General features: G+C 42.5%; 57 protein-coding genes, 1 tRNA gene and 2 pseudogenes (2 of these 60 cut by a window edge). 7 read left to right on the top strand and 53 right to left on the bottom strand.

The window, feature by feature from the left end; translation table 11 throughout:
* From AB1I63_03810 to miaA, 19 genes are all read right to left on the bottom strand, one after another.
* On the bottom strand, positions 1-653 hold the 5' portion of the coding sequence (locus tag AB1I63_03810) for a glycosyltransferase family 2 protein (GenBank protein MEW4354014.1). The gene continues 280 nt to the left of window position 1, outside the view; only the first 653 of its 933 coding nucleotides appear in the window; its start codon is at positions 651-653; its stop codon lies off the left edge, out of view.
* Positions 654-841: 188 nt separating this feature from the next.
* On the bottom strand, positions 842-1,888 hold the full coding sequence (gene rfbB, locus AB1I63_03815) for a dTDP-glucose 4,6-dehydratase (protein MEW4354015.1): 1,047 nt from the start codon (positions 1,886-1,888) through the stop codon (positions 842-844).
* 24 nt (positions 1,889-1,912) lie between these two features.
* Positions 1,913-2,506, bottom strand: coding sequence for a dTDP-4-dehydrorhamnose 3,5-epimerase family protein (locus tag AB1I63_03820; protein ID MEW4354016.1), 594 nt, complete (start codon positions 2,504-2,506; stop codon positions 1,913-1,915).
* Positions 2,506-3,375, bottom strand: coding sequence for a glucose-1-phosphate thymidylyltransferase RfbA (gene rfbA / locus AB1I63_03825; protein MEW4354017.1), 870 nt, complete (start codon positions 3,373-3,375; stop codon positions 2,506-2,508). Before rfbA ends, AB1I63_03820 begins: the two co-directional genes overlap by 1 nt.
* A gap of 75 nt (positions 3,376-3,450) precedes the next feature.
* Complete coding sequence (gene whiA, locus AB1I63_03830) at positions 3,451-4,362, bottom strand: DNA-binding protein WhiA (protein ID MEW4354018.1); 912 nt, start codon at positions 4,360-4,362, stop codon at positions 3,451-3,453.
* Positions 4,359-5,336 carry a YvcK family protein gene (locus tag AB1I63_03835; protein MEW4354019.1) on the bottom strand — a complete coding sequence of 326 codons (978 nt, stop codon included), beginning with the start codon at positions 5,334-5,336 and terminating at the stop codon, positions 4,359-4,361. Before AB1I63_03835 ends, whiA begins: the two co-directional genes overlap by 4 nt.
* Complete coding sequence (gene rapZ, locus AB1I63_03840; GenBank protein MEW4354020.1) at positions 5,333-6,223, bottom strand: RNase adapter RapZ; 891 nt, start codon at positions 6,221-6,223, stop codon at positions 5,333-5,335. The genes AB1I63_03835 and rapZ overlap by 4 nt, the downstream gene beginning before the upstream one ends.
* Positions 6,224-6,366: 143 nt before the next feature.
* The gene (locus AB1I63_03845; protein MEW4354021.1) at positions 6,367-6,747 is read right to left on the bottom strand and encodes a RidA family protein; all 381 of its coding nucleotides are present in this window, start codon (positions 6,745-6,747) and stop codon (positions 6,367-6,369) included.
* A gap of 106 nt (positions 6,748-6,853) precedes the next feature.
* Positions 6,854-7,531, bottom strand: coding sequence for a DnaD domain-containing protein (locus tag AB1I63_03850; protein ID MEW4354022.1), 678 nt, complete (start codon positions 7,529-7,531; stop codon positions 6,854-6,856).
* An 8-nt stretch (positions 7,532-7,539) separates the two neighbouring features.
* Complete coding sequence (gene metA / locus AB1I63_03855) at positions 7,540-8,484, bottom strand: homoserine O-succinyltransferase (GenBank protein MEW4354023.1); 945 nt, start codon at positions 8,482-8,484, stop codon at positions 7,540-7,542.
* A 99-nt stretch (positions 8,485-8,583) separates the two neighbouring features.
* Entirely contained in the window at positions 8,584-9,096 is a 513-nt protein-coding gene (locus tag AB1I63_03860) for an adenine phosphoribosyltransferase (GenBank protein ID MEW4354024.1), read from the bottom strand.
* 71 nt (positions 9,097-9,167) lie between these two features.
* Complete coding sequence (gene recJ / locus AB1I63_03865; GenBank protein MEW4354025.1) at positions 9,168-11,396, bottom strand: single-stranded-DNA-specific exonuclease RecJ; 2,229 nt, start codon at positions 11,394-11,396, stop codon at positions 9,168-9,170.
* 90 nt (positions 11,397-11,486) lie between these two features.
* Complete coding sequence (locus AB1I63_03870) at positions 11,487-12,074, bottom strand: HD domain-containing protein (protein MEW4354026.1); 588 nt, start codon at positions 12,072-12,074, stop codon at positions 11,487-11,489.
* Between the two features lie 65 nt (positions 12,075-12,139).
* Entirely contained in the window at positions 12,140-12,856 is a 717-nt protein-coding gene (locus AB1I63_03875; protein ID MEW4354027.1) for a methyltransferase domain-containing protein, read from the bottom strand.
* 7 nt (positions 12,857-12,863) lie between these two features.
* Positions 12,864-13,619 carry an SDR family oxidoreductase gene (locus tag AB1I63_03880; GenBank protein ID MEW4354028.1) on the bottom strand — a complete coding sequence of 252 codons (756 nt, stop codon included), beginning with the start codon at positions 13,617-13,619 and terminating at the stop codon, positions 12,864-12,866.
* Positions 13,616-14,545 carry a ribonuclease Z gene (gene rnz, locus AB1I63_03885; protein MEW4354029.1) on the bottom strand — a complete coding sequence of 310 codons (930 nt, stop codon included), beginning with the start codon at positions 14,543-14,545 and terminating at the stop codon, positions 13,616-13,618. The genes AB1I63_03880 and rnz overlap by 4 nt, the downstream gene beginning before the upstream one ends.
* Positions 14,546-14,555: 10 nt before the next feature.
* On the bottom strand, positions 14,556-15,179 hold the full coding sequence (locus AB1I63_03890) for a cystathionine beta-lyase (GenBank protein ID MEW4354030.1): 624 nt from the start codon (positions 15,177-15,179) through the stop codon (positions 14,556-14,558).
* Positions 15,172-16,410: a GTPase HflX gene (hflX, locus tag AB1I63_03895; protein MEW4354031.1), complete on the bottom strand. Its 1,239-nt coding sequence runs from the start codon at positions 16,408-16,410 to the stop codon at positions 15,172-15,174. Before hflX ends, AB1I63_03890 begins: the two co-directional genes overlap by 8 nt.
* Before the next feature lie 82 nt (positions 16,411-16,492).
* Positions 16,493-17,383, bottom strand: a complete 891-nt coding sequence (gene miaA, locus AB1I63_03900) for a tRNA (adenosine(37)-N6)-dimethylallyltransferase MiaA (GenBank protein MEW4354032.1) — start codon at positions 17,381-17,383, stop codon at positions 16,493-16,495.
* Between the two features lie 83 nt (positions 17,384-17,466).
* Between miaA and AB1I63_03905 the strand changes: the two genes are divergently transcribed.
* Positions 17,467-17,637: a DUF3042 family protein gene (locus AB1I63_03905; protein ID MEW4354033.1), complete on the top strand. Its 171-nt coding sequence runs from the start codon at positions 17,467-17,469 to the stop codon at positions 17,635-17,637.
* Positions 17,638-17,720: 83 nt separating this feature from the next.
* On the opposite strand, the gene AB1I63_03910 is transcribed toward AB1I63_03905, so the two are convergent.
* The 5 genes from AB1I63_03910 to AB1I63_03930 all read right to left on the bottom strand — a co-directional run bounded on the left by AB1I63_03910 (position 17,721) and on the right by AB1I63_03930 (position 21,239).
* Positions 17,721-19,055 (bottom strand): replication-associated recombination protein A, encoded by a 1,335-nt coding sequence (locus AB1I63_03910; protein ID MEW4354034.1) that lies wholly within the window; start codon positions 19,053-19,055, stop codon positions 17,721-17,723.
* A gap of 8 nt (positions 19,056-19,063) precedes the next feature.
* On the bottom strand, positions 19,064-19,573 hold the full coding sequence (locus AB1I63_03915; protein MEW4354035.1) for a DinB family protein: 510 nt from the start codon (positions 19,571-19,573) through the stop codon (positions 19,064-19,066).
* 22 nt (positions 19,574-19,595) lie between these two features.
* A complete protein-coding gene (locus AB1I63_03920; protein MEW4354036.1) occupies positions 19,596-20,048 on the bottom strand; it encodes a MarR family transcriptional regulator in 453 nt (150 codons plus the stop codon).
* A 110-nt stretch (positions 20,049-20,158) separates the two neighbouring features.
* Positions 20,159-20,692 carry a chromate transporter gene (locus AB1I63_03925; GenBank protein MEW4354037.1) on the bottom strand — a complete coding sequence of 178 codons (534 nt, stop codon included), beginning with the start codon at positions 20,690-20,692 and terminating at the stop codon, positions 20,159-20,161.
* On the bottom strand, positions 20,682-21,239 hold the full coding sequence (locus AB1I63_03930; protein ID MEW4354038.1) for a chromate transporter: 558 nt from the start codon (positions 21,237-21,239) through the stop codon (positions 20,682-20,684). Before AB1I63_03930 ends, AB1I63_03925 begins: the two co-directional genes overlap by 11 nt.
* A 131-nt stretch (positions 21,240-21,370) precedes the next feature.
* Between AB1I63_03930 and AB1I63_03935 the strand changes: the two genes are divergently transcribed.
* Together AB1I63_03935 and AB1I63_03940 are read left to right on the top strand one after the other, a co-directional pair.
* Positions 21,371-22,495 carry an IS110 family transposase gene (locus AB1I63_03935; protein ID MEW4354039.1) on the top strand — a complete coding sequence of 375 codons (1,125 nt, stop codon included), beginning with the start codon at positions 21,371-21,373 and terminating at the stop codon, positions 22,493-22,495.
* Positions 22,496-22,920: 425 nt separating this feature from the next.
* The gene (locus AB1I63_03940; protein ID MEW4354040.1) at positions 22,921-23,784 is read left to right on the top strand and encodes an IS982 family transposase; all 864 of its coding nucleotides are present in this window, start codon (positions 22,921-22,923) and stop codon (positions 23,782-23,784) included.
* Between the two features lie 102 nt (positions 23,785-23,886).
* Here AB1I63_03940 and AB1I63_03945 read toward each other — a convergent pair whose 3' ends face one another.
* Genes AB1I63_03945 through AB1I63_03970 form a run of 6 tightly spaced genes read right to left on the bottom strand, consistent with a single transcriptional unit; the run spans position 23,887 to position 32,621 of the window.
* Complete coding sequence (locus AB1I63_03945) at positions 23,887-24,303, bottom strand: hypothetical protein (protein ID MEW4354041.1); 417 nt, start codon at positions 24,301-24,303, stop codon at positions 23,887-23,889.
* Positions 24,240-24,509: a hypothetical protein gene (locus AB1I63_03950; GenBank protein MEW4354042.1), complete on the bottom strand. Its 270-nt coding sequence runs from the start codon at positions 24,507-24,509 to the stop codon at positions 24,240-24,242. Before AB1I63_03950 ends, AB1I63_03945 begins: the two co-directional genes overlap by 64 nt.
* Positions 24,506-25,246: a PHP domain-containing protein gene (locus tag AB1I63_03955; GenBank protein ID MEW4354043.1), complete on the bottom strand. Its 741-nt coding sequence runs from the start codon at positions 25,244-25,246 to the stop codon at positions 24,506-24,508. The genes AB1I63_03950 and AB1I63_03955 overlap by 4 nt, the downstream gene beginning before the upstream one ends.
* Before the next feature lie 9 nt (positions 25,247-25,255).
* Positions 25,256-28,891: a helicase-exonuclease AddAB subunit AddA gene (gene addA / locus AB1I63_03960; GenBank protein ID MEW4354044.1), complete on the bottom strand. Its 3,636-nt coding sequence runs from the start codon at positions 28,889-28,891 to the stop codon at positions 25,256-25,258.
* Complete coding sequence (rexB, locus tag AB1I63_03965) at positions 28,888-32,163, bottom strand: ATP-dependent nuclease subunit B (GenBank protein MEW4354045.1); 3,276 nt, start codon at positions 32,161-32,163, stop codon at positions 28,888-28,890. Before rexB ends, addA begins: the two co-directional genes overlap by 4 nt.
* Positions 32,164-32,210: 47 nt before the next feature.
* Complete coding sequence (locus AB1I63_03970; GenBank protein ID MEW4354046.1) at positions 32,211-32,621, bottom strand: MerR family transcriptional regulator; 411 nt, start codon at positions 32,619-32,621, stop codon at positions 32,211-32,213.
* Positions 32,622-32,695: 74 nt separating this feature from the next.
* Here AB1I63_03970 and AB1I63_03975 point away from each other — a divergent pair, with 74 nt between their 5' ends.
* Together AB1I63_03975 and AB1I63_03980 are read left to right on the top strand one after the other, a co-directional pair.
* A complete protein-coding gene (locus AB1I63_03975) occupies positions 32,696-33,634 on the top strand; it encodes an alpha/beta hydrolase (protein ID MEW4354047.1) in 939 nt (312 codons plus the stop codon).
* Positions 33,635-33,971: 337 nt separating this feature from the next.
* Positions 33,972-34,739, top strand: coding sequence for a MerR family transcriptional regulator (locus AB1I63_03980; protein ID MEW4354048.1), 768 nt, complete (start codon positions 33,972-33,974; stop codon positions 34,737-34,739).
* Between the two features lie 325 nt (positions 34,740-35,064).
* On the opposite strand, the gene pheT is transcribed toward AB1I63_03980, so the two are convergent.
* The 20 genes and pseudogenes from pheT to AB1I63_04080 all read right to left on the bottom strand — a co-directional run bounded on the left by pheT (position 35,065) and on the right by AB1I63_04080 (position 53,215).
* Positions 35,065-37,467, bottom strand: coding sequence for a phenylalanine--tRNA ligase subunit beta (gene pheT / locus AB1I63_03985; GenBank protein ID MEW4354049.1), 2,403 nt, complete (start codon positions 37,465-37,467; stop codon positions 35,065-35,067).
* Positions 37,468-37,476: 9 nt separating this feature from the next.
* Positions 37,477-37,995, bottom strand: coding sequence for a GNAT family N-acetyltransferase (locus AB1I63_03990; GenBank protein ID MEW4354050.1), 519 nt, complete (start codon positions 37,993-37,995; stop codon positions 37,477-37,479).
* Between the two features lie 9 nt (positions 37,996-38,004).
* Positions 38,005-39,051, bottom strand: a complete 1,047-nt coding sequence (gene pheS / locus AB1I63_03995) for a phenylalanine--tRNA ligase subunit alpha (protein MEW4354051.1) — start codon at positions 39,049-39,051, stop codon at positions 38,005-38,007.
* Positions 39,052-39,400: 349 nt separating this feature from the next.
* Positions 39,401-40,135, bottom strand: coding sequence for an LD-carboxypeptidase LdcB/DacB (ldcB, locus tag AB1I63_04000; GenBank protein MEW4354052.1), 735 nt, complete (start codon positions 40,133-40,135; stop codon positions 39,401-39,403).
* 48 nt (positions 40,136-40,183) lie between these two features.
* Entirely contained in the window at positions 40,184-40,762 is a 579-nt protein-coding gene (locus AB1I63_04005) for a uracil-DNA glycosylase family protein (protein MEW4354053.1), read from the bottom strand.
* A 68-nt stretch (positions 40,763-40,830) separates the two neighbouring features.
* Complete coding sequence (pepV, locus tag AB1I63_04010; protein MEW4354054.1) at positions 40,831-42,228, bottom strand: dipeptidase PepV; 1,398 nt, start codon at positions 42,226-42,228, stop codon at positions 40,831-40,833.
* Positions 42,229-42,240: 12 nt separating this feature from the next.
* Positions 42,241-42,846, bottom strand: coding sequence for a nitroreductase family protein (locus AB1I63_04015; protein ID MEW4354055.1), 606 nt, complete (start codon positions 42,844-42,846; stop codon positions 42,241-42,243).
* Positions 42,847-42,909: 63 nt separating this feature from the next.
* Positions 42,910-44,688: an excinuclease ABC subunit UvrC gene (uvrC, locus tag AB1I63_04020; GenBank protein ID MEW4354056.1), complete on the bottom strand. Its 1,779-nt coding sequence runs from the start codon at positions 44,686-44,688 to the stop codon at positions 42,910-42,912.
* Positions 44,689-44,876: 188 nt separating this feature from the next.
* The gene (gene ndk / locus AB1I63_04025) at positions 44,877-45,305 is read right to left on the bottom strand and encodes a nucleoside-diphosphate kinase (GenBank protein ID MEW4354057.1); all 429 of its coding nucleotides are present in this window, start codon (positions 45,303-45,305) and stop codon (positions 44,877-44,879) included.
* Between the two features lie 70 nt (positions 45,306-45,375).
* Positions 45,376-46,323, bottom strand: a complete 948-nt coding sequence (locus AB1I63_04030; GenBank protein ID MEW4354058.1) for a CPBP family intramembrane glutamic endopeptidase — start codon at positions 46,321-46,323, stop codon at positions 45,376-45,378.
* Positions 46,295-46,951 carry a TIGR01906 family membrane protein gene (locus AB1I63_04035; protein ID MEW4354059.1) on the bottom strand — a complete coding sequence of 219 codons (657 nt, stop codon included), beginning with the start codon at positions 46,949-46,951 and terminating at the stop codon, positions 46,295-46,297. The genes AB1I63_04030 and AB1I63_04035 overlap by 29 nt, the downstream gene beginning before the upstream one ends.
* Complete coding sequence (locus tag AB1I63_04040; protein MEW4354060.1) at positions 46,941-47,711, bottom strand: TIGR01457 family HAD-type hydrolase; 771 nt, start codon at positions 47,709-47,711, stop codon at positions 46,941-46,943. The genes AB1I63_04035 and AB1I63_04040 overlap by 11 nt, the downstream gene beginning before the upstream one ends.
* A complete protein-coding gene (locus tag AB1I63_04045) occupies positions 47,704-48,444 on the bottom strand; it encodes an acyl-ACP thioesterase domain-containing protein (protein MEW4354061.1) in 741 nt (246 codons plus the stop codon). The genes AB1I63_04040 and AB1I63_04045 overlap by 8 nt, the downstream gene beginning before the upstream one ends.
* A gap of 2 nt (positions 48,445-48,446) precedes the next feature.
* Complete coding sequence (gene hemW, locus AB1I63_04050) at positions 48,447-49,577, bottom strand: radical SAM family heme chaperone HemW (GenBank protein MEW4354062.1); 1,131 nt, start codon at positions 49,575-49,577, stop codon at positions 48,447-48,449.
* A gap of 52 nt (positions 49,578-49,629) precedes the next feature.
* A complete protein-coding gene (locus AB1I63_04055; protein MEW4354063.1) occupies positions 49,630-50,379 on the bottom strand; it encodes an alpha/beta hydrolase in 750 nt (249 codons plus the stop codon).
* A gap of 48 nt (positions 50,380-50,427) precedes the next feature.
* Positions 50,428-50,499, bottom strand: a tRNA-Arg gene (locus AB1I63_04060).
* An 80-nt stretch (positions 50,500-50,579) separates the two neighbouring features.
* Positions 50,580-50,915: pseudogene (gene rplS, locus AB1I63_04065) on the bottom strand (50S ribosomal protein L19).
* 125 nt (positions 50,916-51,040) lie between these two features.
* Positions 51,041-52,243, bottom strand: a complete 1,203-nt coding sequence (locus tag AB1I63_04070) for a chloride channel protein (protein MEW4354064.1) — start codon at positions 52,241-52,243, stop codon at positions 51,041-51,043.
* Positions 52,240-52,515: a chorismate mutase gene (locus AB1I63_04075; GenBank protein MEW4354065.1), complete on the bottom strand. Its 276-nt coding sequence runs from the start codon at positions 52,513-52,515 to the stop codon at positions 52,240-52,242. Before AB1I63_04075 ends, AB1I63_04070 begins: the two co-directional genes overlap by 4 nt.
* A gap of 256 nt (positions 52,516-52,771) precedes the next feature.
* Complete coding sequence (locus tag AB1I63_04080) at positions 52,772-53,215, bottom strand: flavodoxin (GenBank protein ID MEW4354066.1); 444 nt, start codon at positions 53,213-53,215, stop codon at positions 52,772-52,774.
* A gap of 143 nt (positions 53,216-53,358) precedes the next feature.
* On the opposite strand from AB1I63_04080, the gene AB1I63_04085 reads away from it, so the two are divergent.
* Both AB1I63_04085 and AB1I63_04090 read left to right on the top strand, forming a co-directional pair.
* Positions 53,359-54,303: a bifunctional oligoribonuclease/PAP phosphatase NrnA gene (locus AB1I63_04085; GenBank protein ID MEW4354067.1), complete on the top strand. Its 945-nt coding sequence runs from the start codon at positions 53,359-53,361 to the stop codon at positions 54,301-54,303.
* Positions 54,304-54,399: 96 nt separating this feature from the next.
* Positions 54,400-54,642, top strand: a complete 243-nt coding sequence (locus AB1I63_04090; protein MEW4354068.1) for a type B 50S ribosomal protein L31 — start codon at positions 54,400-54,402, stop codon at positions 54,640-54,642.
* A gap of 101 nt (positions 54,643-54,743) precedes the next feature.
* Here the strand turns inward: AB1I63_04090 and AB1I63_04095 are convergent, their stop codons facing one another.
* The 3 genes and pseudogenes from AB1I63_04095 to AB1I63_04105 form a co-directional block, all read right to left on the bottom strand.
* Positions 54,744-55,880, bottom strand: a complete 1,137-nt coding sequence (locus AB1I63_04095; protein ID MEW4354069.1) for a tyrosine-type recombinase/integrase — start codon at positions 55,878-55,880, stop codon at positions 54,744-54,746.
* A gap of 164 nt (positions 55,881-56,044) precedes the next feature.
* A complete protein-coding gene (locus AB1I63_04100) occupies positions 56,045-57,037 on the bottom strand; it encodes a virulence RhuM family protein (protein MEW4354070.1) in 993 nt (330 codons plus the stop codon).
* Between the two features lie 607 nt (positions 57,038-57,644).
* Positions 57,645-57,671: pseudogene (locus AB1I63_04105) on the bottom strand (GTP pyrophosphokinase); it runs 105 nt beyond the window's last position.

A 57,671-nucleotide genomic window follows, 5' to 3' on the forward strand; every position in this document is an offset into this window, starting at 1 on the left:
CCCTCCAAAGAATAGCTAAAAAGCTGCCAGAAATTCCAGCTAGTCGTCCCTGCAACACGTTCAACATTTTTGTATTCCAAATAGGTAGTCTTAAAACCAACCCATGCAAAAATTCCTTTTGAGAACCGATTATACTCTGTCACTTCTAAGATGGCATCCACCATGGAGCGTCTCATGAGGCGAAAATCACGGGCACCATCAACCATCTCCACTTGACTGATTCGATTGATGAGTTTATAAAAAAGCTTGGCAAAAAAGCTCCGAATAGGAGGTTCTCCGTCTCGTGTCGTCCGTCTAGTCCCTACACAGTCTAGGTCTAAATCTTCCTCTAGCATAGCCTTCATCTGCACCAGTAGTTCAGGTGGATCTTGCAAATCCACATCCATAACGGTCACTAAATCACCTTTAGCATACTCTAAACCTGCGTAAAGGGCTGCTTCCTTGCCAAAATTTCTCGAAAATGAAAGATAGTGGACATGATGGTGACTGCTACTCAAATCCCGTAAGACTTCAAGCGTCCTATCTCGCGAACCATCATTGATAAAAATGTATTCAATTTCTGTTTGTAGTTGAGCTTTAATCTTCTCGACCTCTGCAAAAAAGAGAGGAATACTTTCCTCCTCGTTAAAACAGGGGATGATGATTGAGAGCATGTGCTTACTCCTTGTCTTAATTGCTTTGATAAATATTAAAGAATGAAACTCTATGAAATTTCTAAAGTTTCACTTTCGTATGATTTGGTGTCTTGATTGAGTGAATTTTTAGGATGCTGCAATCCTAAAATTCAGAGACTGAGTACAATGGCCCAGTCTCTCAGTTTCTTTACTATTTCTGTGATTTCTTATTTAATCACTTTTTGTGTTTTGGCATAGTTGGCTTCAACGGCTTCTTTTTCTGCCTGCCACCAGTCAGCATTGTCTGTGTACCACTTAATAGTTTCTTCAAGACCTGCTTCAAAGTTGGTGAATTCTGGTTTCCAACCAAGCTCGTCACGAAGTTTGCTTGCATCAATCGCATAACGTAAATCATGACCTGCACGGTCTGTCACATGGTCGTAGGCATCAGCTGGTTGACCCATTTTCTCTAGAATCAATTCCAAGACTTCCTTGTTGTTCTTCTCTCCGTCAGCACCGATTAGGTAGGTCTCACCGATTTCACCCTTGGTCAAAATAGTCCAGACACCTGATGAATGGTCATTGGTGTGAATCCAGTCACGAACATTTTTTCCTTCGCCGTACAATTTTGGCTTGATACCGCTCAAGATATTGGTAATCTGACGTGGGATGAATTTTTCAATATGTTGGTAGGGACCGTAGTTGTTTGAACAGTTGGAAATCGTTGCTTTGACACCAAATGAACGCACCCATGCTTTTACAATCAAGTCAGAAGCTGCCTTGGTTGATGAGTAAGGTGAGCTTGGGTTGTACTTGGTTTCAGCCGTGAATTTCTCGCCCGGACCTTCTCCGTGCTCCGGCAAATCTTCACGAAGCGGAAGATCACCGTAAACCTCGTCTGTTGAGACATGGTGGAAACGAATGTCGTACTTACGAGCTGCTTCTAAAAGGGTATACGTCCCGATGAAGTTGGTATGGATAAAAGGACTTGGATCGTTGAGCGAGTTGTCATTGTGGCTTTCAGCTGCATAGTGAACAATGGCGTCAGCCTTTGCGGCTAGCTTGTCCACCAATTCAGCGTCAGCAATATCGCCAACAACGAGCTCGACACGATCGCCTAAAATCTCGACGAGATTGGCACGATTTCCAGCATAGGTTAACTTATCCAAGACCGTCACATGGACGTCTGGATGGTTGTTATAGACATAATGCACAAAGTTTGAGCCGATAAAGCCAGCTCCACCTGTAACGATGATATTTTTAAATTCAGACATGATTTCTCCGATAATAATGATAGTTTACAAATCTTCTTTTCTCAATGGTTTGACATCCTTGAGCATTGGGTGGTTTTTATCTGCTTCAGATACTTCTGCTGCTTCAAGATTTTCCCACTTGATACCCAAACTTGGATCCGCATAGTTAACAAAGGCGTATTTTGGTTTCAACTCCAAAGCCCAGTAGTCATTGACCAAGTAGCTGTAAGCCACGGTATCTGACAAGACTTGGAAGCCATTTGCAACACCGCGCGGCACAAAGATGCCCTTGCTAGCGTCAATTTCTGTTTGATAGACATTACCAAAGGTATCACCCTCGCGGAGATCAACCCAAGAACCTAGGACTTTTCCGCCGTCTGCAACCGAGATGTATTTATCCCAAGGCTCTGCATGTAGACCACGAAGAACGTGCTTACGCGAAAAGCTGACATTGTTTTGCAATTTGCCTTCTGCAAAAAAGCTTTCAGGAAAACCTAGTGGTAGCATTTTTTCCTTTTGGAAATTTTCTTTAAACCAGCCACGGTTGTCACCACGAACAGGAATATCAAACTCTAGCAAGCCTGGAATTGCTGCAATCTCACGACAAGCTAATTCCTTATCAAAAAATTGTTCTGTCATTAAGCCTCTCCAATCAGACGGAGCAAGTATTGTCCGTATTCATTTTTCTTCAATGGTTGAGCCAGTTCATAGACCTGCTCTTTGGTGATGTAGCCCATGCGGTAGGCAATTTCTTCAAGGTTTGCCACTTGAACATTCTGCAAGCGTTGCACGGTTTCAATATACTGGGCTGCTTCTAACAGGCTCTCATGCGTACCTGTATCAAGCCAAGCAAATCCACGACCCATAAGCTCCACAGATAAATCACCACGCTCTAAATAGGCCTTGTTGACATCTGTGATTTCAAGTTCCCCACGAGGAGACGGTTTGATATTTTTAGCAATTTCAACTACGTCATTGTCATAGAAATAAAGACCAGTCACGGCAAAATTAGATTTTGGTTGTTCTGGTTTTTCTTCGATTGAGATAGCATTCATGTCCGCATCAAATTCCACGACTCCAAAGCGTTCTGGGTCTTTTACTTGATAGCCAAAGACAGTCGCTCCTTTTTCTTTACTTGCCGCACGTTGGAGCATCTTGGTCAAACCATTTCCGTGATAAATATTGTCACCTAAGATAAGCGCAACCGAATCATCACCGATAAATTCTTCTCCGATAATAAAGGCTTGAGCAAGACCATCTGGGCTTGGTTGAACTGCATAAGAAAGCGAAATCCCAAGTTCAGAGCCATCTCCTAACATTTCCTCAAAACGAGGGAGGTCTGTCGGTGTGGAAATGATTAAAATGTCCTTGATACCTGCCAACATGAGAGTTGACAAGGGATAATAAACCATTGGTTTATCGTAAATCGGCATCAATTGTTTAGATGCTGCACGGGTCAATGGGTACAAACGTGTCCCAGAACCTCCTGCGAGAATAATACCTTTCATAGGTTAAAAACCTTTCTGTCTGTAATCTTCTTTTTATTGTACCATATTTCTGATAAAAAATCATCCTAGCCAAAGTCACAAGTCTTCTGCTATTTTATTGATTTTACGCAAGCGATGATTGACCCCGCTTTTGGTCAAGGGCTGACTGAGACTATCTGCCAGCTGTTGAATAGAATAATCAGGATGTTGAATGCGTAAATGCGCCACCTCCTGCAAATCAACTGGCAAACTCTCTAATCCAACCGTGTCCATAATCTTACTAATATTGTTAATCGTTTTCATACTTGCAGTTACGGTTCGCGCGATATTTGCTGTCTCTGCATTATTGGCACGATTGAGGTCATTTCGAGTCTCCCGTAAAATCTTTACTGACTCAAACTCATTCATTGCTTTCATGGCACCAATGACAATCAAAAAATCCATGATGTCTTCTGCCCGTTGGAGATACGTAATAGCTCCTTTTTTTCTCTCCAAGGTCTTGGCATCCAGCAGAAACTTCTGCAATAGAGCTGCCATATCCTCCGCATGGTCTAAATAGACGGATAAAATTTCCAACTGGTATTTGCCAGACTCGGGATCCCTGATACTCCCGCTCGCTAAAAAAGCACCGCGAAGATAAGCACGACTGGCTTCATCACTAGATAAAATGCTTTGGTCAATTCCTGTTTCAACACCAAAGAAAGCATCTGCCAAGTGCAAATCAGCTAAAATCTCCTCCACAGCATGATCGACAAATACAGTATAGACACGATTTTTACGTAAATTTGTCTTTTGATGGTGGCGAATATCTGCCTTCACCTCATAAAAATGAAGCAATAGTTCATAAATATGGCGGGCAACCTTGGCATTTTCAGTCGTGATGGATAGGGTCAATCCTTGAGTCGCAATCCCTAGACTCGCTGACATTTTGATAATGGCTGCAAGTTCATTCTTATCAGCAGTCGCTAGGGCTAGCAATTCTTCTTTTACTCGAATGGTGAAACTCATGGATTCACCCGTATCTGGCTGAGCAATTCCTCAACGACTGCCTCTCCGTCATGAAAGGCACCGCCATTTTCTAATTTCAAAAAATTAGAAGAAATGACACGTGGAACTTGCCTCTTCAGACCTGCAAAATCATGCTCAACCTGCACGAGATATTCATCAAATTGATGACTATTCATATATTCTTGTGGCACAGGCTCGATATTGACCAAAACCGTGTCAATAAAGGATTGCCCCAAATGGCGATGGAGCACAGCCACATGGTCGCTATCTGAAAAATGCTCCGTTTCCCCACGCTGGGTCATGATGTTGCACACATAAGCAACCTCTGCCTTGGTCTCTAGTAGCGCTTGACCAATTTCCTCAATGACAAGATTTGGCAAAATTGAGGTAAAAAGAGAGCCTGGACCTAGGACCACCAAATCACTCTCTAAAATCGTCTGAACCACTTTTTTACTAGCAACCGGCTTGTCTTGATTATAGGTATTAGTCACATAGACATGTTCAATCATGCCTGAATGATTAGCCAACTGACTCTCTCCTGCAACTTCACGCCCATCTGTAAAGACCGCATGAAGGGTCAAAGGACTATCACTTGATGGATAGATTTTTCCAGTTGTATGGAAAAACTTGGTCAAGAGCTGCATGGCATTATAGGTCGAACCCTGCATTTCTGAAATCCCTGCAATGATGAGATTTCCCAAGGGATGTCCTGCCAAAGGACCATCTTCATCTGCAAAACGATACTGAAAAACCTGCTCATAAAAACGTGGCATGTCTGATAACGCCACCAAGACATTGCGCAAATCACCTGGAGGAGTGATATGCTGAAGGCTCTTTCTCAGCTCACCTGAACTCCCTCCATCATCTGCTACCGTGACAATAGCTGCAATGTCCACATCCTTTTTTCGCAAGCTATCTAAAATGACAGAAATGCCTGTTCCACCGCCAATGACGGCTATTTTCGGTTTTCTCATGAACGATTTACCGTTTCCTTTCTGCGGTCCTTGTCCCTGTGACTACTATTGACTGTCCAGTTTTTGCTCAAGTCATCGGCAAGGCGTTGCGCAAAAGCAACGCTACGGTGCTGACCACCTGTGCAGCCAACAGCAATCGTCAAGACAGACTTGCCCTCTTTTTGATAGCCTGGCAGGATCGGCTCAATCAAGGCTAGCAAGTGTTTATAAAAATCCTCAGACTCAGGATGATTCATGACATAATCAAAAACTGGTTTGTCTAATCCTGTTTGATTTCGTAACTCTACTTGATAATAAGGATTTGGCAAGAAACGAACATCAAAAACCAAGTCAGCATCTAAGGGAAGCCCATATTTAAAGCCGAAACTCATGACTTCCACACGGAAACTCTGACTAGAGTCAAGATCGGAGAATTCTTGCGAGATGGTCTTGCGTAATTCTCTTGGTGTTAACTCCGTAGTATCAACCACATTTTGACTGAGATTTTTAAGCGGCGCTAAAAGCTCACGTTCAAGCTTAATCCCATCTAAAATCCGACCATCTGCTGCTAGAGGATGACTCCGTCTCGTCTCCTTGTAGCGAGCCACCAACTCCTTATCTGCCGCGTCTAAAAACAAGATTTTAAAGTTCAAGGCCTCATCCTGTTCAATCTCATCTAAAACTGTCTGAATCTCAGAAAAGAAGGAACGACTCCGCATATCTACCACCATGGCAACTTTATCATTGTCTTTTTTGGTCTCAACGAGCTGTAAAAATTTCGGAACCAAGGCTGGAGGCATATTATCAATAGTAAAATACCCCAAATCTTCAAAGGACTGAATCGCAACGGTCTTTCCTGCTCCACTCATCCCTGTCACAATGACCAAATCTAATCTTTTTTCTGTCATAACTTCCCCTACCATAGTTGTTTAGTTTTGATTTAGTACGAGGCAACGAGTCACAGGCATAACTAGGGTTAGACAAGACGAGTTAACGACGTAATAAATGAAAACGGAATGACTATAAAAAGGTCAGACAAATGTCCACCCTTTTACACAATTTCTGCAATAACCTCAATCTCAACCTTGACATCTCGTGGGAGACGTGCCACTTCCACCGCTGAACGAGCAGGAAATTCCGTCGAAAAGGCTGTTTGATAGACTTCATTAAAGGGCACAAAATCATTCATATCACTCAAGAAACAAGTAGTTTTGACCACATAATCAAAATCTGTTCCAGCTGCCTCTAAAATAGCTTTGATATTTGCCAAGACTTGCGTGGTTTGCTCTTGAATAGTTGTACCAACGATTTCACCTGTTTCAGGTGATAAAGGAACTTGACCACTTGCAAATAAGAGGTTTCCGACAATTTTTCCTTGCACATAAGGGCCGATTGCTGCTGGTGCTTTATCTGTATGAATTGTTTTTGCCATAGGATTCTCCTGTCCATTTTTCTGTCTCTATTATAGCATAAATCACACAGAAAAGGGACAGAAAATTCCTTTCTCTATCCCTTTTTACATCCTATAATAATCAATTTTAGCCTTGTTTCCACAAATCCATGGCATTCAAAAAGTCATCTGACACACTGACTTTCGTTTGGTCAAATTGCTCTCGTTCCCGTTTTTTGGCTTCTACCTGCTGCACACTGGTAATCCCTTCACGGCGCCAGTTTCTCAAAATGGCTTGGATGTATTTCCATACAGGTTTTCCACTAAAGACCGCTTCACGAAGCGCTGCTTTAACGAGATCAGACTTAGTTCCCTCGCTCAAGGTTTTCTCCAAATCCTCAATTTCATAAGGGGTGAGCAAACGTCCCAATTCTTGCTCAAAGGTTGTCACCACATCTTTTAAAGCATTGGGTGAGGCAGGCTGTTCAGCCAGCATTTCTTTAGGCTGTGTCAACTCATCTAGGCGCTCTAAAGCAGGAAGAGCATCAAAAATCGCCTCAATTTCACCATTGAGTTCAATCGTTTTATACTGCAGTAATCCTTTTTCCGTCAAGCTAGACATGGAACGATTGACTTCTGCTAAGGTCTTTCCTAGACTTTCGGCAATCTGGCTAGGTGAAATCGTCTCCATAGCAGTCGTATTTTGCAAATAGAAAAACTGCCAGACTAAGAAATCATCGCTGGAGTTAAAAATCTCATGAAAATGGAAGAAAAGGGCGCTTGGCAAGACCAGATTGCCCTCTTTAAATGCTCGTAAATAGGTCATAATTCCTCTTATAGATAAGCAAAATAGGAAACATTCTCTTCTGGATTCTCCCAGTCAAAGGGTGTTTCTTGGTAAACAGCATAGTTAATCCAATTACTGAAAAAAAGTGCAGCTGGCAGACTCCAGCAAAGTTTTGGAGGCTTGGTTAGATCATCATCTTTAAAATAATGCTCTGGAATGGTAGGATTCAAACCTGCCTCCCTATCTCTCTGGTATTCGTGTAAAAGCGTGTCTCGGTCATACTCTAAATGCCCAAAGCTATACACTTCACGTAAATCACGACTAGCAAGAACCGATACTCCGACTTCTCTTCCCTCTGCCAAGATTTCTAAGTTTGTCAGAGTTTGAATAGCTTCTTTGGTTACAGTCGTGTGACGAGAATGGGGCGCAAGATAGTCATCATCAAAACCTCTAAAAAGAAGATTGGGTTGCTGTGGACTTGATTGAGAAAAAATACCTGATAATTTCTGTGGCAACAAGCTCTTATCCACCCCATAGCGGGCATATAAGCCTGCTTGAGCTCCCCAGCAAATATGTAAGGTCGAATACACATGCGTCTTGCTCCAGTCAATGACTTGGCAAAACTCTTCCCAATAATCTACCTCTTCAAAAGCTAAATGCTCAACCGGTGCTCCTGTGATAATCAAGCCATCAAAATACCGCTCTCTAACCTCATCAAAGGTCTTATAGAAAGTCTCTAAATGCTCCAAAGCTGTTGTTTTAAAGGCGTGGCTCTTCATATAGAGAAATTCGACATTGAGCTGCAAGGGTGTATTTCCTAAGTGCCTCAAGAGCTGAGTTTCGGTGACAATTTTTTGAGGCATGAGGTTTAAAATCAAGATATTCAAGGGACGAATATCTTGATGATTAGCCCGTTCATCATCCATGATAAAAACATTCTCAGAACGCAAAATCTGAACAGCTGGCAACTTTTTATCAATCTTAATTGGCATGAAAATATCTCCTTTTCTCGTATGTACATTCATTATACTGAAAGGAGATATAGTTTTCAATTATATTTTTTCTCTGACCAGTTATAGTTTCAAACTATATTAGTAATGCATAAGCACCTTATAATCGTAATCACCGATCGCTTCACGACCTTTTAGATCATCAAGCTCAATCAGGAAGGCACAGCCTGCTACGATACCACCGAGACGCTCAATCATCTCAATCGTAGCCTTCACTGTTCCACCTGTGGCAAGAAGGTCGTCAACAATCAAAACACGTTGTCCTGGCTTAATAGCGTCTGCATGCATAGTGAGGGTATCCACACCATACTCTTTTTCATAATCCGCTGAAATCACTTCGCGTGGTAATTTACCAGGTTTACGAACTGGAGCAAAGCCAATCCCAAGTTCAAAAGCCACAGGGCAGCCCACGATAAAGCCACGTGCTTCAGGACCGACAATCATGTCAATCTTTTTATCCGTCGCATACTGCACAATCTCACGCACAGCATAGCTATAAGCATTTCCATCCGCCATCAAAGGGCTAATGTCACGGAAGATAATCCCTTCTTGTGGATAATTTTCAATACTAGCAATATAATCTTTTAAATTCATTGGTTTCTTTCTATATTTTAAAATTTTTACTCTTCATTATACCATTTTTTCGAAAAATGGGAAATGTCTGGCTAAGATTTCTCATCGAACATCAATGTCTCATAAATCTCTTGGACCGGAGCTAGTGCCATCAGCTCTTGTTCCTTGACCGTTTTCTTTAAATCTTGGTAAATTTGGCTACTGTCAATCTCTCTTTTTTCAGCCTCTTTATTGACCTTCATGACTCCATCGGTAATCGTGACAAAGCCTAGTTCCTCAAAAATCTGAATCATTTTGATTAGGAGAATTTTCTCGATTTTCAAGAAAGCAGCTAGATCAGCTAGCTTATAGCGTACATCAAACTCTGGAAATTGATAAATGGTTTTATAGAGTTTGGCAAACTGATCCCTCGTGCCATAGCCTGTCAGATAATAGGCTGGGCTAATTTCATTTTTGAAATAAATAGCGGAAAATTTCTGCTCTTGTAAAATAACCTTGAGCTCGTCTAAATTTTCTGGCACATCATAGATGACAACAGCTGGGCTATCAGCTACATCCAGCTGATTTTCCTTGAAATGAAGCTGAGGTACTCCTTCAGGAAGACTGGCCTTTCGCCCACGGACATTGTAAAGTTGGATGCCATCAATGCGGGCATCTACCATCATGAGCTGCAAGGTTGTTTGCCCATTCCACTGATTGACCGATAAGGTCACTGCTAGTTCCAAATTCTTTGCTTGGGAGAATTCCATGGCTAGACTTCCCTTACCAAAAGCAACAACGTCAAAGGCAGCTCCAGCTTGAGAAACCTTTAATTTCAAATGGCTATTTCCCTGCCCCATGGTTCGTGCCTGCTCCACCACGACATCTTTAATGTAAAAAATGGGGCGCTTGTTATCCATACCAAAAGGCGCTAATTTGTCAAAACTCTTCAAGGTATCAAGGGTCAAATCAGCCAAGTGCAATTCTTCATCCAAATAAAGAGGACTTTTCACTGTCAAATCAAGCTCTTCTTCTTGGATATAGTTTTCTAGCACCTCTAACAAGCGAGAGAGATTGTCCACTTTTAGGGTCATCCCAGCAGCTCCAGCGTGACCCCCAAAGGCTTCAAATAAATCTCGGTGCGGATCCAAAGCGTCAAAAATATTGACAGCCTCGATACTCCTCGCACTTCCTTTAGCTAGACCTTCAGCGATATTTAAGACAACAACGGGCTGGTGCAGCTCTTCTAAAAGTCTGCCTGCCACAATCCCTAGAACTCCTGGGTTCCAGTCTTCTTTTGCAAGAACTTGAGCTGATGCGCTAGGATTGACCATAGCTTTGGCTTCTTCATAAATCGCCTCTACCAAGGCTTTTCGCTCATCATTTTTTTCGTTAATCATGAGAGCAATGTCATGCGCCTCTTCCTCATCAAATCCAGTCAGCAAATCCACTGCTGGATTGGGATCGTCCAAGCGCCCCAAGGCATTAAGTCTAGGTGCTAGCTGAAAGCCAACCGTCTCTTCTGTCACCTCACTAGCTGAAATTCCTGACACCTGAAGCAATTCCTGCAAGCCAATCCGCTGGGTTTGCTGCAAAACAGAAAGCCCGTATTTGACCAAGACTCGATTTTCACCTGTTAGACTGACCATATCCGCAATAGTCCCAATAGCGACTAAATCCAGTAATTCCAGAGGAATATCTTCCAACAGGGCACAAGCCAGCTTAAAAGCTACCCCACAACCTGCTAGGTATTGAAAAGGATAACGAGCATTTGGATGCTCCGGATGAAGAATCGCGTAGGCATTAGGCAGAGTCTCTGGCATGGCATGGTGGTCTGTCACAATCACATCCACGCCTGCTGCCTGCGCAAAAGCAATCGCCGCTAAGCCTGACACCCCATTATCCACCGTGATAATGAGTGAAATCCCTTGCTGCTCAATAAAGTATTTATAGACGCTTTCGTTGGGACCATAGCCATCCGTAAAGCGGTTGGGTAGATAAACCTGACATTCTGCCCCAAGCTCATCTAAGGTCTCTTTGATAATGGAGCTACTGGTCATACCGTCTGCATCATAATCTCCATAGACCAAAATCTGCTCCCTCATCTCAATGGCTTGTCGAATCCGCTCCACTGCCTTGTCCATGTCATGTAGCAGATAAGGGTCATGCAGGTGACTCAAATCAGGCTCTAAAAAGGCTTGCAAGGCTTCTTCGGTCTGAATCCCTCGCTGGTAAAGAAGAGCTGATGCTGCAGGCTCTAAGCCAGCTTTTTTACCTATTTTTAAAAAGGCGTCATCTGAAAAAGTCGTTGCCAACTGCCACTCATATTTTGAAGTAATCATGATTTTCCTTTGTTCCTTAAAATCTTCTCCCTATTATATCACGAAAAAGGAGCCAGACCAAACAGGAAAAATGGCTGACCCTTCATGTTCTTATTGATCCATATACAGTCCTTTTGCAACACTTTTATCAATGATTTCGAGGACTAGATTCCATAAAGTTGGAGATAGCTCTTTTATGAAAGATTTTTTTGCTAGCACTTGTGATTTCGTTAATTGATAAGGATTGTCACCTTCTTTTGCTACTTCTAAGTGATTGATAAGAGGCACCAATGCATCGATCATCCTCGCATACTGAGCCTCCCTAGTCTTTCCCTCTTCGAACTCTTCCCACAAAGCTAGGTACTCTTCTTCTTGATCACTCGGCAACAACCCCAAACTTCTCCTTAGTGAGTCTTGTTCACGTAGGTAAGAATCTACCTTTCCTATCTCATCAAATACCAACGTATCTCCTGCATAAATCTCGCCTAAATCATGAAACAAAAGCAACTTCATCACCTTTTCAAGATTCACTTGAAAGGGAAGATGCTCACTTAACAATGGCACTAAAATAGCTCCTTGAAAAGAATGCTCTGCACTATTTTCAAAGCGATAATTATCTAAAGTACGGTTGGTTCTATGAACAGCTTTTAGTTTTTCCAATTCTGCTGCAAAAGCCCATTGCTGCTTCAAACGTTCCATGAAATAACCTCCTATGTATGTCCTATTGATCGGTAAAATAGCCCAACTTCTAAATCTTCATGAGATTAGTATAACTCCTTTCTCAACCACAAGTGCTGAAAGGCTGCAATGTCTCGATAAGGAGATTGATTGCAGACAGATAGTTCCAGCTGCTTCATCTCTTCTAGCCAGTTTGGCTCTGTTTTAACGCTATTAGGCTGTAAGCCGTAAAAGGTGCGAATGCCTTGATAATGCTCTAGCACAAAGATATCCTTTGCCAGTACATCCTCTATCTCATAAGATTTGGCTTCACCCATGGTATGGGTCTGATAACGTTCTCCTGCTAAAAAAGCCATGGTTTTAGGAATATTACACTCAAAAACAGCCGTCTGCATAATCCGTCCCACGTCATTGTGCTTGACGAGCGAAAGTTTGCCATCATCCTTGAGCAACCTATAAAAAGCATTGATATATATAGTCGGATCTTCCACATATTCTAAAACATTGTGGCACACCACCATATCAAAAGATGCAGCATCCAGCCTCTCTAACAACTCTAAACTTCCTTGCAGTTGTTTATAGGGATAGGATGAATCTCGCACACGCGCATCCAACATCTCCTTATTTGGTTCAATAGCTAGCACTTGATTTTTCCTTGCGAGAAATTGGGCAACGTGACCAAAGCCGCTCCCAAAATCGAGAATGGTTTTTCCTTTCACTGATTGTAATTGTTCAAATAAAATTTGGTAATAAATTTGACCCCAAGGCTTGGCAATATGAGCTTGATAAGCTTGAATATCCATAAACTCCTCACTTGTAATTAAACAGATTGCTGGCTAAAAAATCCCCCAAGCGTGGAAACAGGGTGTAGCATTTATAAGCTAGATTCAGGAGCCAAGGAAGATTGATTTCTCGTTTTTTAGTGCCAAAACTAGCTACGATTTTTTTAGCGACAAACTCAGGCTCAAGGAGATAGGCTTTGACTGCCTGCAAATAGGTCCCTTCTGGGTCTGCTTGGTCAAAAAAGGCTGTTTGAATCGGTCCTGGATTGACAGTAGTTACAAAGACATGATAAGGGCGCAATTCCAAGCGTAGGGCATTTGAAAAGCCAATCACCGCAAACTTGGTCGCTGAATACAGAGTCGACTTACCACTTGCAATCAAGCCTGCCATACTCACAATATTGATAATCTGCCCTTTTCTGACTTCCTTCATCTGCTTGGCAAATAGCCGAGACAGATTCATCGTAGCAAAGGTATTGACCTGAAACATCTCTTCAATATCGCGGGATGAAATCTGATCAAAATCCTCAAACAAACCATAGCCTGCATTATTAATCAAGATATCGATCGGTCCGTGCTTCAAGAGACATTCTTCCGTAAAACGCTCAAGAGCCTCACTATCCGTAATATCTAACTCAATCAACTCTCGATTGGGATGATTTCCATACAGTTGCTCTAACTTGTCCATCGATCGCCCGACTAAAATCAAGTAATCTTCTGGCAAGAGTTGCTCGACTGCTTGAGCGAGTCCACCACTTGCTCCTGTTATGACAATTCTTCTCATATTTCTACTTCTTCTAAATCCTTGACAACATGAACATTTTCAAAAATAGTCGCAGCGTCCTTGCGCATTTTGCTAATGTCTTTCGATAAAAAGCGGGCACTGATATGGTTGAGCAAGAGTCGCTTAGCTCCTGCCTCCTTTGCCACTTCTGCCGCCTGCATGTTGGTCGAATGTCCATGGCTTCGCGCCATTTTTTCATCCCCCTTGCCATAGGTCGATTCGTGAATGACAAGATCAGCAGCCACTGCCAAGCGGACACTGCTATCTGTCTTTCTCGTATCTCCCAAAATCGTGATGACCTTACCAGGACGAGGAGCGGAGATATAGTCACTTGCGATAATCTCTGTCCCATCTTCAAGGATAACATTTTCACCATTTTTAATTTTGCCAAACAAGGGACCAAAAGGCACACCAGCTGCCCGCAAAGCATCCGCGTCTAAAGTTCCTTCCAAATCCTTTTGAATCACACGATAGCCAACACAGAAAATCGTATGATCAAGCTTATCAGCGTACACCGTAAATTTATCCGTTTCAAGGATTTTTCCCAAACTATGCTCGTCAAATTCATGGAAAATAATCCGATATGGCAATCGACTTCCAGAGACTTTGAGACTCGTTAGGACATACTGTTTAATCCCCACAGGTCCGTAAATATCGATATCTGTCTGCTCTTCATTTGCCTGAAATGCACGACTTGATAAAAATCCAGGCAAGCCAAAAATGTGATCTCCATGCAAGTGGGTAATGAAAATCTTGGTAATTTTCCGAGGTTTTATCGTCGTTTCTAAAATCCGTTGCTGGGTTCCTTCGCCACAGTCAAACATCCACACTTGATTGATTTCCTCAAGAAGCTTGAGGACAAGACTTGAGACATTTCGTGCTTTGGAGGGCTGCCCAGCCCCCGTTCCTAAAAATTGTACTTCCATGATTTCCCTTCTATTTTATGTATAGCATAGCAGAGCGATTTTGCGAGCGATAATAAACCTTACCGGCATCATCTGCTGCTAACGCCAACAATTCCTCTTGGTTATAGCCGACTAATTTTTTAGAGCCATCCGCTAAGAAATAGACATCTGTCAGAGCTGTCAAGGCCTTTGTTTCCACGATTTCTTCCTCTGGATTCGCTAGCACGAGATAAATCTTATCTTCCTCTTCATAGACCAGAAAATCTGGAAAAATCTGTGCAATCTCAAAACACAAATCAGGCGTGATTTCTGAGTATCTTTCCGGAAAAACACGCGCCAAATCTGCCGTTTCATAACAGAAACCATAGGATTTTCCTGATAAATTTAAGCGAATAAAAGGCTTTTCTTCGTTAAAGCTCGGCTCTTTATTCCACAGGTAAAAAGCCTCTGTTACCTCTAAAAAATAGTCAGTCGCTTCAAGCGGCGTCTTTTTTTGGTAGATTTCTGCAAAATAAGCATTGATGACCGATGGAGGCGGTGTGACAAAGCTTAGTTTTTCTGATTCATCTAGTTTTTCTAGGCGATTGGTCAAATAAACCTTATCTAAACTGGTAAAACCGCCGTAGGTCAAGGCTAGCTTTAAATAATCAGTCATAAAACTCCTCTAATTTCCATTTATTTTTTTCAGCGATATAGCCGCAAATTTCTTCTTTATCGTCCTTATATTCACGTTTTTCAATCAAGGCAATCTTCTCTAGCTCATGGACTTTATAGGATTTTTCAAATCCCACTTGAATCCGAAATGGATGAAAAAGCTCTTTTATCTTTCCTACAATCAAATCCTGCAACACAACTCTGCTATTGTCCGCCTTGGCAGAAATCAAGTGATAAGGAGTCTGGGTAGGGGTGAAATGTTCTGCCTTATCTTCTTTATTATAGAGAGTCAAACGTGGAATATCGAGCATATCCAAGTCCTTCATAATGGAAAAAACCGTCTCCTCATGCTCTTCATGATGAGGGTCGCTGGCATCAATCACATGAATCAGCAAATCCACGTTCTTACTCTCTTCAAGCGTTGACTTAAAGCTGCTGACCAACTCCGTCGGCAAATCTTGGATAAATCCAACTGTGTCAGTCAGGGTCACTTCCATTCTCCCTGTCAGATGAATCATCTTGGTCGTTGCATCTAAAGTCGCAAAAAGCTCATCCGCCTCGTACTGGCTTTTTGAGGTAAGAGCATTCATCACCGTTGACTTTCCAGCATTGGTGTAGCCAATCAATCCAATCTTAAACAGGCTTGATTCTAGTCTCTTTTCACGCACAGTGGCGCGATTTTTCTCCACAACCTTTAGTTGACGCTCAATATCGGCAATTTGATTGCGAATGCTCCGTCGATTTAACTCTAGCTGACTTTCACCAGGACCACGTGAACCAATCCCTCCTGCCTGACGGCTAAGCATGATTCCTTGCCCGACAAGTCTTGGTAATAGGTATTTCAACTGTGCCAAATGTACCTGTAATTTGCCCTCGTGGCTCCTTGCCCGCATGGCAAAAATATCCAAAATCAACTGCATACGGTCAATCACTTTGACACCCAAATGCTCTTCTAAATTCGCATTTTGCCTTGGTGTCAGACGGTTATTGACAATCACCGTAGAAATCTCATCGGCGTCCACCATCAGCTTGATTTCTTCTAACTTGCCAGATCCGATGAAGGTCTTGCTATCGTACTTTTCTCGCTTTTGCCTATAAGTGTCCACAACATGTGCCCCTGCTGTCTTGGCTAGGCTTTTTAACTCCTCCATGGACATATCAAAATGATCACTATCTTTTAGCTCTACGCCTACTAATAGCACACGTTCTTCTTGTTCTTTTGTTTCTATCATCTACTCACCTCCAGACTCTCTTTCGGAAATCGTTCTATTTCTCTATCAGTTGGCATTTATTCCTACATGAGCTGTTGCCGTCTCATGAATCTTTCTCTAAAAATTGCTCCACTACTTGGATAATATCCTCTTTGTAGGTAGGCTCTGAAATTTGGTAAAAAGCTACCTGCATGCGGTTGCGAAACCAAGTCAACTGGCGCTTTGCGAAACGTCGCGTATTTTGCTTGAGCATATCCACGGCTCTATCAAGCGATAATTCTCCTTGAAAATAGGGAAATAGCTCCTTATAGCCAATACCTTTTGTTGCCTGCACATCAGGATAATGTTCATAGAGCCATTTGGCCTCTTCTAAAAGCCCCTGCTCCATCATCTCATCTACTCGCTGGTTAATCCGCTCATATAGACGCTCTCGCTCATCATTTAAGCCAATGATCAACACATCATAATCTGGCTCTCGATTTTCCAGCTCTTTCCCAAAATGAGCAATTTCAAGTTGCCGAATCGCGCGTCTGCGATTGATCTGAGGAATAACAAGACCTTTTTTTGAGACTGCTTCAAACAAAGCTTCATCGGATAATATTTCTAATTCCTTGCGATAGGCTAGAATCTCTTCATGAGATACCTTTCCACCTAGATGATAGCCTTCTAGCAGACTTTGCAGATAGAGCCCTGTCCCACCCGCAATGATGGGGAGTTTCCCGCGCTCTCTAATCTCTTCAATAGCAAGGCGTGCCTCTGCCACAAACTCATAGGCTGAATAGCCCTCATCAACTGCACGCACATCAATCAAATGGTGAGGCACACGCGCCATTTCTTCCTTAGAGACCTTGGCTGTCCCAATATCTAGCCCACGATAGACCTGCTGGCTATCGCCACTGATAATTTCGCCTGCAAAGCGCTCTGCCAACTCCAAACTCAGAGCCGTTTTTCCAACCGCTGTTGGTCCTACAATTACAATTATTTTGGTTTTCATCGTTTTTCCTTGAAAAAATTTTATTTTTTCGTTAGTATATATTATAACACAAAAAAATGAAGTTCTTAAAAAGGAGGAAACTCATGGCTAAAAATTTTGCAAAAGGTTTGTTAACAGGTGTTGCAGGAACTGTTGCGGCTGTCGCAGGTGCAGTTTACGCGATTAAAAAGAAAGTGATTGAGCCAGAAGAGCAAAAAGCTGCCTTCATCGAAGAAAATCGTAAAAAAGCAGCACGCCGCCGCGTCTCACACTAAGATTGGATGACAGTAGAAAAAGTAGAGGTTTTGCCTCTACTTTTTTGCTGCTCCTTACTGAAAACAACCTCTCTAATCACAAATCATCGAAAATCCGTATCATTCTTTTCCTTCCACTCTTTGATGTAATTGAGTCGCTGTTTGATTCTAGCTTCATTGCCTTCTTCTGTCGGTTGGTAATAGACATGGTCTGCGATACTTTCTGGTCTGGTCGGCATGGTGGTCAATTTTTCTTCGTAAAAATGAGCCAACTGGTAGCCCTTGCCGTAGCCGACTTCCTTCATCAGCTTGGTCGTCGCATTGCGCAAATGAAGGGGCACTGACTCGTCAATGGTCTTTTTAATATCTTTTTGTACAGCTGTTCGAGCCTTGTAAGTCGCATTCGACTTGGGTGCGAGCGACAAATAAATGACGCACTGGGTCAAATGGACATCGCACTCTGGCAGACCGATATAGCGACAGGCCTGAAAGACATTAATCGCCAAGTTCAGCGCACCGTTGTCTGCTAAGCCAATATCTTCACTAGCAAAGCGAATCAGGCGCCGAGCGATATAGACAGGATCTTCACCGCCATCAATCATGCGCCCGAGCCAGTAAATGGCCGAATCGACATCGCTGTTGCGCATGGATTTGTGGAGAGCTGAGATGATATTGTAATGCTCTTCACCGTCCTTGTCATAATAGGCGGTCTTTTTATCCAAGAGAGCCGCCACCAAATCCTCCGTTACCACGACTTTCTTTCCCTTGACTTCGCTGTTAATGACCAACATCTCTAGGGTATTGAGGGCCGTTCTTGCATCTCCATTAGAATAAATGGCAATCTGCTTCAGAATGCTATCTTCAATCTCAACTTCCCAGTCAGGAAAGGCTAGGGAAGAATGGACAATGCCTTTGAGCAGCGTCAGCAATTCGTCTGAACTCAACTGCTTCAAGACAAAGACCCGCGTCCGAGATAGCAGGGCTGAATTAACTTCAAAAGAAGGATTTTCAGTCGTTGCCCCGATCAAGATAATACTCCCTTTTTCCACATAGGGCAAAAAAGCATCTTGTTGGGCCTTGTTAAAGCGGTGAATCTCATCGATAAAGACAATGGTCCGCTCACCTAGCTGACGGTGCTCCTCCGCTTCATTCATAATGGCACGAATTTCCTTAATCCCATTCATGACGGCACTAAAAGTAACAAAGCGAGACTGGGTGGTTTTGGCGATAATTTCTGCCAAGGTGGTCTTGCCAACCCCTGGCGGTCCCCAGAAAATCATGGAGGAAATCTGGTCCTTGTCAATCATCTCCCGCAGAAACTTGCCCTCACCAACCAAGTGGCCCTGACCAACAAAATCATTCAAGGTCCTCGGGCGGACGCGACTGGCTAGCGGGGCATTCTGGCTCCACTCCTCCTCAAATAAACTCGTCTGCTCCATATCCTCTCCTATCGTCCAAGCACCAAACGTCTGGTGTAAACAGCTTGACCTGAGTGCATGACTGCATCATCGACCGTTGATACCAAGCGCACACCCCGCGTCACCGCAGGTTCCCAAGACTCATCCACAATATCATCCAAGGCAGACTCTTCCAAATCGAGCAAATAGCTCTTTCCAAAGTCTATCGCCTCCTGCAAATAGCCGATGAGCAAGTCTTTGTCTGATACCTGCACCTTTTGCGCTTCTTCTGCTGTATGAATCCAGTCCTTGGTATCGCTTGGAAGATCCAAAGCAAACCGTTCTTCCCAGTTCTTGCTGCGATACAAGGGCTCTACACCTGCCAAATCAGCCATCTGGAAATCCACTGTTCTTGCCGTATGCCAGATGAGCCAAGTGACAGATTTCAGTAAAGGATTAGGCATAGTATTTGCCTCTTCTACTGTCATCATGCTTAAGGTTTCCAAAAAGCGCTCTTTCGCACGCTCCAATATGTCAATCATCAACTCTTTTGTCTGCATCTTTTTCTCCTTTTATAGGGTATTAGCGTTTCAATACTTGCCGTGCTTCCTGCTCCAAATTCTCCAAAATCCGTTCCAAATAGCCTTCCACTTCTGCAATCTCCTGCTCTGAAAAGCCTTGGTAAAAGACATCGCTCAGTCGCTGACTGATTTCTTCTCCGACAGTCTGCTGACTGGCACCAAGCGGGGTCAAATCAAAAATCCGCTTACGTCTGTCCTTGCTTGAAGCTGTACTCGTCAACAAGCCCTGCTCTTCCAAGCGCTTTAGCATGAGAGATAAACTGCTATTTGCTAGGCCCGTCACTTTGGACAAATCCGTTGCGGACTGAGGACTTTTATCCCACAAAGCCGACAAGATTTTGCCCTGCTCAGCATTGTAGAGCGCCCGCTCGTCCGTTGACAAATACCTGTTAAACAGCCTGCCATTTAAAAGACGAATTTTGAGGGTCAAATACCCTCCTTTTTTTGATTTCATTAGAACTCCTTTTTGTTTTACATAAAAACAAACTCTCTTTATATCTTACTATATAAAAACATTTTTAGCAAGAAAAAACTTCCTACTACATAGGTAGGAAGTCATCTTTCTTATATAAATAAACTTAGCACAAGATTGACCAATCCTGTTCCGAAAATCACCCAAATCGTGTTTACTTTCTTGCTTCGAACAAGAGCAAAAGCGAGAATCAATAGAATAAACTGGTAAATCGCTTTCTCATCTCCGCCTAACATGGCTACCAAGCTAAAAGCAACGGAGGCAATGAGGGCAACAACGACAGGGCGAATAGCTTTCATAACCAACTGAACACCGTTTAAATTTTTATAGCGGTAGTAAATCATCGAAAATAACAGCACGATTATCAGAGACGGTAAGACATTACCCATAGTTGCGACAATCGCACCGACTGGTCCTGCCACTTTCATACCGACAAAGCTAGCTGAATTGATGGCTAGAGGTCCTGGTGTCATCTGCGAAATGGTCAGTAAATCTCCATAAGTCGTAGAATCCAGCCAGCCTTTTTCCTCCACAATCAAGCTTTGAATATAAGGGAGGGAGGCATAACCACCGCCAATGCTGAGAAGTCCGATTTTTACAAAGGTCAAGAATAATTCAATGAGCATTCTCTCTCCTCCATTTTCTCTCAATAAAGCCTAAGATGAGTCCTAGCAAGGTCATGCTGAAAATCACAAGGAGCAAATTGACCTTGAACATCACTGTTAGAAGTAGCGCTCCTAAAAAGGTCACCCAATGTGTCAAGCCTTTTTGCTTGCCCAAGCCTACCACCAAATCAACAACGACATCAAGGATAATGGCGCAAACACCGACCTGCATGCCCTTTAAAAGACTAGCTACCAAGGGATTGCTCTTTACGGCATCATAAAGGACATACATGCCCATGAGAATCACCATCGGAGGTAAGACCGTAGCAAACATAGCAACCAAAGCGCCGATTACGCCCGCCATACGATAACCGATGGCAATCGAGCTATTGACCGCAATAGCGCCTGGTGACGTCTGCGCTAGTGCAATCAAGTCCAGCATCTCCTCTTCTTCAATCCAGCCCAATTTATCAACAAATGATGTTTTCATCAAAGGCACAATGACATAGCCTCCTCCAAAGGTAAAAGCACTAATCATAAAGGTTGTTTTAAATAATTTCCAAAGCATACATTTCCTTTCTAAGTATAGACAATATATAAAGCCCCCATTTGTCACATCGCGGATTTACCTGTATGATAGAGATAATAAAACACAGTTCATCTCAGCACAGGGATTACCACACACAAACGGAGGCTTCTATGAAAGATTATACCACTTTTTACATCGGAATGGACGTTCACAAGACCAGTTTTTCTCTAGCGTGCTATCATTTAGAGACAGACAGTCTCTCCCACTATCAAAAAACAGCGGCTGAGGCTAAGGAGGTTATAAGCTATCTCAACTCCCTAGCAGACTGTTACGGTGAGAATACAAAGTTTGTCTGCGGATATGAAGCGGGGTGTCTAGGATTCACCTTGAAGCGACAGTTAGAAGCAAAGGGAATCACTTGCATTGTAATGGCACCCACTACAATTCTACAACCCTCCACTAAAAAACGAGTCAAAACAGATAAAAAGGATGCCGAACATCTAGCTAAATGTCTCGCTTTCAAAAGCTATCAACCTGTTCATGTGCCAACTGAGGAAGATGAGCAAGTCAAAGAATTCATTCGGATGCGAGATGATCACAACTTGGCTCTTAAGAAAATTAAACAACAGATTCTTGCTTTCTGCCTACGACACGACTATCGCTTTACTCTAGGTAAAAGTCATTGGACTCAGAAACATATTGCATGGTTGAAAGGACTAGAGTTAAAAGGACTTTATAAAGAGATTCTGTCTGAATATCTCATCACGTTTGACTATCTAGTGAATAAATTAGAACGGTTGGACAAACGAATAGAGGAGATAGCACAAAGTGAGAACTATCAAGATAAGGTCAAAAAACTCTCTTGTTTTATTGGGGTTAGAACTCGTACAGCTTTAGCCTTAGTTTCCGAAATTGGAGATTTTAAGCGTTTCAAAACAGCACCTCAGTTTGCCTCGTATCTTGGTTTAGTCCCTGGCGAGGATTCTAGTGGAGATAAACAAACCTATCTTGGAATTACAAAAGCTGGAAATAGCCATGTCAGACGGTTACTGGTGGAATCTGTCCAGAGTCTATCCCGAGGAACTGTTGGGTATAAATCCAAGGCTCTAAAGACTCGACAAGCAGGGAATCTACCAGAGATAATCGCTTATGCGGATAAGGGGAACGAACGTCTCCGACGTCGCTATAAGCACATGGTTTTAAGCAGGGAGAAAAAGAGTCCTGTCTCCAAGATTGCTCTTGCCCGAGAACTTGCCTGCTTTATATGGGGGATGATGACTGAGAATATAGCTTAGAATAGATAGGTGGTTTTGTGCGCACTTTTTACGGAATGTCTAGGAGGGAGAGACAATGACTTGATAAGCTAGATTGGAATAGAAAACTACTCTTTCATGCCACTATTGGGAACAAAAAGGTTTGAGCTATCTACGAAACAACTAAGTTGGCACTTTAGTGATCCACGATTATAGACAGTAGAGCTCGCGGCAGAACCATTGACCTGTAGGTAACCAATCCACGAATATCAGAGTGGCCAATGCCCGGAACTGCCCCAATAGTGACGTGAGAGAGTAGCAAATGAATAAGGGACAGACAGGAAAACATTTTACTTGACCAATGGCTTTATATATCAGTTACTCGTGGTGCTAGTTAATTTCAAACTACAATAAAAAGCCCAAAAGGACTATACTGTAAGTGCCGAAACAAACAGGAGGTAGTCCAAATGAGCCACTTACAGTATACCGCTAAATCTCATCACTTACAATGGAATTTGAAGCAATTATCAAAAATTTGCCATCAACTGTATAGGGATTATTGTCCTAAATCTTTCAAACATCGTCATAATGTCAGTCTATCTAAGGTTTCAGATCAATCTCTATTAGTCTTACTTCTCTTGCAAGCTGAACTAGGGATTAAGTCACAACGTCATTTCTACCGTCTCTGTTACTTATTTCCTTGTGGTCATCTTCTTGAACGAAGCCGTTTTAATAGACGAGCAAGACAGTTGATTTGGTTAGTTCAAGTCATTAGACAAGCAATGAATACTCAAATCTCACCTGGTTCCATTGTTATTATAGATAGCTTTCCCTTGCCACTTTGCCAACCTATCCGTAACTATAGAACACGTATTTTTAACGACTTAGCAGATATTGGCTACAATGCTTCCAAACATCTGTGGTTCTATGGATTCAAAGTACACATGCTGGTAACTTTATCAGGCTATATTCTGAATTATGTTGTGACACCTGCATCAGTCCATGATATTAGGGCAGTTGATGACTTACTAGAAAATTGCCGACAACCTTATATTTTGGCAGATTTAGGCTATCTTAGTAAGGAACTTAAAGATCATTTGACCCAAAAAGGCTATCATCTATGGACTCCCTTACGCCAAAATATGGCAGGAGCTAAACAACATAATCATTGGAAATTGATGGCTATGAGACGAACCATTGAGACTCGCTTCTCAGAGCTTTGCGGTCTTTTTGATATAGAACACACACTGACTAGAGGTGTAGCAGGTCTGCAGTTAAGGCTGGAGCAAATTATACTGGCTTACAATCTGAGATACTTCGAGATTAACTAGCACCACGAGTATCAGTTGTTTAGTTTTGATTTAGTACGAGGCAATGAGTCCCAGGCATAACTGGAGTTAAGCAAGACGAGTTAACGATGTAATAAATGAAAACTAAATGACTATATCAAGCGACCTGCTCCATGCTACCATTCCCTCTAATAAACTCGCAAATTCTTTGGGGTTCGTTCGGTTTAATTCATGACCGCCACCTGCTACTATTTCCAAGCGACTATTTGGAAGCTCTTTGGCTAAGCGTCTTGCAGCAGATAAATTTGCCTTGTCCTTACTGCCACAGACAACCATCACAGGCAAGCGAATATTCCCTAGCTTGTCTGAAAAATCAAGATTGCCTGTATCTGTGAGAAAGTCTAGCACTTCATGCTTTTTCATCCCCCATTTTTGAAAGATAAAGGCAGGAATCAAGCGAAAAATCAAACCTTGAAGAGCATAAGCTCGATTGCCTTTTAGCTTGTATGGAGTCCCTGAGAGGACCAATCCTTGGCAATTCGGCAAAGGCTGATCTGCCATGGATAAGGCAAGCAGACCAAAATATAGGGTTCTTTCATATCCTTGAGTGATGGATAGAGATTGTTAGCCATAGTTTCAAAAGGAGTGAGACCTTCTGTTTGATCATAGGAAAAGGCGACTTGAATCTCATCTTCTGAAAGAAACCTAGCGACTTCCTCCCAGACTTCTTTTCTTTGACCAAATCCTGATAAGCAAATAATTTTCATAGCAACCACTCCTTTTTAATCGCAAATTCTGCTAAAAGCTGCTCTACCTTATCAAATCCCAAGCGAAAATGCGCCAAAGTATGCCCATCTGAACCAATCGAATAGCGCCTGCACCCCATCTCGGACAAAAGAGACAAGACATAGCGATACAGGGCTTCATTACCATAGAGATACATGGACTTGGTATTGAGTTCAAAAGCTAGATTTTTCTCCATCATGAGATGAAAGAGTTTGCGAAGTTCTGGCTCCACTGCTTGTAACTCCTCCACACTGACCTGTAACTTCCGAAAGCCGTAGTCAAAGTGGGCAAGGACATGCGCTGGAATAGCTTGCACCGCTTCTTGCATGCTACGGATGTAATCGCAAATATGTTGCTTCCTATCTAGGTCAAACACAGCTTCTTCCAAATAATCAAACTTTCCATTATGATGGACAGATAAAAGCTTCATATCATAGTCTTTTCCCTCTAAAAAAGCCAGCGTATCTGCTAAGCGCGGAGCATAGTATCCAATCTCAATCCCTCGCTTGATACGATTGCCATAGCGGGCATTTAATTTTTCAAGCTTTGCCACATAAGCCTCATAATCAGGTACATCATCACGAGGACCACCCATATAGGGATTGCTCAAGTCAAAATGCTCAGTGGTCACAATCTCATCCGCATAAGCGGTCACATAATCCTCAAAATCCGCCTCACAATCATAGGAAAAATAAGTATGAACATGATTATCTCGCATAAAAACCTCCTAATCCACTGCCACGACTTCTAGGCTAGAACCGCCAAGTAAAATCAAGTATTTCTCAATCTTATCCATGTGATAGGCACGAGAGAGGGCTTCTTGATAAAGAGCCAACTGCTCTTTATAGCGCACCACCAAGTCACTGGCTGTCTGATAATGATCGGTCTTATAGTCAAACAAGATCATTCGATCTTCTAAGACTACATAGCCGTCCAAAATCCCCCGCACAACGAATTCTTCTTGGCTGACAGGGTCTTTTTTGAGCATGGCAAAGGGTGCTTCTCGATACACCTGATCATGCTTTTCTAGCAAAAGCTTACCCAAGTCCGTCTCAAAAAAGGCGAGAATTTTCTGCAAATCTATGCGTTCTTTCACTTGATCTTTTGCGTCCACCTGCTCTAGGGTTTGCTCGATCCTCTCTCTTGTCATAGGGAGGTTTAGAGGCAGGCGCTGCATAAGCTCGTGGACAGCACTTCCGACCTCAGCACCTGTCACCTTGGCTTTTTTAGTCAAATCTGGCCAAGCAAGAGAAAGCTCTGTCGCGCGTGTTTGCTCCATCACATCTACACCTTCTGTCTCCATGACAGGTTCATACAATTTTTTGATTTGGCTCGGTGTACGGACACTTGGCAAATCAATGGCTGCTTGGTAAAGCTGGTTCAGACGATCGACATTTTCCAAAATATCCAAGGCACGGGAAATATCCTCCGACTGCCGGTTATGGGCTTGACTGTCTAAAGTCTCTAGGCTTATCCCCTTCACGTTTCCAATCTGATCAGAGCTTAATTCCTCATCTCCGACAAAGCGAATCGTCAAAGGCAACTCTTCCTTATGAAAGACCGTTGCCACAGACCAAATCCAGTCTTGGAAGGTCTGCAAACTCTCACGCAACGCCAAAGGCAAAAGACCATTTTCAGCCAATGGTGGGATTTCACTTTGCAACTTTTCTTGACTGCCTTTACCAATCAGATACAGCTTTTTCTCAGCCCGTGTCATGGCAACATAGAGCAAGCGCATTTGTTCAGAAAGGGTGGCAAGTTGCAATTCTTGTGCATTTTTCTGATAAGGAAGCGTTTCGATGGACAGGCGAATCGGCTGGGTCAGTTTGATCTCAGCAGGCTCCATCGCTACATCTGCTACATACTTAATCCCTGCCCCCTTTTTTCTGCTGACAATCATACTAGATGTCGTATCCTGCTTATTAAAGGGCTGATCCAGATTGAGCAAGAAGACATAGGCAAACTCCAAGCCCTTGCTCTTATGAATAGTCATCAACTGGACAGCCTTTTCTGGCGGTGCTACCGCAACGCTAGCCAAGTCATGTTGATTTTCCAAAATCTTATCAATCATGCCAATAAAGCGAGAAAGACCTTTGAAGCTACTCTTTTCATAGTCATTGGCACGGAGCGAAAGCGCATAGAGATTAGCTTGACGAAGAGCCCCATTTGGCAGACTCCCTACATAATCATAGTACAATCGATCCTGGTAAATCTTCCAAATCAAGTCATAAAGCGCCTCTGTCTTAGCTAGATTTCTCCACTTCTCTAAATAGGTCTGAAAAAGCTCAATTTTTGCATGCAGGTCTTGTCCTATCAACTGTGGATGCTGACCTGTTTTTACTTGGCTATGCTTTAGTTTCTCATAGAGATTTTCCTGCGCAAGATCATCCGAAGTTTGCAGAGAAATCCGTGCTAGCTCATCTTCTGTAAAACCAAACATAGGTGATTTCAAGACTGCCACCAAGGCATAGTCATTCAGCGGATTGTTAATGGTGCGAAGAGTATCAAGCATAACCATGACTTCCACAGACTGTAGGTAATTACTCTCTGCCCCATCCGACACCAAAGGAATCCCTGCCTCCGCAAAAGCAGTTAAAATCTTGTCGTTGCGGGTCCGAGATGAGGTTAGAAGGGCGATCTCCTCAAAAGGAACTCCTTCTTCATTGTGCAGACGGATGATTTCTTTGATGACCACGGAGATTTCCTTGGCGGTATTTTCTGCGGTTTCATCTTCTTGATCCTTGTCATAGATGAGAAATTCAGCCTGATACTGCGGCGTTTTTTCTTTCTTACTTGGATTTCCTGCTACAAGATAATGTAAATCATTATAGGTAATCTCTCCAACCCTCTCATCCATCAAACGCTTGAAAATCTCATTGGTAACGGATAGTACCTCCGTATGGCTACGGAAATTTTCCTTGAGCAAAATGAGCTTTCCAGCCTTTTCCTCTTTAGCATAAAGCTTAAACTTATCATTGAAAATCTGCGGATCTGCCTGACGAAATCGGTAAATCGACTGCTTGATATCGCCCACCATAAAGCGATTGTGACCATTCGACAAGAGTTCCAACATCCTCTCCTGAATAGGACTGGTATCTTGGTACTCATCGACCATGACCTCGTGGTATTTTTCACGGTAAAAGTCTCGTACCTGAGGGAATTTCTCCAAAAGCGCAATGGCAAAATGACTGACATCCGCAAATTCAAAGGCATTTTCAGCTTTTTTGCGCTCCAAATACGCAAGGATAAAAGCTTTCATAAACTCCTGCAAGGTCTTTAAAATCTCACGAGCAGAAGTATGGTAACGCACTTGGTAATCAAACTGATAGACTTGACTAGCCAGCTCCCGCAAATGCTCAATCTTAGCTTTTCGCTCTTCATTGTAGGCAGTCGCTAACATCTTTAACTCTTCTTTGCGCGTAACAATGGTCAAAGCCCTGCCGTTGCTAGCTCGTGAAATGGCAACAACGGTCTCTAAAACCTCTTTGACCCGCTCAAAATCCGACTGTTCATTCAAGCTTCCAATATGCTCGATAATCAAGGCAACCTGCTCTTGGTATTTGGCATTAGCAAACTCACGACCGTCATTTGCCAAATGATGATTGAAAAAGGACTCCACATCAAATAAGGCGCTTATGATCTTACTTTGTAAGCTCTTTTTTTCTGCTGCTATATCCAGCTCATCATAGCCAATAAGAAAGGTCTCATCCAACCACTTCAAGGGATTTTCAGCAGACTGAACAAAGGTATAAAGCTGATAGACCTTATCTCTAAAACCTGCTACATCCTTTCGTGTACCGACAAAATTTTTCACCAATCGCTCAAAAGCTGCCTTGTCTTTTCCTTCATAAAAGCTGGCAAAGACTTGCTCAAAGACTTCTTTTTGAAGCAGCGCTTGCTCACTCGCATTTTGTAAAATCCGAAAATTAGGGGAAATCTCCAGCAAATAGCCATATTTGGTCAAGAGCTTTTGAGTAAAAGCGTCCATGGTCCCAATGTCTGCTGTTGGCAAATCGGCTAACTGCTTTGCCAAATGCTGCTTGAGCTCACTATCTTTTGTCTCTTGCATGAGCTTTGTAAGCTCTTTTTCCAAACGCTCTTTCAATTCAGTCGCTGCCTTGACCGTAAAGGTAGAGATGAACAAATCCTCCAGCTCCACTCCCCGCACTATCTGATCCACAATGCGCTGAACCATGACAAAGGTCTTGCCTGAACCTGCCGAAGCAGAGACAAGGATATTTTGACCTGACATGTAAATAGCTTCAATCTGCTCTGGGGTCCGCTTTGCTGGTTTGTCTGATTGACGTTCTAAGAGCACTACCTGCTTGATTTCATCTGGGCTTAAAAATGCTTGTCGCTTCACTTGTCCAACTCCTCTCTCATCTTGTCCATCCAAGCTGTTCGTAGTGTATCACCTGTCGGTCGTTTTTCATAGTCTGCTAGATTTAGCTTGACAAGATTTCTCGCCTGTCCTAAATGGAGATTGGCTTCAAATCCTGTAATCGCCTTGTATTGCTCTACAAAAGCACCGATACTCCTGCCATCTTCGGTGTAAGGATTGATGGCAAAATTCCCTTTGACAATCGCTTCTGCTGCCCTTTGGTAAAGCAGAGCATTATAAGCAAGTAAAATCTCCAATTCTTCCTTGGTCAAGAGATTTTCCTTTTTCTTTTGGTAAAAATCTCCCAGAATCTTTGCATGGTCTTTCAAAAACAAACCTTTGTACTCCAAGGTCTTAAGAACACTAGCAACCGCCTCCCCCTCATCTTTGGTACTTGCTAGCGCCACCAAAGGATTGGTCATCTGCAAATACATGGCTCCAAAAATCTCATCCAAACTCTTTCCCCACTCTTCCTGCGTCAGAGCCGATAGATAGGTCGGCAACTGCGAATTTAGACCATTGAAAAATTTTTGATACTGGAAAGCTACATCACCAGACTTGTAATCCACCACCCCAAGACTGCCGTCCGTTAAGGCATCAATGCGGTCCACTTTCCCACTGACCTTGACCTCACGTCCATCAGATAAGATTGCAAATGCCTTGTCTCCTTTTCCAAAGACCGTCTCCTCTCCGATAGGACGAATGAGCTGATTTTCTCGCAAGATCTGACTGGTCACCTGAGCTGTTTCTAGCAAAAGACTGCGAGCAAAAGCTGCTTGTGGCTCAGTATAGAGAGCTGCAAATTCTGGCTCTTGACTGGTTTCTCGCATAGCTGCTTCTAAGCGAACATCAAAGTCATCTGAGGATTTCTCTTGCATGACTTTCTCAAAAATCCGATGCAGAAAATTCCCATGGCTACGAGCATCTGGTTTCAAGCTTAGCGTTTCTTCTAAACGCAAGACATACTTCAAAAAATAAGCATACTGATGGCGGTAAAATTCTGTCAAGCTGGAAGTTGAAAGATAGAGAGGCTTGTCCTTGGGGTAGAGAACAGCAAGCGTCTCTTTTGATAGAGGCTGGCTGCTAGCCCCTGGAGCAAGAGCTGGAATCTCAATTCCCTCAGCCGCTAATTTTTTCCGTAAGACTCGCACAGCAACCGCCCAAAAGGTCTGATTTTGCTTCAGTAAATCCTCTTCAATCTCGCCCTGATAGAGATGAATCAAACGCGATAACAGTCCACGATATGTCCCAATATCATCACTTGAGGCACTCGCTTTTTTCATCTGTAATCGAAGCCCAATCGGTTCAGCCAGCAAGTCCTTGAGATAAGGAGAAATATTGCCCTCTGTCTCATTGAGGATTTGCGGGGTGGATAGTACCAACTCCTTTGTCGCAGAGTTCAGCAGAGAAAAAGCAACAAAGCGATTTTTCTTCATATTTTCCTTGCGGGCAATGACCAGCTCAGACAAGTCCACTGTCTCTTCGTTTAATCTCAAGCGATCCTCATCACTTAACAGACTGGTATTTTGAGCAATCTTGGGAAAATTCTCTTGGGTCAGACCAATCGCATAAATGTATTGGCTAGACAAGGGCTCAATCAAATCATAGGACTGCACCGTTACCACATCCACCCGAGCTGGAATCGTTCGGTAATTGGACAAGAGCATACCTGACTCAAGGAGCTGCAAAAAGTCATCTACTTTCACTTTTTCCTTGTCAAAAACCAAGGCAAACTGTTCTAAGACATGGCTAAATGACTTCCATACCTCTTCTGCTCGCTCCTTTTCCTGCAAGGAAAAGTCTCTTACCATTGCCTTGAAATTCTCCATCAAGTGGCTAGCTTCTGCAAAGACTTGGAATTTCTTTAAAATCCCTTGGCTGGTCTGCGTTCGTGACGATAGGAAATCCGCTAAGGGGGCCACCACATTTTCTCGTAGGTTATTCAAACGCTTTACATCAAATTTCCCACGATGATTCAGCGTAAAAGGACGCTTAAAGGCTGCAAGACCATTGATGTCTATAAAACGAATGTACTGCTCAAAGCGGTCTAAATCTGCCTGACTCATATTGCCGTAAAGACCGGTCTTTAAGATATTCAGCAAATCCTCAGCTCGAAAATGATAGATTTTCAAGCGTCGCAAGGATTCCACAAATTGGACCAAGGGATGGTGCGCCATGGACTCAGCACGTCCTAAATAAAAAGGAATTTGATAGGCATCAAAAATGGTTTTAAGCTGCAGCTGATAGGCTGCTACATCTCCTAACAGCACTCGAATATCCTTATAGCGTACACCATCGTGGAGCTTCTGACGAATGCTCTTTGCCACATACTCCAGCTCCTCTTTCTGGCTGAGACAGGACCAGATTTGCACAGCTGATTTGTCTTCTTCGCGCAAGGCAAGGTCCGTCTCAGAAAAGTCATAACGGCTTTCAAACAGTCTAGCAATTTTGCCAAAAGCGTCTTCTTCTCCCTCGTAAGAAAGATACTCTGGCTTGACAGAAAATTCCACGGCTAATGTTCGCAAGAAATCCAGACTCGCTTGATAGACATTGCCCTCAGAAAAGCTACTGCTATATGCCTTTTGACTAGCAAAGGTCCCGATAATGACTTCAACACCCCGTTTGTGTAAGAGTGAAATCAAGTACTCTTCCTCAGCTGAAAAACGGGTAAAACCATCAATAACTACTGCTAAACGAGCTAGCTCCTCATCCAGCTCACCCGTTTCGATTTGCTGGCAAAAACGCAAAATTTTAGAGCCAGATTCAAACTGCCCTTGATTGAGCTGATGGGTAACTTCTGTAAAGATCTTGAGCAAGTCTGCTCGCTTTTCTGGCTCTTCTAAGGATTCCAAATCTGCCACCGTCATGTGCGCTTCCTGCAATTCGTGGTACAAATCCACCAACTGCTGGATAAAGCCGGAATCCTGCTTAAACCGAGCATAGACACGCAATTCCGCATCTGGGATGAGCGACAACGCACGGTAAAAGAGCATACCAAGCCCAACATCATCTAAAGGCTGCTTGCGACTGACTTCATTTAAAGTAAAATAACGAGCCATCTGAGCAAAGCGCGTGATGGTAATGGAAAATGATGCTTTCTCAGGCAGGCACTCCAAAACTGAGCGCTCCTTTTCAAAAGAGAGTGAGTTTGGGGCAATATAAAAGACACGCTTGTTTGCGTTTGCTAGCTCATAGGCTTTTTCTGCTAACATCTGCGTCAAAGGATGACGAATATCGGTATAATATAACTTCATAGGAAACTCTTTTCTGACTGTACTAGGACTATTATAGCATGTTTCTCTCAAAAATCCTCTTTCTGGTAAATCCGCGCGATGCGCTCAATCTGCCCCTGTAAATCATAATCCTCAAATTGCAACTGCTTGTTGAGAGCCTGTGCTAAGACTTCCTCCACTTGCTGCAGAGCTGTAATTTGCTTTTGTAAGTCTCCCTGCTTTTTCAAAATGATATCATAGACCAAAGGCTCTGAGTAGCCTGTCTGACCTGTCACTTTTAAAATCTCCTTAATCTCATCTAAAGAAAAATGAAAAATCGTTAAGAGCTTGATAAATTCCAACAAAAAGACTGTTTCTTCTGCATAATCGCGGTAGTTATTGGAGAGCCGTTTCGGCGTAGGAATCAGCCCGATTTTCTCATAATAACGAATGGTGGAAATAGGCGTTCCAGATTTTTCAGAAATTTCTTTGCTATTCACGATACTTTCTCCTTGACTATAAACTATACTTCATAGTTTATACTAAAGAAAATCCATTTTCAAGAGGAGAATACATGTCTAATACAGTTAATCAATCAAATCAAAAACGCTCAATCAGAAGTTTTTTTATTGAAAAAATATTGTTCTTAAGCAGAGCAAAGAAGCAACTCGCAAAGCAAAGTGACGAGTCATTCTCAACTCTACTACAAAATATGCAGGAAAAAAGTGATAAGCCTTACCCCAATCCTCAAAAATGGGTTAAGATGCCTGTCACGGAGACAAGCTATGACGGTATGCAGACCTTCATCTGGAATGATAAAAATGATGCCAACCAAAGAGTCATTTTTTATCTCCACGGTGGAGCCTATGCTCTCCAACCATCATCACTCAATTTTAAAACGGCCGCTTACATCTCAAAAGAGCTAGATGCCAAAGTCGTCTTTCCAATCTATCCCAAGGCGCCACGCTACAACTGGACAGATACCTTTCCAAAGGTCGAGACCGTCTACAAGGATATCCTCAGAAGCACCTCACCTGAAAAGATTACCATTATGGGAGACTCTGCTGGGGGCGGACTCAGTCTAGGGCTTGCCATGTATCTTCGTGACCACAAACTTCCTCAGCCCAAGGATATTATTTTGCTTTCTCCTTGGCTAGATGTCCATACTAATCATTCCGATATTTCCAAATACGAACCGCTTGACCCCATGCTTTCTTCTTGGGGGTTAGAGAAAATCGGGACTATTTGGGCAGGAGACGAAGAAAATCGGAGCATTCCCTATGTCAGTCCTTTATTTGGTGATTTCACGAATCTAGGAAAAATCTCTATTTTTATCGGAACTCATGAGATTTTCTTCCCTGATAATCAATCCTTCCATGAATTACTGGTCAAAAAAGGAATTGATCACAACTACATTGTTGCTGATAAAATGAACCACGGATATCCTATATTCCCAATCCCTGAAGCTAAGGAAGCGCAGAAAGAGATGATAGAGATTATCAGAGAGAGATAAACCATGCCCTCATGGGCATTTTTTCATACATTTTTTTCAAAAAAAGCTTGACATTGACCTTGCGTAAATTTGTATAATAGAATTATCTTGCAAGATAGAATACTCTATAAAAATCAAAATCTGACTAGCTTTCACAATTGATAATTGTGAAAGGCGGTAAATAGAACGAGCCTAGCTCGTCTCCACTAAAACATTAGGTAGAACTGAAGTTAGTTGAGGATTATGCCATAAGCCTTATTTCCAACCTTCAACAGTCCAGTGGACTGTTGAAGCAAGGTGAGTTAACGACGCCAGAATTTGATTTTTGACGAGTATAAACCACATCGAGGAGAAAAACATGACTTATTCCATTCGCCAATTGGCAGAGCTTTCTGGTATCAGTACCCGCACCCTGCGCTATTATGAACAGATTGGCTTACTTGCGCCTTCTCACAAGAATGACAGCGGCTACCGCTTTTATGGAGAGGCAGAAGTCGACACCCTCCAACAAATTCTCTTTTACAAGGAGCGGGGCTTTGAACTCAAGCAAATCAAGAATTTTCTGACCCAAGAAAACTTTGACAGCTTAAGTAGCCTAGAAGACCACTTGGCAGACCTGCATGCAAAAAAACAACGGATCGAAGCCATGATTGACAACCTCGAACGAACGATTCAAGCACAGAAAGGACATCAAACAATGACGACACAGGAAAAATTTCAAGCCTTTAAGGACAAACTAATTCAAGAAAATGAAGAAAAATACGGAGCTGAACTTCGTGAAAAATATGGAGAAAAGGAAATGCAAGAAGCCAATAAACACTTTGCCAATATGAGCGAAGAGAGCTACCAACGCTGGCAAGCCTTAGACCAAGAGATTAAACACTTGCTGAATCAAGCTATTGCTGAAAACTGGAAAGCTGAAGATGAAGCAAGTAAGCAAATCGTCCAACTCCACAAGGAATGGCTCCAAATCGCAGACAAAAACTACTCTGCTGAAAAGCACATCGGCATCGCTCAGCTCTATACAACTGATGAACGCTTTGCTACCTACTATGATGCAGAAAACTCAGGCTGCGCTGCCTTTCTCACGGCCAGTATTAGCCACTGGGCAAGTCTGATTGACTAAAAGATCGAAACAAATAGGGAGTGAGGATAATCATGATTTCGAAGAAATCGATTATCCTCACTCCCTATTTGTTTCTAATCTCTGGCTAAACTGATCCACTGGTTTAGTTTACTCCCACCCCCACAAGCTTGACATAGCTTGTAGAATATTGAGTTATCAATGTTTTATATCAGTTGCTCACAACTTTCTATTCTCTTAAATAACTCCACTGGAATATTGAATCCAGCAGCAAGACTGCGGTAAGCTGTTAAATTATAAAACGTAATAAGGTCGGAACTGTTGTTCCGACCTCTATTTACTCTATTCTCTCACTCAAAATAAGAGATTATCGAATTTCTGCTCCTAGTTGACTAAGGGCTGCGGTAATTTTTTCCATATACTTAGCTACTTCTTCATCTGTCAAGCTATCCTCTGGATTTTGGAAGGTCAAGCTATACGCCATGGACTTCTTGTTCAAGCCCAATTTTTCCCCTTCAAAGATATCAAACAAGTGAATACCGGTCAAGCGTTTTACACCCGCATTCTTTATGGCATTGATTACTTCTTGGTAAGTGACTGTGCTATCTAATAAGAGGGCAATATCACGCGTCACAGCTGGGAATTTAGTGATTTCTACAAATGGCTGAGGAGCTGTTAACTGCGCTTCAATCGCTGACAAGTCCAAGTCTGCTACATAGGTTTCTGGAATGTCATAGGCTTTCGCTGTCACAGGATGCACTTGTCCCACAAAACCAATCACTTCATCGTTTAATGAGATAAGGGCTGTGCGACCTGGGTGCATGCTAGCCAGATCACTTGTAGCTGTGTAGGTAACTGCAAGACCCAAACGGTCAAAGAGCGCCTCTACAATCCCTTTTGCATAGAAGAAATCCACAGGAACTGCCTTAGTTTGGAAATCTTTTTCAGCTACTAAGCCTGTCAAAGCAAAGGCAAAACGGTTAATTTCCGTTGGCAATTCTTCCTTTGGATTTCCCTCTTGCTCAAAGACCTTCCCAATCTCATAAAGAGCTAGATTGGTATTTTTACGCGCTACATTGTAACGAACAGTATCGAGCATTCCTGAAATCATATTTTGACGAAGAACACTGCGATCGACCGTCATCGGCCACATCAATTCTGTCAAGTTTGATGGTTTTACAGTAAATTCTGTTGCTTTTTCTGGTGTTGTCAAAGCGTAGGTAATGATTTCTGTAAGACCAACCCCTTCTGCCACTGTGCGCACCTTGCGACGGAGTTTTTGAGTAATGGTCAATTCGCCTGCTGTACCAGCATCTTTCGGCAGGGTCATAGGCAGATTGTCATAACCATAGATACGAGCAATTTCTTCAAACAAATCAGCTGGAATCGTGATGTCCCAACGACGGCGAGGAACGCTGACCGTAAATTCGCAAGCATTGCCAGAAAGTCCAAAACCTAGGAGACGAAAGACATCTTCAATATCGCTGTAAGCTAGCTCGGTTCCCAATACACGGTTGACATCTGCTAGGCTTGTAGATACCGTTTGATTAGTCAAATCAAGCTCGCCAGCTGTCACTTGTCCTTGATAAACACGCGCCCCTGCAAGCTCTGCAATCATGCTTGCCGCAGCATCTAGGGCTTCTGTGACGGTTGCTAGATTGATTCCTTTTTCAAAGCGAGCAGATGATTCACTACGCAGTCCTAAACGGCTGCTTGTTTTACGGATGGATTTGCCATCAAAGACAGCCGCCTCAAGGACAATACGAGTCGAGCGCTCCGAAATCTCTGTCGCAGCACCACCCATGATACCAGCAAGCGCAACTGGCTTATCATCAACGGTAATCACCATATCTGTCTCCAGCAAATCACGCGCTTCCCCATCCAAGGTCACAAGCTTCTCACCAGCTTTTGCCAAGCGCACAAGGATTTGATCCCCAGTAAAGGTATCCAAATCAAAAGCATGCATGGGTTGACCAAAATAGAGCAAGATATAGTTGGTCACATCAACCACATTGTTAATCGGACGAATCCCCTCATTCATCAAGAGATTTTGCAACCATTGCGGACTTGGTGCGATAGTCACATTGTCCAAGACACGAGCTGCATAAAATGGTGCTTTCTCTGTCTCAATCGAAACAGACACCACCTCACTAGCTTTATTCTCTACTTCTGCTAATGGGAATTCTTTCAACTGAACATCCTTGTCATAGATGGCTGCGACTTCATGCGCCACCCCACGCATGGAAAGGGCATCCGCACGATTTGGCGTGATAGATAGCTCAATCACTTCATCATCTAAATCAAGGTAAGAAAAGACCTCATCGCCATTCACCGCATCTGCTGGCAAAATCTGAATACCATCCGCAAATTCTTTTGGAACAACCGAGTCTGAAATGCCAAGCTCACCAAGCGAGCAAATCATACCGAGTGATTCCAAACCACGGATTTTTCCCTTTTCAATCTTGTAGTTGTCTGCAATGCGTGCACCAGGCAGAGCCACCATAACCTTGATTCCTGCACGAACGTTCGGTGCCCCGCAGACGATTTGGCGTGGCTCATCTTCGCCCACATCAACTTGACAAACATGGAGGTGAGTATCTGGCACATCTTCACAGGCCAAAACTTCTCCAACCACGATTTTTGAAAGACCAGCTGCAGGAGAAGTTACACCTTCTACCTCAATTCCTGTCGTTGACATTTTTTCAGCCAAGTCCTTGCTTGACACATCAATGTCCACTAATTCTTTTAACCATTTGTAACTTACTAACATCTTACTTCCTCATTTTTCTTCATTTATCCGCTTTTTCAAGAGCCAGTCGATATCTACCGTTTCTCCCGTCACATATTTGTGCTCGCTAAAGCGTTCAAATCCATACTTGAAATAAAAGTTCTGTGCCTTGAAATTCTTCTCCCAAACACCTAACCATGCCCAAGTGAAGCCTTCTTCTACCGCTTTTTCAAGGGCAAAGTCAAACAAGGCTTTGCCAAGACCATAGCCTTGGTGCGATTTCAAAACATAAATCCGCTGGATTTCAAAAGCATCTTCTAACTCATGCTCAGTTTGCGCCTCTCCCCAGTTGACTTTCAGAAAACCAACTGGTTTTCCTTCATGAAGGACAAAGTAATGAGCCGACTCAGGATTTTCCCACTCTTTCTCCAAGGTTTCAAGGGACAAATCATGGGCAAAATAATGCTCCATATCTTCTTGTTTGATAAATTCCCCAAAAGTCTCTTGATAAGTCTGCACCTCAATTTCTCGAAGTAAAGGAATATCTTTTTTCTCAATTTCAACAATCATAGCAACTCCTTATTTGAATTGCTCAGAAAAACGGACATCTCCTTGGTAGAAGCCACGAATATCATTGATTCCATATCGAAGCATAGCAATCCGCTCTTGACCGAGACCAAAGGCAAAACCAGAGTATTTATTCGCATCAATGCCGCTCATCTCAAGCACATGAGGATGAACCATGCCAGCACCCAAGATTTCAATCCAACCTGTCTGTTTGCAGACATTGCAGCCATTTCCCCCACACTTAAAGCAGGAAACATCCACCTCAACAGACGGCTCTGTGAATGGGAAATAAGACGGACGCAAGCGAATATTGCGTTCTTTCCCAAACATTTTTTGGATAATCAACTGCAAGGTTCCTTTCAAATCAGCCATCGAAATGTTCTCCCCAACCACAAGTCCTTCAATTTGATGGAATTGATGGCTGTGTGTCGCATCATCCGTATCACGACGGAACACGCGCCCTGGTGAAATCATCTTTAATGGTCCTTTTGAAAAATCATGCGCATCCATCGCACGCGCCTGAACAGGACTAGTATGCGTCCGCATAAGGATTTCTTCTGTGATATAGAAAGTATCTTGCATATCACGCGCTGGGTGATCCTTTGGCAAATTCATTCTCTCAAAATTATAGTAGTCTTTTTCTACCTCAAAACCATCAACGACTTGATAGCCCATACCAATGAAAATATCTTCAATTTCTTCACTCGTTTGGGTCAATACATGACGGTTACCAGCTGGTAGATTGCGACCAGGGAGGGTCACATCCAAGCTCTCTTTAGCCAACTGATTCGCCACTTTTTGCTCTTCTAGGAGAGCCGCTGTCTCTTCAAAAGCAGCTGTTAGAATATCCCGCGCTTCATTGACATGCTTTCCAATCACTGGACGCATCTCTGCTGACACATCTTTCATCCCTTTTAAAATCTCTGTCAAAGAACCTTTTTTCCCTAGTACAGAGACCCGCAAATCTTGCAATTCTTTGGCATTTTCATGCGAGACTTGGCTTAGTTTTTCCAATGTTTCAGCTCGTAAGGCTTGTAATTTTTCTTCGATTGTTTTCATTTTTCCTCCACATAAAAACCGCATGTCCCACTCACAATCGGAGCGTTGACACGCGGTACCATCCGTTTTTTATCTGGTTTCCCAGACCTTACTTTCTTAGTCTATAAGCAAGTGAATTCACCTAGCTTTCCTGTGGAGAGTTCTCAGTCACGACTCTCCTCCCTGTTACGCTTCCACTAAGTTACTGGTCTTGCAGACTACTATTCAATTTTTTATATTCTAACAAATTTTAACCACTTTGACAAGTCTCTATGGTTGTTTAGTTTTGATTTAATACGAGGCTAGGTTAGGCAAGCTGAGCGAACGACGTAATACATGAAAACTAAATGACTATACAAAGAGAAATCCCTTAGTCCTCGTAGTCTCCACCTGTAAATCCATAGTATTCTTCTAAGGATAAGCCTGATTTTGCAATATCTTTGGCTTCTTTTCCAACATAGCGCAAATGCCATTCCTCTGGCATATAGCCTGTTTCTTTTTCCTTACCGTATAAATAGCGCACAACAAAGCCATAGTCAGCAGCATGTTTTAAGAGCCACTTGCTGGCTTTTTCTTCCTGCACGAGATTTCCAGTCGTATCAATCAAATCATACGCCAAACCAGTCTGGTGCTCGCTATACCCTGGACGAGCAGAGTAGCGATCTGCCGCAGCTTGTCCATCTTGAGCGACATAGTTATTATAGAGCGATACTTGCGTATCGTAACTTCTAAAACCACTGTACTGATCACTAATCGCGTAGCCCTCAGCCTGCATAGCTGCAATCAATTCTAAGAGAGCTGCCTTAGCTTCTGGATCTTCCCCTGGATTATAGTCAGATGATAGAGGATAGTGCTTATTGACTACCAAGACATCACCGTATTTTCCCTTTACGCTGTAATAGAGACCATTATAAGAGACCGTATCATCCATGGTTGGTGTTTTGGGACTATCTTCTTCCATCTTCGTTTGAGTCTTTTCTGTGGTTGTCATGCTTGTCTCAGATTCTTTTTGATGCTTTGATAGAGTTTCCTCTTCTTTTTTGGAGCAAGCGCTCAACAACAAAGCTAGGCTCAGTCCAGTAATTACATATTTATTAAATTTCATCTATCTTTATTCTCTCCCTTTTCTTTTTATTATACCACATTTCGACTACTAAAGGATACTCTCCACCTTTGCTTGCAATGCTGGAAGTACTTGTTCTTGAAACCAGGGATTTTTCGACTGCCAGATATTATTCCGAGGAGAAGGGTGGACAAGTGGAAAATACTGCGGTAAGTAGTCCTCAAAGGTGCGAACCGTTTCTGTTAACAGTCGTTTTTTCTTATCTTTCAAATAATAATCTTGCGCATACTGCCCAATCAGTAAAGTCAGCTCTATCTGGGGCAGCATGGCTAATAGCTTGAGATGCCATTTTTCTGCGAATCCCTTTCTCGGTGGCAAATCACCTGACTTTCCCTTTCCTGGATAGTAAAAATCCATAGGTAAAATCGCTATTTGATTGGCATTATAAAAAGTTTCTTCATCCACACCCAGCCATGACCGCAGGTTGTCGCCACTCGGGTCTGCAAATAATTTCCCACGCTGCTCGGCTTTCAAGCCTGGAGCTTGACCGACAATCAATAGTTTAGCATTAGCACCTGCTTGAAACAAGGGATGAATACCTTTTGCTGTATAAGCTTGATTCTCAACATCCTGGATAATGCTAGTCCCTATCTCTTCTATACTCGGCATCTTGATACCTCTCTTATAAAAGGAACTGAACACTTGTCCAGCTCCTCTTTTCTATTTTTCAAACATGCTTATTTGACCAATTCGTAGATGGCTTCTGCGTAGATGGCTGCTGCCCGCATCAAATCTTCAACATCTGCAAATTCATTGGCTTGGTGCATGGTGTCTGTATAGCCTGGGAACATGGCACCGTAAGCAACTCCGCGCTTCAAAAGGCGACCAAAAGTTCCACCACCGATGACTTGCTCATGCCCACGCAAACCTGTCTGACGTTCGTAAACATCTAGAAGCGTTGCTACCAATGGATCATCCATAGAGACATAATGAGGGGTATGACCATCTTCTGACAAAGTCACATCAGCCACTGCCAAGTTCTTCAAAACTGCTTGGATAGCTTCTGGTGTCGTCCCTTTTGGATAACGGAAGTTGAGGGCAATGGTATTGTCAGCAGCTGCTTCATCAAAGCGGAAAACACCTGCGTTCATAGAAAGAGCTCCCATTTTCTCATCTGTATGGGCTACACCAAGTGCTTGACCTGCATGATCTTCAAACAAAATCTCACCTGCAATGGCAAGGTAATCCTTGGCTGGTCCTGCAAAGTCAAACTGGTTCAAGAAACGAGCGAGGTAAGTCGCACCGTTGACTCCAGATTGTGGAGAAGCTCCGTGGGCTGATTTTCCGATAACGGTCACCTTGTATTTGCCATCTTCTTCTGCTAATTCAAAGGTCACCTTATGGTCTGCCGCAAAGGCTGCTAATTTGTCAGCAAGCTCTGGAAGTTCACCTGATACGAGGGCTGTCGCTGACTCAGGCACCATATTCTCACGTAAACCGCCTGTAAAGCGATGCAAACGTGCCGCTCCGCTATTTTCCCCAGCGAAATGAAGATACTCGGTGATATTTCCTTTTTCCCCGTTGATGATCGGAAACTCTGCATCTGGTGAGAAGCCGAAATCAGGCGCTTTGACGCCGCTGTGCTCGAAATAGTAGTCCATATCTGCCCAGCCAGACTCTTCGTCTGTTCCTACGACAAAGCGGACTTTCTTTGAAATCGGCAACCCCAATTCCTTGATAATCTTAAGACCATAGTAGCATGCCATGGTTGGTCCCTTGTCGTCGCTTGAACCACGCGCATAGAGTTTGCCGTCTTTAATGGTCGGAGTGTAAGGGTCAGTATCCCAACCGCTTCCTGCTGGCACCACATCCATGTGGGCAAAGATGCCAAGCACCTCGTCACCTTCACCGTATTCAAAATGCCCCGCATAATTGTCTACATTCTTGGTTGGGTAGCCGTCACGCTCTGCAATCTCCAAGAATTTATGAAGGGCTTTGACAGGACCAGGGCCAAATGGATGCTCCACATCTGCCAAGCTATCATCACGCTCAGAGTTGATAGCAAGAAGGCTAAACAAGTCAGCCAGCAAATCCTCACGGCGTTTTTCTACTTCTGCTTTAAAATCAATCGTCATCTCTTTCTCCTTTTACCGTTGTTCAATCACTTCATCTACTGGTAAGCGATAGCTTGGCTCAAGCACCTCATCTGTATAGCCCACTGTAATGAGCAATTCTGGACGAAAACGGCTTTCAATATCCAAAACTTCATTGACCCGTGACTTATCAAACCCTAGAATCATGTTAGATCCAATGCCTTGGTCTGTCAAAGCAAGGACTAGATTCATGACCACCAAACCAGCATTTAAGGCAAGATAATCACTCTTTTGCTGCTCTGAATAACGAGCAAACTCCGCTGGGTAGTTCATCATATACTTTTGCAACTGCTCTTCGGTAAAGTTATGAACGCCTCCAGTCCGAGCAATCTTGCGTGCCCGCTTGTCCAAATCAGTATCTGTAAACAGAGCAACCACATACTGAGCTTCACGGATTTGATCTGCATTTCCACCATAGGAAAGCGGTACTAGAGCATCTTTACGCTCCTTAACCACGACAAATTTCCAAGGTTGCAGATTGTGGGCACTTGGTGCTAGCGTTGCAATTTCAATGGCTGTACGGAGATCCTTAGGATCAACTTCCTTGTCCAAGAAATGCTTAACAGCATGGCGTTTTTTATTTAATGCTAAAAATTTCATAGTCACTTCCTTCGCTTTTAAGATACTTTCATTCTACCATATTTTGAAAGGGATTGCACAGATTTACGGTTTCTCGCTCAGATGCTGTTGGATATTTTCTGCTACCCTTTGAGGAATCCCCAGCTGGGTTAGCTCCTCCAAACTTGCTGCCGTGATATTCGCTAAATTTTTAAAATGCTTCATGAGCAGTTGTTTGCGCTTTGGTCCTAAACCTTCAATTCCATCCAATCTTGATGAGAAGGAATTTTTCGACCGAACTTGCCTGTGGAAGGTAATGGCAAAGCGGTGCACTTCGTCTTGGATCCTTTGTAAAAGAAAGAATTCTTGAGAATTTCGGGATAATCCCACCACTTCTAGTGGATCTCCAAAGAGCAGTTCATGAGTCTGGTGCTTGTCATTTTTTTGCAGACCAGCAATTGGAATGTCTAAGCCCAACTCATCCTTAACCACTGATTTTGCGATGTTGACCTGACCTTGCCCACCATCAATCACAATCAAATCAGGCGGTGTCAACCCATCTCGTAGCACACGACTGTACCGCCTTTTAATCACCTCTTTCATGCTAGCATAATCATCTGGTCCAACTACTGTCTTAATCTTATACTTACGGTAGTCTTTCTTACTAGGCTTGCCATTGACAAAGACCACCATGGCAGATACAGGGCTAGTCCCCATGATATTGGAATTATCAAAAGCCTCGATTCGCATAGGCGTCGGAATATGTAGGATACGTCCTAGATTTTCAATCGCTCTCTGCGTTTTTTCCAGTGATTTTTCTAAGAGATCAAATTTCTGTTGCAGATTGACACGAGCATTTTTAATCGCCAGATTGACCAGTTGCTTTTTCTCCCCTCGCTGCGGTTTTACCACCTTGGTATCCACCAAAGCCTTGACCGCTTCCTCATCAATATCGGCTGGAATCAAGACTTCATTTGGCACTAAATGCTCTTTTTCTTGGTAAAATTGCCCCACATAGGTCAAAAAATCCTCATCAGGGTCATTGTAATAAGGAAATAGATGGACATCACGCTCGATGAGCTTGCCTTGACGGACAAAAAATACCTGCACACACATCCAACCCTTATCGACATAGTAGCCAAAGACATCACGGTTTTGCAGGTCTTTTGCCATCACGCGTTGCTTGGTGCGAAGAGTGGCAATCGCCTGAATCAAATCACGGTATTCCGCAGCCTTTTCAAATTCCATCTCGCTCGCAGCTGTCTGCATTTTCTCGCGTAAATCATTCACAATCTTGTCATCCTGACCTTTGAGGAAATTTGCTACATCCACTGCCATTTTCTTGAAATAATCCTCATCCACTTGGCAAATGGTATGCGCCTTGCATTGATGGATATGGTAGTAAAAACAAACTTTTTCTGGCGGATTGGTACATTTTTTAAAAGGAAAAATGCGGTCTAGTAATCGCTTAATTTCATTAGCCGCACCCACATCAGGATAAGGACCAAAATACTGACCACCATCTTTTTTCACCTGTCGTGTAATCAAAAGCCTTGGGTATCTTTCATTCGTAATTTTGATAAAAGGATAGGATTTATCATCCTTGAGCATGATATTATACTTGGGCTTATTTTCCTTAATCAGATTGATTTCAAGAAGCAGAGCTTCGATATTGGACTCCGTGACGATAAATTCAAAATCCACAATTTCAGAGACCAAAGCCTCTGTCTTGGTATCATGACTCCCACGGAAATAAGAGCGCACCCGATTGCGCAGATTTTTCGCCTTTCCGACATAAATAATCGTGCCATTTTTGTCTTTATGAATATAACAACCAGGACTAGATGGCAAGAGTTCTAATTTTGATTGAATAATGCTGTTCATAGGACTATTGTAGCAAAAAATAAAGTGACTTGCCACAGCTTGATATACTCTAGCTCATCTAAAAAACAAAAAAGGAGTGTGAGCAAAATCATGATTTCACAGAAATCGATTTTCCTCACTCCTTTATTTCTAAATTCGGGCTAAAATAATCCACTACATTATCTTACTCCAATTCTCTATCGGAATTTCTACTTTTTCTCATTTCCAAACCACAGGGAGATTTCACGTTCGGCAGACTCTAAAGAGTCAGAACCGTGCACGATGTTTTGAATGGTTTGTCCAATCGGCGCTGCTTGGGCAAAATCGCCACGAATAGTCCCAGGAAGGGCTTCTTCTGGTCGTGTCGCCCCCATCATCTGACGCCAAGTAGAGACAACCTGCTCACCTGAGATGATCCCAACCACCACAGGACCACTCATCATGAACTCACGGATAGCAGGATAAAAAGATTGCTCCACCAATGCCTCATAATGTCGATCAATCACATCTTTCTCCACATGAGTGAGTAATTCCAATCGCTCAATCGTAAATCCTCTCTGTTCAATCCGTCCAAGAACTTGACCAATCAAACCGCGTCTCACTCCATCTGGCTTAATGATAAAAAATGTCTTCTCCATTTGCTCTCCCCTTTTTTAGATTCTCTCTATTATATCATATTCAGAAAATTTTCTGAAAAATTTCCTTTGTTTATAACGGAGAAATTGTTCCAAACGAGAGATAAACCAATAGCAGGATAAAAATCCAGAGATAAGGAGAGCGAAAGACTTGCGCATAGATAGCTTTAGGAGAGCTATTTTCAGCCAAATAAGCCTTGATAGCAAAACGATATCGGATCAAGAAAAAGATAGCAATAATCGTTCCCGTCAGCAATAACCCCAGATGAAGCATGGTTGCCACACTCTCAGTCAATCCTGCATACAAGCGAGCTAAACCATCACTAATCACCAAATTATTAATGACATGAAGCAACATAGCCCAATAAATCGAATACTCCATGGTCACATATCCAAAAAGGAGACCGACACCAGCTGCAAAGAAAAACTGAGCTAGATTGCCATGAAAAATACCGAACAATACGGAAGACATGACAATCGCAAAAACCTTGCCATGCGTCTCAAACTTTCTAAGCGCTGCTCCTCTAAAAATCAATTCTTCTGAAATCGGGCCTACAATCCCTGCATACAGGAACATGGTAATGCTGTCAGATTGGCTAGAAGCCTGCTCCACAGCCAACTGCATGGTCCAACCAAAGACATTTAACACACTTTCCAAGACCATATTGACCAATAAAAAGGAAAATTGTGCCAATAACAAGAACGGTAAAAACTTGGCAAAGGTTGCCACTGTCATCTTCTTGCTCTTTCGTAAGTCTGATTTAAACAGCTGACCATTTCGATACAGGTAGAAAATTAAGATTCCAAAAGCAACAGAGATGAGGTAATGCGTCCCATCTGTCTGTAAAAATTCGTAGGTGCCATTCGCAATTTCTTCTGCTCGTCCAGGGTGCTGAAGGGCTTGATAAATCACTACCGCCATACTCCAAAAACCAGCTACTAGCATCATGACCATACCATACAAAAGGCAAAGTCCTGCAAAAATACCGACATCACGCCTCGCTTGTTTCATATTTTCCATCTACATCATCCTTTCTTTTGCGACTAAAGAAATAAAGAGCAAGGAGCAGACCTTCATACAGGACGAAAAAGAGCACAAAGGCATGCAGGAAAAAATCTTGGGGTAAAATCCGAATCACAGGATCGAATCTCGGATCAAAGAGCCATGTATCATCTCCTACAAAGAGAATTTGGTGAAACAGGGTAAAAAAGAATTCAAAACCCATGCTCATAGCTACTCCACCAATCACAACTGGTGTCAAAAGAATGGCTAAAATTCTTCGCTTAAATAATGTTAAATAGCCTGCTTTTATCACATCTTTGTAAAAGGCATAAACCGCAGGCAAGAGAAATATAGTCAAAGCCTGCACCAAATGAAAGAGCCACTTAACCGCTTGAAAATGATGCAAGCCAGCGGCAGACGAGCGAAAGTCTGGCATCTCAAGTACCTGAACAAAAGGATTGGTTAGATAGTTCATCAAGATATGAAAATTATAGGCAATCGTTTTAGCACTCACATAGGCTTGATTGGGCAAATCCAAATAAGCAATCTCCAAAGGATAAACAAGCCACATCCCATAAATCGTCAAGCAAATGCTAAAGGCTAATAGCCATACTTGACTGGCAAGAAAACTCCATCTAGTCCGCATCAAAATCCCACTCCGCTAAGCTTTCTACCACATGAGTGGGAGGAATAGGAAGATCTGCCACCTCTTCTTTTCTAGTAAAACCTGTCGTTACCAATAAACTAGGAATCCCATTATCAATCCCAGCACGAATGTCTGTCAGATAATTATCTCCGACCATGATGAGGTCTTCTTTTTCAAATCCCAGCTTTGCAACTGCCTTATCCATGATGATTTGATTGGGTTTTCCAATAAAGACTGGCTCTATTCGTGTTGCTGCCTGCAAGAGTGCAATCAAAGAACCAGCTCCTGGCAACAAACCTCTCTCTGTTGGGATATTCAAATCTGGGTTGGTACCGATAAAATGAGCCCCTTTTTGGATGGCTAAGGTCGCTGTCGCAAACTTTTCATAATCTACTTTCCAATCTAATCCCACAACTACATATGCAGGATTTTCCTTATCCTCAATATAGCCCGCTTCAAAAATCGCTTGTTTCAAGCCCTCTTCACCAATCACATAAACAGTATTGCCTAGATTTTTCTCCGCCATGTAGTCAATCGTCGCTAATGTCGCTGTGTAAATGGTGTCTAGTAGCGTTTCAATATGGAAGTTTTCTGCCAACATCTCCTGAACGGACTGAGGTGTTCTCGTTGTATTATTGGTCACAAAGAGATAGGGAATGGAGCGTTTTTGCAATTCATGCACAAAGGCTTCTCCCGCTGGAATCCGCTCTTTTCCTCTATAAATCGTGCCATCTAAGTCAATCAAATATCCCTTATACATCTTTTTCTCCTTTTTTCCACTCAATGATTGCCTGCGCGTGCAAGCTACCATCACTCACGATTTGGTGGTAGCTAGTAGTTCCCTCTTTTTTCACGCAGGAGGACACGCAGCTATCTGAGCGGACTTCCTTGACATATTTGAGATTAATTTTACGCGGAACATACTCGCACAAAAACTCCACTCCCATAGCCTCAAAGACCCAGTCCAAATACTTGCTATTATTGACATGTCCATTCATATCCAAGTCATAAAAGCGGACTTGAAAATCCTTTTGTTCACCATCTTCTAACTTCGGATATTTCGGTCCTCGAATCACTTTTTTATTAAACTCAGATTGATAAGGAGCAATCAACTCACCATCAACAGGATGAACTTTTCTAGTCTCTTTATTCATCATGACAAAGCTTGCCAACATTTCCACCAAAATCTGCCCTTCTTGATCAAAAATGGTAAAACGTCGGTAGCAAAACAGTCGATTGTATGAAAGCGCCTCTGTCTCAATCCTAATCTGATCTCCAAAAGCAGGCAGACGATGAATGGTCATTTCATAGTCTGTCACAATCCAGACCAACTGGTGCTTTTCAAGCAAATCTTGATCACTAATCCCCAGATACTCTGACTGCATTTCTGACACTTGTAAAGAAAGCAAAATCAACTGAGGAATTTTAATATGCCCATTGACATCACTCATGTCAAAGGGAATCTTCATCTCCATCTGAAAAATCTGTCCCATACTTACTCCAATATAAATTTTTCTGCAACGGTATCACCCAAAAAGAGCCCTTTTTGCGTCATCCGAACGATGTCCTTGTCAAGTACTAACAAACCCTGAGTTGTCAATGTCTCCACTACCTCACCATAGAGTTTCTCAAAAGAAGTCTCAAACTTCTCCTCAAAGCGCCTCTTTGATACCCCAGATTTCTTGCGTAAGCCTAAGAACATCTCTTCTTCCATTTTTTCTTTAAGAGTCAAATGTTCCTCTGTAATCCGTGCGTTTCCTGCCTCTACGGCTTCTAAATAATGCCGAATCGGACCGTGATTTTTATAGCGAACACCGTTCACATAGCCAGACGCCCCAGCACCAAGCCCGTAATACTCCGCATTGTCCCAGTACATGAGGTTATGGCGGCTTTCAAAGCCAGGTTTCGAAAAATTAGAAATCTCATAATGATCAAAACCTGCTTTTTTTAGCTCCGTGATGATGTATTCAAACATCTCGGCTTCTAAATCTTCCTTAGGCAAAGGTAGTTTCCCACGGCGCATACGATTCATGAAAACCGTGTGATTTTCCAAAATCAAACTATACAAGCTCATGTGTGGAATATCGAGACTCAAAGCTTTAGCTACATTTTCCTGCACCTGCTCCATGGTCTGCTTAGGCAGAGCATAAATCAAGTCAATCGAAATATTGTCAAAACCTGCTTTTTTTAAGTTGGTAATGTTCTCATAAATATCTTGCTCTTGATGGCTCCGCCCAATTTTTTTTAACATACGATTGTCAAAGGTCTGCACGCCCAAAGATACCCGATTGACTGGCGAATCTTTGAGCACAGCGATTTTTTCCTCATCCAAATCCCCTGGATTTGCCTCGATTGTTAGCTCTTCTAAAAAAGACAGGTTCAAGTTTTCTGTCAAATGGCGGAGCAAAAAGTCTAATTGGGAAGCAGAAAGAGCGGTCGGGGTCCCTCCTCCGATATAAAGCGTTCGAAGTTTTTCAATCTCATACGAGTCAAATTCACGAATCAAATGCTCCAGATAGCTGTCCACAGGCTGATTTTTAATAAAAACCTTGGAAAAATCACAATAATAACAAATTTGTGTGCAAAAAGGAATGTGCACATAAGCGGATGTCGGTTTCGTTTGCATTCTTTTATTATATCATTTTCAGCCAAAAAAGTTCGATAAAAAAACACGGTCTTTAAGAACCGCGTTTAGCCGTAAGAATCTTTTCCCACTCCTCGTAAATGATAGAGGCAACCTCTTTAGGCTTTTCTGTATAAAGAGAATGTCCAGTGTCTCTTACTTCACAAATGCGCACATGACTAGGTAAGGTGCTCAGTGCCTCCTTTTTCCAAGCAGGCGTATCCTCATCTAAGGCTGGAATCAAAAGCAATACAGAACCAGCAATTTTGTCAATCTGCCCAAAAACCTGTCTTCTCAAATGTAGCAAAGATTTCACAAGGTCAAAAGAGAAATTTAAAGCAAAGCTCTGTGAAACTTCATCATACACATATGAATTTCTTACAGCCTTTTCTAAATGTTCTGTCCAAAATAAAGAACTTGCTTTTTCTACTTCCACAGCTTTCTCAAGACTCTCAAAGCGTGTCTGCTCCAGATAGAATTTTGCCCCAGACAACTCATCCTCCAAGGAGCAAATCTTATCCATATCTAAAAAACCACCATCTAAAAGAACCAAATGAACGCACTCATAACGTGCAGCCAAAGCTACCGCCAAATCAGCTCCCAATGAATGAGCGATGAGAAAAATATCCTCTGAGATGTCCACTTTCTTCTCAAACCAAGCAGCAAAAGTCTCCATACTTTCTAAAAAAGGGAAAACACTATCATGGTATAGATCCACATACTTGATCTCAAAAGGCAATTCAGCCATTAAATCCTGAGGATAGTAGACATTACAGCCCAACCCACCTATAAAATAAGCTTGCATAAAAACTCCTATTCAAAAGGGCTGAGCACAACCGCTCAACCCTATCCATGTCCCCTGCCGGAATCGAACCAGCAACTACTCCTTAGGAGGGAGTTGTTATATCCATTGAACTAAAGGGACTTACGAAAAAATCTGCCACTGGGACAGATTTCAAGTCGTTGGAGCAAAGAGAAAACTCTAAAGCTCCGATTAACGACGAATTCTTTGATACGTGCAGCTTTACCTTGAAGAGCACGTAGGTAGTACAATTTCGCACGACGTACTTTACCGTAACGTACGACTTCGATTTTTTCAACACGTGGTGTGTGAAGTGGGAAGATACGTTCTACACCTACACCGTTAGAGATTTTACGAACTGTGTAGTTTTCTGAGATTCCTTGACCTTTACGAGCGATTACAACGCCTTCAAAGATCTGGATACGTTCGCGGTTTCCTTCGACAACTTTCGCGTGAACGCGCACAGTGTCACCAGGACGGAATGCAGGGATATCAGTACGAAGTTGACCTTCTGTCAAACTTTGGATCAATGGATTCATGTTTTTTCTTCTCCTATTCTTGCTAATCATAAACGCTCGGTCCAGCGGATTAGCCGTTTTTTGTGCGTCCATTACACACGCTCATTATTATATCACATTTCTTTGAAAAATGTAAAGAGTTTTAATCACGATTCTGCTACTTTTTGTAGAGAATAGATGGATTGAGAACGATTGAGGAGAAAAGCAAGGCTACACACGATAAAAAAAGCTGGAAAATGTACAAAGCCAAACACCTCGCATCCAATCAAGATAGGTCCTAAAAAGGTTGAACTTGCTCCCGCAAAGACGCCTGCATAGCCCAAGGCTGCCACAAATACAAGGGGCAAGCCAAAGAATGGAGCTAAAAAGACACCTAAACTAGCTCCAATAGCAAACAAAGGCGTCACCTCTCCACCTTGATAGCCTGCAGCGAGGGTCACTACGGTAAAGATGAGCTTGAAAAACCAATCATAAGCAGCAATACCTCGCCCTGAAAAACTCGCTGCAATCAAGTTGGTCCCTAGACCTGCATAACGCCCTTGTCCAAGGACCAGCAAGCCCAAACTCAGCACAAACCCTAGCACAACAATCCGTCTATAGGGACTAGGAAACCACTGACTAACCACTCCTTTCAAATGTGCTAGACTCCACGCAAAGGCATTTCCACAAAGACCAAATAAAACTCCTAACAAGATGAGCTTGAAAAAGAGTTCCATTGTCAAATCAGGAATTCCTGTTAGAGGAAACGCAAACCTTTCCAACCCCAAAGAATGTGAAATAAAACTTGCCACCACAGCAGCTACAAGAGCTGGCCAAAAGGCTGATACTGCTAGGGAACCCACGACCAAAATCTCCATAGCAAACAAGGTTGCAGCCAAGGGTGTTTGAAACAATCCAGCAAATCCAGCCGCCATGCCCATCACAATCAAGCGCTTTTGTTCTCGCCTCGAGAAATAACTTTTCCCTAGCTGATAAGAAACCGTTGCGCCTAGCTGTACTGCCACACCTTCGCGCCCTGCTGAGCCACCAAACAAATGGGTCAACCAAGTCGTCACCATTACCAAGGGAATCAAACGCTTTGGAATCTCGTCATCGCGACCGTGCCCGACCTCAAAGATAAGAGCCATCCCTTTACCTGCATTTCCTCCATATCTCTGATAAATCAAGACAATCAACATCCCCACCAAAGACAAAAAAGGTAAAAAGATAAGAAAGTGAGCGGAACGCAGCTCTCCTATCCACAAGAGTACACGACCAAAAACCGTTGCTAAGGTACCCACCAAGATTCCTATGACCAGAGCAAAAAGAGTCCAAATCACACCATCCTTGACCTTGAGCAAAACTGTCATTTCTTGCGCTCCAAGACACTTGCTTGATAGGCTCTTGATTCTTTCATAATCGCCTCAAAGGTTGCAACCAGTCTTTCTTGATAATCTTTATTCTCCACTCTTTCTGCAACCTTCTCCAAGACCTCTTCTTCACGTTTACTGTCTAGGACAGCTTTTCCAACCTTTGCCTTATAGGCAACAACTTGACTGACCAAGTCCATCCGCTTTTCAAGCAAAGCCACCAAATCTTTATCAACCTGATCAATTTCTTGTCGAATTTTTTCTAAATCCATGTTCAATCCTTTCTAGTATAGTTGTTTCGTTTTGATTTAGTACAAGGTAATGAGTCTCAAGCATAACCAGAGTTAGACAAGACAAGTTAGCAATGTAATAAATGAAAACTAATTGACTATAAAAGAGGGAGCGGGACTGTATCGTGATAGTCCATCTCGATCTCCCTCTCCCCTGTTTTCAACTGTCTCACTACTAGCAAGTCTCGTAAAAGTGCGTGACATTCTCTATATATGCAATGAGACACCTTTCAATGGTTTAACCCAATTTTTCAACTAGGCTATTTGCAAAGTTTTCTAATTTTTCTATATCTTCATCTTCAGCTGATAAATCTACCTTGACACTATCAGCTCCTTTTTCTGCCCCTGTACCTGCAAACACAGCTTCAAAATCATCTACTGCTTTACAAAATTCATCATAGAAAGTATCACCTGAGCCAACCACTCCGTAGACCTTACCAGACAAGTCTAAACCTGCCAAGTCCTCATAAAAGTCTACGATTTCATCTGGCAACTCTCCATCGCCATAAGTATAAGTCGCTACAATCGCAATATCTGCCTCTAAAAAATCTTCGGCATCAACCGTCGTACACTCATCCACATCGACATCAAGTCCCAAATCTTTCAAACGATCTGCGACAATATCTGCGATTTCTTCCGTATTTCCCGTCATACTTGCAAATACAACCTTTGCTAAAGCCATAGTTTCCTCCTCGTATTCATATGAGAAACATTATACCATGTTCTCCAAAGAATTGCACCATTTTCAAGCGAATTTTCTAGCTTATCCATTTTCAAAACATGTTTGATTATGGTAGAATGAAGGAAAGAGATTGGAGACTATCTATGAATTTACAAACACAAATTCTACATAAAATCAAAGAATACGATACGATTATCATCCATCGTCACATGCGACCAGACCCTGATGCACTAAGCAGTCAAGTAGGTCTAAAACATCTCTTGCAGCTCCATTTCCCAGAGAAAACGATTTTAACGCCAGGTTATGATGAGCCAAGTTTGACTTGGTTAGCACGCATGGATGAAGTCCTAGACACTAGCTACGAAGGCGCTCTTGTCATTGTCTGTGACACGGCAAATACAGCTCGCATTGATGACAAGCGATATGAAAATGGTGATTTTTTAATTAAAATCGACCATCATCCGAATGATGATGCTTATGGCGATCTCCTATGGGTCGATACGAATGCCAGCAGTACCAGTGAGATGATTGCTCGTTTTGCTTTTGATCTAGGTTTAGCCTTAGATGATTACACCGCAAAATTGCTCTATGCAGGGATTATCGGCGATACTGGGCGTTTCCTCTATCCTGCAACCACTGCTAAAACCTTAGAAATCGCAAGTAAGCTCCGCGCTTATCCATTTGACTTTGCAGGATTAGCTCGGAAAATGGATTCCTTTAGCTATCCTATCGCCAAACTCCAAGGCTATGTCTATGATCATCTCGAAATGGATGAAAATGGGGTCGCACGCGTAATTCTCACCCAAAAACTCTTAAAAGAAAACGGACTGACCGATGCCGATACCGCAGCCATTGTATCTGCTCCAGGAAAGATTGACAAGGTTGAGTTGTGGGGAATTTTTGTGGAGCAGGAAAATGGTAACTACCGTGTACGCTTGCGCAGTAAATTTATCCCCATTAACGAAGTCGCTAAAAACCACGATGGTGGAGGACATCCGCTTGCAAGCGGTGCTAACGCCTACTCTTCAGAAGAAGTGGATAAAATCTACCAAGAATTACAAAATCTTGTAAAAAACAAAGAAATTTGATAGAAAATACTTGTCAAGCCACGCAGACTTTGATATACTATCAAAGTAACTAATCTATGGCTCGCACAGAGACCATGGCAGAAAGGATTTTTTAAAATGAAAAAAGATATTCATCCAGATTATCGCCCTGTTGTCTTCATGGACACTACTACTGGCTTCAAGTTCCTTAGCGGTTCAACAAAATCTTCAAACGAAACAGTTGAATTCGAAGGTGAAACTTACCCATTGATCCGTGTCGAAATTTCATCAGACTCACACCCATTCTACACTGGACGTCAAAAGTTCACGCAAGCAGATGGACGTGTGGATCGTTTCAACAAAAAATACGGTCTCAAATAATCAACCGCATTTATTGCTTAAGAATGTTGATTTTAAGCCATTTCCGAGAGATTGGGATGGCTTTTTTTGCGCGTGATTGCGAGAATGATTGCGACATACTTTTATAGGTTCATGTATTGGGCGAACTTATGGGCGGTCTGCTCCTTCGTCTCTTTGCTAACGTGAGCGTAAATGTTCATGGTCGTCTTGATATCTTCATGACCTAGTCGCTCTTGTACTTCCTTGATTGTCGCTCCTGCTTCAAACAGCAAGCTGCAATGAGTATGGCGAAAACCGTGAGGGGTTATCTTTTTCAATTCGTATTTTGTTAGAATTTTTCTCAAGTTGTAATTGATAAAATCAAAGCTATGAGGTTGACCATCTAAGCGTGTAAAGACTAAATGGCTCTCTTTGAGTTGATACGGAAAAGCCTCTTTTTTCTTTTCCAGCCTCCAGCTTTTGAGTTTGCTCACAGTGATTGGATCTAGTGAGATGGTTCGTTTGCTCTTTTTGGTTTTTGGTGTCTGAAAAATCATTTGATTATCTTCGCCGTAAACAACGGTCTGGTTGACCGTTAGGCTCGCATGGGCCAAGTCTATATCTTTCCACCGTAGAGCCATCAGCTCGCTTTTTCTTAGCCCAGTAAAGGATAAGATCCGAAAAATAACACTTAATTCTTTGTTGTTCTCCTTTTCCACGCAAGATAAGAACTCCTTCAACTCTTTCTTGTCGTAAAAGTTTTCTATCTTCTCATCATCGACTTTTTCAATCTTACGGGGTCTGATGACCTTTTTCATTGGATTGTCATCGATATAGCCAAGATTGACCGCATAATCTAGAATTGTTTGAGTCATACCGATAAAATTAGAATATTTGGCGTATTTCTTGAACCAAGTATTGGCTTGCTGCTGACAAAAAGGCAGCTTAATGCTATCAACGTACAAATCGCCAAAAATAGGGACAATATGCAATTCAGCTTGTGCCTTTTGTCTGACATAGGTACTTTCTTTGACCGTATTTTTATAGTGATTTAGCCATAACCTGAACACTTCCTCAAACTTGATACGTTGGGGAGCTTTCGGCAACCCTTCTTTTTCCACCCTAACCAATAGCAAACGCTCCGCCTGCTTCGCTTCTTTCATGGTTTTAAAGCCACGTTTGCAAGCCTTGACTTCTTTTCCAGTGTCTTTATCTATGCCAAGATAGGCATGGTACATATAGCGGATTTCTCCGCTTTTCAATTTGTATTGTTTAATCATGTATATTTCCCTTCTTTTAGCTTGCCCGCATAATTAAGAAAATAAATCATGATTTTTAACGTGCTAGCGTTACGAAACCGCCCCTATTTTCGTCTGTTTTTGGTTTGGTGGTCAATTATACCAAAGAGGGATAGAACGCCTAAAATCGGCTTTAAATGCGCTTTTTACTCAGTCAATTTCTTTATCTGTTTTTCAAAATCTGAATTGATTTTTTGAGTTTTGTTGAATAGTTGGTACTCTGCTTTGGCTTTTTCTTTTGCAGCCTTAGAACTGATTTTCCCACGGTCAGTTAAAACGTCATACTCTTGGAAGGTCAAAAAACGGTCAATACTTTCAGCAAGCTGCTGCATGGTCTGGGCTTTTTTCTGCTCGATTTGTCTTTCTAGATAATCAAAAAAGCTGGATATGCTTCTTTCCAAGGAGCGGATTTCATCAACCGATAGGTAATTTTTGGCTACCTGGGTATCTGATTGTAAAATACGCCCGTCTGGAGAGTGTTTCCAAGTTGTTAGTCCCATATTGTCCTTGGTATGGTCTGCTTGAGTGTAGATAATTTCAGCAGCAGTCTTTCCAGTAATGGCATAATGGAATTTATTTTGAACAGCAGCATAAAACTGTTTTGTCATATTGCTTTCTGGGTCATAATCGATAGAAATTTCTGCGAATATATCCGTAATTTGTAACCAAATACGGCGCTCACTTGCACGGATTGAGCGGACACGTTCCAAGAGTTCGCGGAAGTAATCTTTTTCTAGGAGATTTTCACCTTGTTTAAGGCGCTCATCATCCATAGCAAAACCTTTTATCATGTACTCACGTAATACAGAGGTTGCCCATTGCCTAAAGCGCGTGGCTTTCTGAGAGTTGACCCGATAGCCAACAGAGATGATCACGTCTAGATTGTAATAATCAACTTGACGACTGACCTCACGGCTCCCCTCAATTTGAACTGTTTCCATTTTGGAAATAGTTGCTTTCTCTTCTAGTTCGCCCTCATCAAAGATATTTTTCAAGTGCTTGCTGATTGCAGGAACACCAACATCAAACAATCTGGCCATTTCTTTTTGGCTAGCCCAAATGGTTTCACCACGGATAATCACGCTGGCTGTTTCTTGATCATTGTTAGCAGAATAGATTAAAAATTGTAATTCGTTCATTAAGGCTACTTTCTATCTGTTATTGCAATCTGTACTGGGATAGTTTTAGCTTTTTATGTTATACTAGAACTATTGGGAGCCATCCCAAAATAAAAATATTAGAAAATGATATAATAGTATTTTTATTGCTCGCAGAGTTAGCGAGTGCTGGCTTTTTGTTATTCTTTTACTACCATTTCTGTTAAGGTGTAGCACTGCTACGCCTTTTTTGTTGGCTTGGTGATCACGCGCAGCGGGTGGGGCTATTGACAAAACTTGACATTTTTCAGGAATGCCAATATTGTGGCGCGTGGGTTAGCTTGAAACAACTTTATCAGTTGATTTTGTTAAAGGTGACCCAAAAATGTCTCGCCTCTTCAACAGGTCAAAATACGACTGACCACATCATCAAATTAAATATAGCTAAGGAAACCATGATCCAACGAACAGAAAAACACTTCAACATTTTGGTACCTTAGCAAAAGAAAGCTATTCGATAGAGGACAGGATAAATCATCCTATCGTTGGCTGGTAGGAGGTCGGTAGGAACGACTCCCTTTTTGAGTGGCTGACCTCCTATTTTGAGGGGTCATCTTGGATGATGGGACGATTTGAACCGTCATTTCTACCGTTTCGGTACTTTAGCAAAGGTGTG

Source organism: Streptococcus pneumoniae (assembly GCA_040719455.1).
Taxonomy (GTDB): domain Bacteria; phylum Bacillota; class Bacilli; order Lactobacillales; family Streptococcaceae; genus Streptococcus; species Streptococcus pneumoniae_G.

What these genes read in the sequence shown, in the direction of transcription:
- AB1I63_03920 (MEW4354036.1), bottom strand. Translation starts at nt 20,048, where the DNA reads ATGAAATCAAAAAAAGGAGGGTATTTGACCCTCAAAATTCGTCTTTTA.
- AB1I63_03980 (MEW4354048.1), top strand. Translation starts at nt 33,972, where the DNA reads ATGACTTATTCCATTCGCCAATTGGCAGAGCTTTCTGGTATCAGTACC.
- AB1I63_03880 (MEW4354028.1), bottom strand. Translation starts at nt 13,619, where the DNA reads ATGAGAAGAATTGTCATAACAGGAGCAAGTGGTGGACTCGCTCAAGCA.
- AB1I63_03930 (MEW4354038.1), bottom strand. Translation starts at nt 21,239, where the DNA reads ATGCTTTGGAAATTATTTAAAACAACCTTTATGATTAGTGCTTTTACC.
- AB1I63_03850 (MEW4354022.1), bottom strand. Translation starts at nt 7,531, where the DNA reads ATGACCTATTTACGAGCATTTAAAGAGGGCAATCTGGTCTTGCCAAGC.
- AB1I63_03975 (MEW4354047.1), top strand. Translation starts at nt 32,696, where the DNA reads ATGTCTAATACAGTTAATCAATCAAATCAAAAACGCTCAATCAGAAGT.
- AB1I63_04040 (MEW4354060.1), bottom strand. Translation starts at nt 47,711, where the DNA reads ATGTATAAGGGATATTTGATTGACTTAGATGGCACGATTTATAGAGGA.
- rfbB (MEW4354015.1), bottom strand. Translation starts at nt 1,888, where the DNA reads ATGTCTGAATTTAAAAATATCATCGTTACAGGTGGAGCTGGCTTTATC.
- AB1I63_03990 (MEW4354050.1), bottom strand. Translation starts at nt 37,995, where the DNA reads ATGATTGTTGAAATTGAGAAAAAAGATATTCCTTTACTTCGAGAAATT.
- uvrC (MEW4354056.1), bottom strand. Translation starts at nt 44,688, where the DNA reads ATGAACAGCATTATTCAATCAAAATTAGAACTCTTGCCATCTAGTCCT.
- AB1I63_03820 (MEW4354016.1), bottom strand. Translation starts at nt 2,506, where the DNA reads ATGACAGAACAATTTTTTGATAAGGAATTAGCTTGTCGTGAGATTGCA.
- hemW (MEW4354062.1), bottom strand. Translation starts at nt 49,577, where the DNA reads ATGCAAACGAAACCGACATCCGCTTATGTGCACATTCCTTTTTGCACA.
- AB1I63_04095 (MEW4354069.1), bottom strand. Translation starts at nt 55,880, where the DNA reads ATGATTAAACAATACAAATTGAAAAGCGGAGAAATCCGCTATATGTAC.
- AB1I63_03950 (MEW4354042.1), bottom strand. Translation starts at nt 24,509, where the DNA reads ATGAAAATTATTTGCTTATCAGGATTTGGTCAAAGAAAAGAAGTCTGG.
- AB1I63_03870 (MEW4354026.1), bottom strand. Translation starts at nt 12,074, where the DNA reads ATGGAACGTTTGAAGCAGCAATGGGCTTTTGCAGCAGAATTGGAAAAA.
- AB1I63_04075 (MEW4354065.1), bottom strand. Translation starts at nt 52,515, where the DNA reads ATGGATTTAGAAAAAATTCGACAAGAAATTGATCAGGTTGATAAAGAT.
- AB1I63_04100 (MEW4354070.1), bottom strand. Translation starts at nt 57,037, where the DNA reads ATGAACGAATTACAATTTTTAATCTATTCTGCTAACAATGATCAAGAA.
- pheS (MEW4354051.1), bottom strand. Translation starts at nt 39,051, where the DNA reads ATGAAAACAATCGAAGAAAAATTACAAGCCTTACGAGCTGAAACATTG.
- ldcB (MEW4354052.1), bottom strand. Translation starts at nt 40,135, where the DNA reads ATGAAATTTAATAAATATGTAATTACTGGACTGAGCCTAGCTTTGTTG.
- whiA (MEW4354018.1), bottom strand. Translation starts at nt 4,362, where the DNA reads ATGAGTTTCACCATTCGAGTAAAAGAAGAATTGCTAGCCCTAGCGACT.
- AB1I63_04055 (MEW4354063.1), bottom strand. Translation starts at nt 50,379, where the DNA reads ATGCAAGCTTATTTTATAGGTGGGTTGGGCTGTAATGTCTACTATCCT.
- AB1I63_04080 (MEW4354066.1), bottom strand. Translation starts at nt 53,215, where the DNA reads ATGGCTTTAGCAAAGGTTGTATTTGCAAGTATGACGGGAAATACGGAA.
- AB1I63_03955 (MEW4354043.1), bottom strand. Translation starts at nt 25,246, where the DNA reads ATGCGAGATAATCATGTTCATACTTATTTTTCCTATGATTGTGAGGCG.
- AB1I63_03875 (MEW4354027.1), bottom strand. Translation starts at nt 12,856, where the DNA reads ATGGATATTCAAGCTTATCAAGCTCATATTGCCAAGCCTTGGGGTCAA.
- recJ (MEW4354025.1), bottom strand. Translation starts at nt 11,396, where the DNA reads ATGATTACTTCAAAATATGAGTGGCAGTTGGCAACGACTTTTTCAGAT.
- AB1I63_03910 (MEW4354034.1), bottom strand. Translation starts at nt 19,055, where the DNA reads ATGGAGCAGACGAGTTTATTTGAGGAGGAGTGGAGCCAGAATGCCCCG.
- rapZ (MEW4354020.1), bottom strand. Translation starts at nt 6,223, where the DNA reads ATGACAGAAAAAAGATTAGATTTGGTCATTGTGACAGGGATGAGTGGA.
- AB1I63_03915 (MEW4354035.1), bottom strand. Translation starts at nt 19,573, where the DNA reads ATGCAGACAAAAGAGTTGATGATTGACATATTGGAGCGTGCGAAAGAG.
- AB1I63_04005 (MEW4354053.1), bottom strand. Translation starts at nt 40,762, where the DNA reads ATGCCGAGTATAGAAGAGATAGGGACTAGCATTATCCAGGATGTTGAG.
- AB1I63_04015 (MEW4354055.1), bottom strand. Translation starts at nt 42,846, where the DNA reads ATGAAATTTTTAGCATTAAATAAAAAACGCCATGCTGTTAAGCATTTC.
- AB1I63_04035 (MEW4354059.1), bottom strand. Translation starts at nt 46,951, where the DNA reads ATGCGGACTAGATGGAGTTTTCTTGCCAGTCAAGTATGGCTATTAGCC.
- AB1I63_03935 (MEW4354039.1), top strand. Translation starts at nt 21,371, where the DNA reads ATGAAAGATTATACCACTTTTTACATCGGAATGGACGTTCACAAGACC.
- AB1I63_03845 (MEW4354021.1), bottom strand. Translation starts at nt 6,747, where the DNA reads ATGGCAAAAACAATTCATACAGATAAAGCACCAGCAGCAATCGGCCCT.
- rexB (MEW4354045.1), bottom strand. Translation starts at nt 32,163, where the DNA reads ATGAAGTTATATTATACCGATATTCGTCATCCTTTGACGCAGATGTTA.
- pheT (MEW4354049.1), bottom strand. Translation starts at nt 37,467, where the DNA reads ATGTTAGTAAGTTACAAATGGTTAAAAGAATTAGTGGACATTGATGTG.
- AB1I63_04090 (MEW4354068.1), top strand. Translation starts at nt 54,400, where the DNA reads ATGAAAAAAGATATTCATCCAGATTATCGCCCTGTTGTCTTCATGGAC.
- rnz (MEW4354029.1), bottom strand. Translation starts at nt 14,545, where the DNA reads ATGGAAGTACAATTTTTAGGAACGGGGGCTGGGCAGCCCTCCAAAGCA.
- metA (MEW4354023.1), bottom strand. Translation starts at nt 8,484, where the DNA reads ATGCCAATTAAGATTGATAAAAAGTTGCCAGCTGTTCAGATTTTGCGT.
- AB1I63_03925 (MEW4354037.1), bottom strand. Translation starts at nt 20,692, where the DNA reads ATGCTCATTGAATTATTCTTGACCTTTGTAAAAATCGGACTTCTCAGC.
- miaA (MEW4354032.1), bottom strand. Translation starts at nt 17,383, where the DNA reads ATGAAAACCAAAATAATTGTAATTGTAGGACCAACAGCGGTTGGAAAA.
- AB1I63_04070 (MEW4354064.1), bottom strand. Translation starts at nt 52,243, where the DNA reads ATGACAGTTTTGCTCAAGGTCAAGGATGGTGTGATTTGGACTCTTTTT.
- AB1I63_04085 (MEW4354067.1), top strand. Translation starts at nt 53,359, where the DNA reads ATGAATTTACAAACACAAATTCTACATAAAATCAAAGAATACGATACG.
- rfbA (MEW4354017.1), bottom strand. Translation starts at nt 3,375, where the DNA reads ATGAAAGGTATTATTCTCGCAGGAGGTTCTGGGACACGTTTGTACCCA.
- AB1I63_03860 (MEW4354024.1), bottom strand. Translation starts at nt 9,096, where the DNA reads ATGAATTTAAAAGATTATATTGCTAGTATTGAAAATTATCCACAAGAA.
- AB1I63_03940 (MEW4354040.1), top strand. Translation starts at nt 22,921, where the DNA reads ATGAGCCACTTACAGTATACCGCTAAATCTCATCACTTACAATGGAAT.
- AB1I63_04030 (MEW4354058.1), bottom strand. Translation starts at nt 46,323, where the DNA reads ATGGAAAATATGAAACAAGCGAGGCGTGATGTCGGTATTTTTGCAGGA.
- AB1I63_03835 (MEW4354019.1), bottom strand. Translation starts at nt 5,336, where the DNA reads ATGAGAAAACCGAAAATAGCCGTCATTGGCGGTGGAACAGGCATTTCT.
- AB1I63_03905 (MEW4354033.1), top strand. Translation starts at nt 17,467, where the DNA reads ATGGCTAAAAATTTTGCAAAAGGTTTGTTAACAGGTGTTGCAGGAACT.
- AB1I63_04045 (MEW4354061.1), bottom strand. Translation starts at nt 48,444, where the DNA reads ATGGGACAGATTTTTCAGATGGAGATGAAGATTCCCTTTGACATGAGT.
- hflX (MEW4354031.1), bottom strand. Translation starts at nt 16,410, where the DNA reads ATGATAGAAACAAAAGAACAAGAAGAACGTGTGCTATTAGTAGGCGTA.
- pepV (MEW4354054.1), bottom strand. Translation starts at nt 42,228, where the DNA reads ATGACGATTGATTTTAAAGCAGAAGTAGAAAAACGCCGTGAGGATTTG.
- AB1I63_03890 (MEW4354030.1), bottom strand. Translation starts at nt 15,179, where the DNA reads ATGACTGATTATTTAAAGCTAGCCTTGACCTACGGCGGTTTTACCAGT.
- AB1I63_03945 (MEW4354041.1), bottom strand. Translation starts at nt 24,303, where the DNA reads ATGGCAGATCAGCCTTTGCCGAATTGCCAAGGATTGGTCCTCTCAGGG.
- ndk (MEW4354057.1), bottom strand. Translation starts at nt 45,305, where the DNA reads ATGGAGAAGACATTTTTTATCATTAAGCCAGATGGAGTGAGACGCGGT.